Genomic DNA, 57,671 nt, shown 5'->3' on the forward strand with positions numbered 1-57,671 from the left:
CCATGGCTATGTAATTTAGAAACATCCATCAATTTTCTTGGTGTTCCATCAGGTTTTGATGTATCCCAAACCAAATCACCTTCAAAACCAACAGTTTCCTTAACGGTCTCTGCTAACTCTTTAATAGTAACATCTGTTCCTGTTCCTACATTTACCAATTCAGGTTCACTATAATTCTCCATTAAATAGATACAAGCTGCTGCTAAATCGTCAGCATGTAAAAACTCTCTCATCGGAGAACCAGTCCCCCATAATGTAACAGAAAGGTTTCCATTTACTTTTGCCTCATGAAACTTTCTAATCATTGCAGGTAAAACGTGAGAGTTCTGCAAATCATAATTATCATTTGGTCCATACAAATTAGTAGGCATTACAGAGATAAAATCACAACCATATTGCGAACGATATGCTTCACACATTTTAATTCCTGCTATTTTTGCGATTGCATAGGGTTCATTTGTTTGCTCTAACAAACCTGTCAATAAATATTCTTCCTTCAAAGGTTGGGGAGCCAATTTAGGATAAATACACGAAGAACCTAAAAACATTAATTTTTTTACTTTATTCAAGTAAGAAGCATGAATAATATTATTTTGAATAGCCAGATTTTCATACAAAAAATCTGCTCGATAAGTATTATTAGCTACAATTCCGCCTACTTTGGCTGCAGCTAAAAATACATAATCAGGCTTTTCATTAGCAAAAAAAATTGATACTTCTTGTTGATTTCTTAAATCTAATTCTTTAGATGTTTTTAATATAAAATTATCAAATCCATCTTTTTCTAATTTTCTTAAAATAGCAGACCCAACCATTCCCCTATGGCCTGCAATGTATATCTTACTACTTTTGTTCATATCTTTTAGGATGTTTTTCTAAGCTAAATTGATTGTCATATAATTTTGTAACTAAAGATTTTATTTCTAAGTCAAACCTTATAGAACTAAACCGTTCTGCATTTTTTCTAATTTTAGCATAGTCGAATTTCAGTGTTTCAAATTGATTAACAGCTTCCACAATAGAATCGACACTCTGCTCACTAAATAAATACCCTGTTTCTTGATGAATTACTGATTCTGCAGGACCACCCTGACCATAACAAATTACAGGAGTTCCGCAAGCTTGAGCTTCTACAGGAGCAATTCCAAAGTCTTCTAATGCTGCAAAAACAAATCCTCTTGCTTTTCCAATGATCAAAGAAACTTCTTCGCTTGCTAAAAAACCTGTAAACTCAATATTTTCTTTTGCAATAGCCTTTAAAGAGGGCATTAATTCACCATCTCCAATTACAATCAACCTTTTCCCTGTTTGATTAAAAGCCTCAATAATCAAATCAAATCTTTTTTTGACCGCAAATCTTCCAACCGTCACATAATAATCTTCCTTTTCCTCAACTAATGTAAATTTTTCAACATCAACAGGAGGATAGATTAAATATGTATCTCTTTTATACCTTTCTTTAACCCATTGCTGAACAAACTTCGAATTAGCTATATATACATCAGGCCCTTGGGCTAATCTAAAATCAAAATTCTTTATTAGATTCAAAACAGGGGAAAGTACTTTCGAAAATCTTTTGAAAAAAAGTTTTCTTTCATAATCCTCCCAAACATACATAAGGTTTCTTTGTTGTAAATAACATATATGTAACTGAGAATCTGTACTTTTTTTAACTCCTTTTGCAGCCGTATGTGACGAGCTTAAAATTAAATCTGTTTTAGCATCAACATTTAGCTGACGCACAAAATAAGGGAATAGCGGAAATAAAAATCTAAACTTCTTTCCAAATATTTGTAAAGAAGAGGTCTTTATTGTGTACTTCTTTGAAAAAAGCTTATTCTTATCATTTTCACTCATTACATCTACCATGCACAAGACTTCTTCAAAATCAAAATTTGAAGAAAATGAGGCTATCACTTTTTCAGCACCTCCATATAAATCTAACCAATCAACTACTAATGATATTCTCATAAACTTTTAAAAATAGTTTAATTTATTCATTGATTAAACTTAAAAACTTATTAGCAAATGTTGTTGGAGAAAACTGTTCTCTATTAGGAAACCCTTTAAATCTTTTCTTTTCGGTCAACACCGAATACAAGCAGTCTGTTAATTCAGTAGTATTATCAGGATTATAAGTATTTCCATTCATATTCTCAGTAATTGTATCAGCAACCCCAGTAACCTTAGAAGCTATTGTATAAGTCTCACAAAGAGAACTTTCAATTAATACCACAGGTGATCCCTCTGTAGATTCAATAATTCTATCAAATCCTTCAAAATTACATTCTTCTTTATTGATAGTTGGGAAAATAAAGTAGTCAACACTTTTCATCCAAGATAGTACATCATCTCGCCAACCAATCCAATAAATGTATTGGTCAATTTTATTCTCTTTAGTGAAATTAATCAATTGGGTTCGATAAACTATTTCTGCTGGGGTCTTTGCAATTCCTACGATAAATGTAATAGGGAAGTCTTCTGAAGAGACTTTATCTTTTAAATTGTTTAAAGCATAAATTAAGTGATGAACACCTTTTTGAGGCTTTATTAAACCTGCAAATAAAAACCGAGTCCTCGAAACTTGTTCTTTAGGTATTAATAGCTCTATCTCTGACTGTATTTTTTGTGAATCAATATGACTATACTGTGTAAAGTCAATCCCATAATTAATAACCTTTTTTTTATTTGATTCAGGTAAACTATTGAGTACATCAATACTTGGACAAACAACGTAATCAGTAAAAGTCAGGAAAAGAAATTTAGAAAGAAGAGGGTTTAATTTATTTTTACTTTGCAAATACATTATTTTTTTGCTCCTAAAAAGGATGGCAGGAAATAGTATCATAACAGCCCCCCTTGGATCGCAAAAATATATTACATCAAACTTTTCTTTAAAAAGAAACTTTATACACTGCCAATAAAGAGGTAACAATCCAAACAAAAAAGACTTAATAAAGTGTAATGGAGTAAACCATTTCTCAGCATTACCATACATCATCAGCCTATCGCTTGTATTAAGTAAAACTATATTGTCAACATGCTGTTTAAAATTAGATGATATGCTATTATTAGAGTCATCTGCAATTAACAATGTTGTGTCATATTCATTTTCTTTTAATACTTTACATAAATTAAGCGATACCCTCTGAGCACCAGAAAAAACTGGATAAGCTTCGAATACTAATATTTTTTTCTTTTTCATAACTTTTATGCTACTTTGATGTGTTTATTTATGTGCTCTTTTCCAGTATAAATTGATACCAAACCTAAGCCCTAAATTCTTAAAATAGAGTTTAGTAATGTGTATATAATAATCAAAATTGGCTCTTAAAACCGAAACACCTCCTCTTACGATAATAACCTTCTTTAATTCCTTAAACATTTTCAACTGATTACTTGCTCCTCCAACAGTCATTTTCACTGTTACAGTGTTGATAAACTTTGCATTTAAAGACTTTTGTGGTCTCAACAATAACTCATAATCCCCTACTATTTTGTAGTTAATATCATAATTCCCATACTTTTCAAACAAATATTTTGATTGTAAAGAGCCTGGATGAGCAATAATATTTACTCTTCTAAACTGTTCCCAATTCCAAGGCCAACCATAGGTTCTTAAAACTCGGCCTTCTTCTGTTATCATTTCAATCTTAGATGATATATATAGACAATCAGTGTTATTTATTTGCTCTTTATTGATGAAATCTACATAATGCTGAATAGCATCAGGATAAAAAAAGTCATCAGAACCTAAAAAAGCAATCCAATCTCCAGTAGCTTTTTCAACACCTTTGTTCCAAGCATCATAAATACCTTTGTCTTTTTCACTAATCCAATAAGATATTTCGCTATTATATTTTTCAAGTATTCCTAATGTTCCATCTTTAGAACCTCCATCAATAACTATGTATTCTATATTATTATACCCTTGCGAAATCACACTCAATAGTGATTGTTCAAGAGTCTTCGCTGAATTATAGGTTGCTGTTATAATTGAAATTTTTGGACGCATTTTAATTTTTATTAATTACAAAATACTAAGTTTTAATTTATCTCTTTCTATAAATTATCAGGTTGTAAAGAAACCACACAAAAACACAAAAAAAACTCAGAGAGAAATTCCTAATAGCCATCAGGCTGTAAAATGGTGAAAAAAGAAAAAGGCTAAATAAAAATATATAAAGTACTTGAGCTGATAAAAAAGTATTCATGTACTTGAGTGACAACCTAAAGAGATACAGCAATAAGAATAAAAAAATCAGAGATCCAAAAATTCCAAAATCAACAATCATATCTCTAAATATTGTTCCCCAAACATTATGAAAAATCCCAAACTTCGCTGAATATATATAATCGATTTTATCGTGAACATCTAACCAATTAATAATGCCAAATCTATCTAAAAAATTAAATTCATAAAAACCATATGACATAGGAACCATTTCATAATTATCAAAATACATTGAAAAAAAGATTAAACACTGTCCCACATACTCAAAAGCTTGAGTTAGCATTACAAAGACAATTGCACCCCACTCATATTGTAAAAGAGTTGTTGCTACATCCACTTTTACGTTGTTTAATGAAAGATATACTTCCATCAAACGAGAGGTATCAGCTGTGTTTCTTGCCAAGGTTAACAAAGAACCAAGTATGACGATTAATATAAAAAATAAAATGAATTTAATCAAAAATGAAACCATTCTTTTGAATATTACTACTCTATTGTTAAGTAAATATATAGCAAGAAAAAAAAGTCCAAATACAATAAAGTGAACTCTTCCCCCTGTAATGAAAATAAAGCTAAAACTTATAAACGCTGCTACTGTATTTGCTATAACTCTATGTGCCCTAACCTTACTAAAACTAAGAATAATGTAAGGTACAAATATTAAAGGCGAGGCTAAAAAATTAATAGTATATAGTCCTCCTCCGCCAGATCTATTCTCCAAATGGTATTCTCTAATTTCACTCCAATCTTTACCTAAATTTGATTGATTTTCAAGAAGCAAAGGAATACAAGTTACCGCTCCCAAAAAATATAAAAATATAATTAAATTATATTTAGCCTTGTGAGGATGATTCAAAACATCTAACTTAAATTTAAGTTTAGTTGTTAAAAATTTATAAACCATCATCATTGCAGTAATAAAATAACAAGATGACCAAAAGCTAATCTCAATTTTATATAAAAAAGATGCTAAACCTACAATACATAGTACTATAAGCCACATATTTAATATAAAATTTCTTTCAAAAATCATGTTAGAAGTTGTTTAATTTTCAATATATATGGTATGAATGATTTAAATCATAATTAAAAAAAGAAATTATTTTTTCAAAAAGTCTTCTATCTTAATTCTTTCAAAAATCTCTAATGCTCCACCATCAGTAGCATTGAATATTTTTCTTCCATGTGCCAAATATTTTTGATTAGCAATATTATAACTATATTCACTTGTAGAAATTTCAGGCAATTGCCATTGCATTCCATTTGAGAAGTACCTTGGGTCAAAATGAGAATCATCTTTTTCTTTACTTACTGCTAATTGACCAGGAGCTCCTTTCGCACTAAAGTAATGGTCGCAACCAACTAAAGCTACATTTTGAAAACCTAGATGAAAAGCTAATTGCATAGCTACAAAAGTTACAGTTCCACCCTCCCAAATACTCATACTTACATCTTCAGAAAACTTTTGCTGATAACTACCATGTAAAAAACTAACGTTTTCTCTTGAAGTAACTATTTTAGATGAATTTGATGATATAAATAATGGTATCTCTGTGCTATTGTAAAAATCAAGATTTTGTTCCACAACCAAACCATTAACTGCAGCAATCATTGTGGGTCTAAAGGAAGTTCTATCGAATAACAGGTTTACTTTATTTAAACCTATTGTAGGAATATTTTTGAGTAAATCAAAATCTACTTTATTTAACGATGGGCCATTACACAAAATAACAACTTTCTGACCTTTAAATTTATTTTTAGAGTCTTTTAACTTCTTTCTTGACCTCCATGATTCAGGATTTAAATCCCATAATAATCGTTCATAAACTAATTTCCCTGCATGTTTGTATGGGTTCAGTACTGGATTAACCTTTAATATAGGGTCAATATCAATCATTTCATTTTTCATAATAACTCAAGAGCTAAAAAATTGATTACTAATATAATTATGCAAGGTATAATACCTTTGATTTCAAACTTTAATGGGTTAACATTCAACAATTGGTATGACTTGTATGGAGCATACCAGGAATAACAGAGTAAATAACCTATTATCATACCTATGGGGAATGACATAACTCCAACATATTTAAACAATAATACTGATGATATTATCATTAGAACACCAGTTATGCCATTGAGATAATGCCATATTATTTTATTTGTTGTACTATAAACTTGAAGATGCATTGCTCCATATCTTTCTATGAGAAAAGCTATTCCAAGTAAAGACCATAAACCTTTAGAAGGAAAATCTACATGAGAATGAATTATTTTAAAGATAATATCACTGAAATAAGAAAATAAAAGCACAAAAAAAGTAAAAAAGTAATATACTAAATTCATATTTTTTATACTGACTTTAGCAAGTTCTTTCATTTCCCCTTTGCTATATAATGATGAGAATAGAGGAATTCTACTATAAAATGGTGCTTGTGAAAAATTTCTAATATTTTGTATGAGGTTTAGACCAACTAAATAAGAACCTAATAACTGTGGAGAAGCAATTTGCCCATATATAAATGCTGAAGACTGTACAACTCCCTGGGATAATAATATACCAAAACCACTTTTAAGAGCACTTGGGACAACCATCTTTAAAATCTCATCATTTCTAGAAAACTTAAAACTTTTCAGGTTTATATCTGGAAACTTATTTTTTACTAACAAAGAATTTCGTACAACAGCGATGATTAACCAAAATTGATTGATCAATATAACATTGAAAATACTGCTCTGAAAAGCATATATATATATTACAATAGAACTGGTACTTATTAAATTAAATAGAGTATCCCATCTTCTAACTAACGGTATAAGATTTACTCCCTGCAGAAGATTTAAATAAATATTTCCCCATAGTAAATATGGAAAAGTAACGACAAAACACACCCAAACTACTAAAGCATTAAAGTAATCAGTTGTTTTATTTATAATATCAATAAGTAACCAAGTTCCAAAAGTGCTTAAAATAACTAAAGAAATGATAGACAAAATCTTGTAAATCCCTCTCATTATTCCATTTATTCTTTTTAAATAATCTTGAGTACTATCTTTTTCTTCATCATTGCCAGCAATATTTTTAAATGATCCATAAGCAATAATTCTCACAAAAGCAGAACCAAACCCAGAATCAAGTAAAACAAGCAGAGATAGGATGATCGATGTAAAATACCAATAATTAACATCTCCTGCTTTAAAACGATTAAGTACTAATGGTGTTATTAAAATTATATTTGCTGATTTGGATAAAAAACTTGCCCAAGTGGTAAATGTCGGAGAATTCCAAATTTTTTCAAATATTATCATGTTATTTATCAAAACAGGTTATTTTCATTAGTCTGCTTTATTTCTTAATATATATTTTTTATTTGATATTTTTTTGAATTGCAAAGTAAGTAAACTGTTATCCTTATTTTTAATTATTTTATAACCTTTGAACAAAGAATAGTTTTTATATAAAGCGGCTAAAATATCAACATCTAAATAATATCTCAGTGGTTTATTATCTTTACCTGTTCCTATAAAGACATCCCAAGGTGCAATCGCTGTAATAGAGTATTTCTTACATAATAAAAGAAATTGTAGATTTAAACCAATATCATTTGAAACTAAAGTAAAAGATTGAGATTTTTTTAACTCATTATTTATTTTTACAATTCTCTGAAAGTAGCTATCGGTTAGTGAATCTGTAACTATTTCACAAATTCCTCCATCAAATATACTATATATTGAATCCCACTTTCCTCGATAATTATTAGTCAGTAAATCAACTTTTTGAGAATAAGTTTTAATTGAGTATTTCCAATTGTTTAAAAAATTAATAACTGATTTTCTCTGAAAATCGCAAAACTCCTGCCTATATAATATTGTATTGTCTCTATATTTAAACTTCATTATGCCTTGGGATTTCAAATACTCCTTGTAATTAAATTTATCATTGATTTCAGTGTGTCCTAAGTCTATTAAATAGCGAGTAAACTTATTCACACAATACTCACAAAAACATCCCCCAGATTCAACTGATTGCTCATTAAATCTTGAGTCATCAACTAATATAGCATAAGCACCTAAATCAACTAACTCTTTAGATTTTCTAATGAATAAATCATTAAAAAAAGGAGAATTTACACAACCCCAATTTGGATTTTTTTGATTCCAAACTTTCATCCATGGTGCAATATATTTTTCCCCATTTAATCCTATAATCCTTCCTTTTGCAGTGTATTCTCCAGAATCTGGAATCTGAGGATTTATAGCTAAACTAAACTTTATATTTCTTTCTTTTAAAAGCTTAATTTTGCTACTTTCTGAACAGTACAACCAATCAATTTGAGTCACGTTAAGTTTTTCAATAATATCTAACGTACTTAAAGGATCATTTTTACTTAAAGGATGAAAGAATCTTGAAGAAACACTAATTCCTACTTTCTGAGCAAAAGAGTGATGTAAAATAACGAAACAGACTGTAAAAATTAAATGCTTCATTTTGGAATCAAGTTTGAGTGTATCCACATTTTAAACTACAAATCCTTCAAAACCGAACTAATTCCTCCATCTAAAGAAAGGTTAGCACCATGTATAAAGCCAGAATTTTCTGAAGCTAAAAATAAAACTAACTTAGCTACATCATTGGGATAACCTATTCTTTGTACAGGATGAAGCATTCTTAATTGATTTAAGGCTTCTTCATTCCCATCAAAACCTGCTAATAGCATATCGGTTTGAATCGCTGCTGGGCTAATAGCATTAATTCTTACCCTTCCTTCTAAATCAACAGCTAATGCTTTGGTTAAACCTATTAATGCACTTTTAGAGGTAGCATAACTAATAAAACGAGGCTTGGTCAACTGCTGATGAATACTTCCAATATTGATGATACAACCTTGTGCTTGTTCTAATCTTGATAAAAACAATTGACTTAATAATAAAGGCCCTGTTAAATTTACGTTTAAGGTTTCTTGCCAATTTTCTAATTTTAAATCATCTAACTTATCCAACAGTTGAACAGCTGCGTTGTTAACAAGCACATCTAAGGATAAGATATGGTCGTTAAAATATAGTACAAATTCATTACGATATTGCTCGTCTGAACAATATTTGTGCAGGTCAAAAACAATAAGCTTGTCAACAAAGTCAGCTTGTTCTTCTCTAATATCTAAACCATACACAAAATAGCCGTTCTCTTTGAACATTTTAGCAATTGAACTACCTATTCCCCCCAAAACACCCGTTATTAATATGCTTTTTTGTTTCATAATAGCTTTTAAACCTCTAAGAATTCAAATAAATAACTAATTGCTTGGTGACTGGCTCTGCGTACCCCTTCGATTGTATTAGAACCGTTATGCGTTCCAAATATACATTTATCAAAAGCTCTTAGCGGTGAATCAATTGGAAGTGGTTCTGTTTCAAAAACATCTAATGCTGCAGCTTCAACTTTTCCAGACTGCAAAGCCACTAATAAATCTGCTTCATTCACAATTCCCCCTCTTGAAACATTTACAATATATACGCCATCTTTCATCTTGTTGATTGTATCGGCATTAATCATATTACGGGTGGCGGGTGTTAAAGCACAGGTAGCTATTACAAAGTCAGCTTCTTCTATTTTCTCTGGATAATTTAAGAATTGATAGTTCACCAAGTCAGATTCATCCTTTTTGGCAAAGGGATCATAAACATTGATTTTCATATCAAAGCCTTTTAGAAAACGAGCTGTTGCTTTACCAATATCCCCAAATCCAATTAAACCAACTACTAAACCAGATAATGATCTTCCTGCTGGTTTTACCCAGTTTCCTTTTCTAACCTCTCTATCAATCAAATAAGTTTGTCTTGCCAAACCTAACACATAAGCAGCCGCAACAGTAGCTACTTCTGCTCCAAACATATTAGGCGTATTAATAATTGGAATACCCAATTTTTTACAAGCTGCAAAATCAACGTTATCAACTCCTACTCCCCACTTTACCGCTGCTTTTAATTTACCTTTTTTCCCAGCAGTAAATACTCTTTCAGTTGCTGGATCATCTCCAATAATCCAACCTTCAACTGTTGGCAAAATTTCTTCTAATTCTTCTTCTGAAAGTGTTTGAACAATATTAGGTGTTATTAATTCTATATTTTTAGCTTCAAAAAACGAACGAAATTCGTCAATTCGTTTTAACATTGGAGGGCAACTTACTAATACTTTCATTTTATTTTCCTGGATAAAGTTCTTTAAATAAAAATTCTGCAACTTTGAAATTTAACTCAACGTCTATGTCTTGTGCTTCAACCTCTTCAATCTCATACATAAAAGGTCTATCACCTATTCTGTTAAATTTCTTAATTAAAGTTTCTTTAGTAAATAAATACATGCATGAGTTCTCCATGTAAGTAGGAGGTAAATCTTGTGTTCTCAACAAGATTGCTGGGTTATGATTGATAGCTCTTGCTAACGGATCCCATAAACGCTGTTGAAGACGAGTTACAGAAAACATACTATCGTAAATAGGATAAGATTTCATAAACTCATCAATCCCTTTTGCAATAGTTTCAGGAGAAAGTAGAGGGTTTGTGCTATGTGTTTGAAGATAGAATTCAGATTCAATTGAATTACAAGTATTTAATAGTACATTATTCATAGGAATTGCCCCATCACGTAAATGTTCTGGTCTTTCTAAGACTAATACCTCCGGAAATAAAGTAGCCGTTTGCTCGATAATCGTTGGACTATCAGTATCTATCACAACCTTATCAATCTTATCACATGCCAAAAGGCTTTCAATAATGCGATGAAATAGAGGCTTTCCTGCAAAATCACGGTAGTTTTTCCCTTTTACACGCTCACTGGAATGACGCATAGGAACAATGGCAACAACTTTGTATTTCATATATAATTTAAAAATTATGTTTGCGTATTAATAACAATATTATCAGACTTATTATTCAGTGTATTGAACTTTAGGAGCTGTAATCTCCGTTGGTCTTTGTTTTTTTAGAAAATTAGTAGGATAATAAAATTTGGTTCTAAGTGAATTATCAACATTTCCTGAGTGATTATATCCTCTTAAAGTACCTAAAAATTGTAATATCCTAAAAACAGGAATATCAAAAATATTTTTAAAAAAAACACCATCTACAATAGAGAAATAATAATCACTGATAATATTAGTAATGGATAAATAAATAAAATCCCAAATTCCAAACTTAGCATAAGGCACTATCCTTTTAAAAGCGATAGCCTCACGATAATATCTATTATAAACCTTTTTGGGGGTTTCTTCGTGTATGTGAACAATAACCGCCTCTGATTCATAAACTAATTTGTACCCTTTTTTTAATATCTTTGATGCCCAGTCTAAATCCTCTAAACCTGTTAATGTTTCATCATAAGATTGCTCCAACCATAAACTCTTTCTAATTGCAGTATTAGCATTATTAGAAAAGGGATGTAGTTGATTGTAATTTGAAAAAGCAGGAAACCATTTAGCCAATAAACGATGTTCAGAATATTTACTCTGTTCATAACCAATTTGTCTTCCATACACTAAAGCGACTTTGGAATCGCTAAAAGGTTCTAACATTTTATCAATCCAATGGGTATAAACAGGATATACGTGTGCACTCGCAAATAATAAAATATCTCCTTTGGCAAATGCACAACCTTTATTCAAGGCAAATCCAAAAGAAAACTCTTCGGGTAAAATCGAAACAACTGAAGCCCCCATAGATTTAGCAATATCAACAGTATTATCCGTTGAACCAGAATCTACTAAGATTATTTCTAATTCATGATTAGTCAATTGAGATTGAATACCATTGATTAATTTACCTATGTGTTTCTCCTCATTAAAAGCTCTAATAATGATGCTACATACCATTTTATTACCTATTAAATGAATAAATATGACAAATAAAATCTACTAAGTTTAGATTATTTGAAAAGTCTTGAGAAAAATCCTTTCTTTTTTACCTCTTCACCATAAGAGTAACCATAGCCATAACCATAGCCATAACCATAGCCATAACCATATTCTTTAGAGTTCTTGTAATCAATACCATTGAAAATAATATTCAATGATTTAAACTTATTTTTATCTTTTAAATCTCTTAAAACTTTTAAATATGACTTAGGTGTATGTTCATAACGCATTAAATAAAAAACTGCATCTACATATTGTCCTAAGATTGTTGAATCAGTCACTAAGGCAACGGGTGGAGTATCCAAAACCACATAATCAAATTGTTTTCTTAGCTCTTCAATCAATACAGCCATTCTTCCATTAGATAATAATTCAGAAGGATTAGGAGGTATTGGACCAGAAGGTAATACAAACATATTAGGATTTAAAGAACTTTGTTTGATAATATCTTCCAACTTAGCTTGACCTATTAAATAATTAGAAATACCAACCTCACGTGAAACACCCAAATATTCAGAAACTTTAGGTTTTCGTAAATCTAATTCTAAAACTACTACTTTTTTATCCAACAAGGCAATGCTTGAAGTTAAGTTAATACTGACAAAAGATTTGCCTTCGCCCCCAATTGATGAAGTCAACAAAATAGCTTTACCTCTACCATCAATATTAACCCCACCAGCAGCATATTGTAAATTAGTACGTAAAGTCCTAAACTGCTCAGCCAAGAAACCTGTACTTTTCATATCTACGATATTATCTTTCATTTCTTTAGGTTTTTTACCTATTTCTCCAAAAACAGATATTCCAGTCGCATCTTCAATCTCTTTTCTAGATTGAATAGTATCATTGAATGTCTCTTTTAGGTTAACAATAGAAATGGGTAATACTAAACCTAAAATTAATGCAATTAAGTAAATGATAGTTCTTTTAGGTTTAATCGGTAGAGGATTACTATAAGGCTCGTCAACAATACGACTATCAGTAACGGTAGAGGCATAGGAAATAGCTGTCTCCTCTTTCTTTTGTAAAAGCATTAAGAATAAGCTCTCTTTTATACCTTGTTGTCTTTTGATATTAACAAACTCTCTCTCTTTTCTGGGAATAGTTCGAATAGATGACTCAAATGTTCGATTAAGATTCTTCAAACTATTTCTTGTCACTTGCAACCCCTGCTTTTGGTTAGATATACTCTCTCTAATGGCAGATTTTGTATTAGCAATTTGAGTATTAATAGTTGCTAAAATAGGGTTATCAGGTTGCATTGTCTTTACATACTTTTCTCTCTGAATCTCTAATTCATTCAATTTGCTTAGCAAACCTATTAAAACAGGATCATTTACCATTAAAGTAGCTGGTGCTGCACCTGATTGACTACTTTTTAAATAATTCTCAACACCGTCTAGAACTTTTAATTGTATATCTACTTCATTAAGCTTTGTATCATTTTCTTTTACTTTCTCCAAGAACAGATTACCTTCAACACTTAAATCTGTAATTCCTTGTGAACTCTTGTAAGTTTCAACATCTTTCTCTACATCTCCTAACTCTCCAGTAATTAGCCCAAGTCTTTGATCAATAAATTTAAGGGTAGCTGTTGCTTCCATATTTTTATCTGCCAACGCATTGAAAGTATATGCTTCTAATAATTTGGATAAAATAGCTTTCCCTTTTCTTTGCAAAGCACTTTCCAATGTGAGTTTTATAACAGTACTTTTTTGATTGAGCAATTCAACTTTGATATCCTTTTGGTATTGCTCTACCAAGGCATTTTTTTCAAAGAATTTGATTCTGATTAAATCATTGTCTTTTCTGTACAATGAATCATTTAAAAAGACACGAAAAGCTCCGTACTGGCTTCTTATATTCTGACTATAGGCAAACACTCCCAGTACATCACCACTATTAGTTTGCAACTCAAATTTTTGTTTGTTGACAATTTTTATAAAAACAGGTTCTTTGTAAGCTATTTCATTTAAATTTCCATGTTGAACCCATATTGGTGAATTCCTAAATATCTCATCATAGGGACGTACCTCGCCTTTTTGATAATAAGCAACTGTTAGATTCAGGTCATCTACAACTTTTTCAATTAAAGTACGGGATTTCAATACTTCCAATTCATTTTCAACAATTTTGTTGCCTGAAAACATCTCCAACTCCTTCAACATATCATTACCCCCAATACCTTTTTTTTCGTCCTTGATTAACAGAACTGAACTGATACTATAAATAGGAGTTGTATAGCGAAGATAAATATAAGCACCACCTAAAGAAAAAAAGATTGATATAATAAACCAGTACCAAAATCTCAAATACAATTGAAAGACTTTTCGAATATCAAAACGTTCTTCATTGTTTTCTTCAAAATCAAAGGAATTCTCTGCCATAACAATTTTATAATATATGTATATTAATTTATTTTATTACACTACTTAAATAAAAGATTTAATAACAGCACTAAGGACGTTGTCACACCAGTTGCTATAGGGATTAATTGAAGCGTTCTATCAGAAGATGTTATCTTACCTTTAGTTGGTTCGACATAAATGATGTCATTATTCTGTATAAAATAATATGGGGATTCCAATACCTCTCTTGAATTCAAATTTAACTTAACAATTTCTCTTCTCCCTTCTGTTGTTCTTATCAACATCACATTGTCTCTACGACCAAAGATTGTCAAATCACCAACAACTCCAATAGCTTCTGGTAAAGTCACATGGTTATTCAGTAAGTTATAAACTCCAGGTCGATTAACTTCTCCTATTACAGTAAATTTTTGGTTTAAAAAACGTACATTGACTGTTGGCTCTTTCAAAAATTTAGTCAACTCTTGTTTGATTTTCATTCCAGCCTCTTCAAGTAATAAATTACTTACTTGAATTTTACCTATTAGTGGCATTTCTATAATACCATTAGGATCAACCAAATACCCTAAAGGTTGACTTCGTGGCACACCATTAGTTGAAATACCTGGAAGATTGGACGTTATTAATGGAGTTGTATTAGGAAAGTTGAATACTTGATTTGATTCTTCACTTAAAGAGCTAACAGTCACAGCCAAAATATCATCAGCCTGGATTCTGGGTATCAATGGCTCAATATTTTTTAGTTTGGCATAACGAACAGAGTCTAATGGGTCGTTACCTTGGAAGTAGGTAACATTCTTAGTCGTTACACATGAGGTGAGGATAAATATAGTACTTGATAATAAGAATAATTTGGATAAAACTTTCATACTAAATTTTGTTAAAACTCTTGATAAATTTCACTAACAATTATAAATACACAGCCAGTTATGTAAATGCTTAAAGTCCAAACATCAATGATGTTGAGAAATAATTATTATTAACAGAGGTAATTCCTGATTGATTTTCTATCTTATAGTTGATACGTACAAAAAAATCATGAATCGGTTCGTATTGAATTGATGTTTGAAAATAGCTATACTTATTTACATTTCCCCACAGAAATGGATAAATATCTTGTGCACTCGCTTGTTGTACTCCTGTACCTACTGTTCCTTTACGAACGTAGTTATAACTCACTTTAAAATCCATTCCTCTAATTACACGATAATGAAGTTGAGCGAACAATTGATCTGCGTTAGATCCAATCCAATGACCTAAATTAAAGTTATTACTTTGATATGTCTGTGCAGGAATAAAATGAACGTAGGCAAAAGGTTGAATTTTAGAATATTCTAAAGTCAAATGCAAATTATTAAAGAGAAAATCAGCAACACTTGCACCAATTTGGTAAGCCGTATGATTTCTTGCATTAGACAAGGCAGTGTTTCCTGTCCTTAAAGTTAGTTCATCTATAAAATAACTAAAGTATAAATGCGTTTTGGGGATATGATTTCTTGAACTTAGTTGAACAAAAACTTGAGAATTTGATATAGTATTATTTATAGTGGAATTGTTATTTCCTGCATTAACTTCCCCTAAATAATGACTCATAGCACTAAATAAGACTGTTGGGATTAAATACCCAATTTTAATTCTATCATTATAAACAGCAGATTCTCCTAAAGTCAAACTCATACCCTTAAATGGCTTGTAAGTTAAAGAATGTACAGCTAAATACTTCTCTCTAAATTGATACTGTAATCTACCTGGAACAGAAGTAGGGTAAAAAGTTGTCGAATCTATGACATTGGAGTTCAACCAGATATGAGCATAATTAAATGACAACCATTTTACTGGGTTAACATCTAAGCGCACTTGTGGAAAAGAAGGGGCTTTATTTGATAAAATAATTTTACCTCCAGCACCATATCCTATTTGAATAGGATTTTTGCCAAATGTAAGTACGCCCCATTTCCATTTTGCAGTAATTGTAGCATTAAAATCGTTGTAGTCATACTTACTTTTACTTACTAAATCTCCAAATCTACCAGGTTCAGGACTAAAAGTTCTCTTATAATCGTAACCAGAGAAAATGTTATCAACTTTGCTATTTACAAAATCAACACTGTAGCCTATATTTTTACCTATGTATCCATAAATCCAAGCCCCTACCCAACGTTGACCAAGTGTACTACCACTTACATTTTCATACCGAAATCCAACAATTGGCTGTCCACTAAATGTAAAATCTTTATCTTGATAAACTGTAACACGTGTTCTGTCGTCTTTTTTAGTAGAGAACAATCCTAACACAGGTTTTGCATATTCTTTATTCTCAGCTAAATTTCTTTCAAGCGTGTACTCCTTTAAATAAAAGGTCAGTTCTTCTCTTTCAAGTGGGGTCAATAAATCCTTGTGGTGTGATAATGAATCTAATTTCGAATTAATGTACGTTCGTGGAAGAGGCATAACAACATCATTCAAATCGATTACGCCTTTTTGAGCTAATCTGGATAAATAACCATAAACTGTATGATACTCGGGCTCATATACAACTTGAGCTTTTACTCCAAGAATACCAAGGCTCAGGAGTAAAATAATACTGACAAGAAAAGGCTTCGTAAAAGTATTCATCAAATCGGTATTAGCTTTAGTTAAAATGGTTGCGTTGTTAATATCTACGTAAGTTATAAGACTTTGGTATTAGCCTAAATTCTATTTTTTTATTTTGTAAATATTTCTTGAAATTAATCAAAAGTTTTTAATCTCCAAAACTTTTATTCAAAAATAGTACATTTCTAAGTTTTGAGAGATTTCAAAGTAAATCTTATCTGAAATAATTTAGAAATAAATTTCTCCTAATTGAATCAGCCGTAAATATTTTTTTTTCGACTACTAAAGTAATTTATAAGCTAAAAATAATATCGGCGGTAGTACAAAACTCAAAATATATCTCAAAATGCCTATTTAATGGAACTATTTTAGATTGATTTATTCCAAAAGTAATAACAAAATTTGATTATCAGTCATAAAAATTATTAAACGGTATATTTTATCTGAATTTTAGTAAAAGATATTAAAATAGTAATAAAACAAACTCTCAAAACTTGGTAAATTTATATTATTGTCATTTTGAAACGTATAAAACTAAACAAAAGATAATTTTGAGCGTTTTTGGGAAGGCTTTTATTAAAAGATGTATGATTATTAAAGATTCAATGTTTCGAGTTTTTGCAATGAAATTTGAATCTTTTATAATCATAACTTCGGAACAATATCAAAGTAATTGACAAGTGAATAAAAATTATAAAACTTGGTAAAATTATTCGTCTCTATTAATGCTAAAAAAATAATGTCATTGAATATTTTCTTTTAAAAAGCATACTCTAAGTTAAAACTTAATAATATCCTAATATAGACTTAAAAGAATACAAATTTAGAATTGCGTAATTTTTATTTAATCATAAAAAAAATATAATTATTTTTGGATGTAACATTAAACCAACTATACGTTTTTCCACAAAGCTTAACCTGTTTTTTTTATATTTTATTTTTTATTCCTGAATGTTCAATCTCGAACTTTGTAGGAGAAATCAAATTGCTTGATTAGGATGATGAAAAATGATTAATACTTCATAGAAGATTTTGAAAGGAAAAAAACTATGAATATTGTAGTACAATTATATAAACACAATGGGCTTAAAGAGATTTTTCTTTAAGCCCATTGTTTTTAGAGTCGTTCTCCATTTCGCCACTGTTCTACTGTCGGAAACCATATAGATTGATATTCTGCGTAGCGTTGTAGTTCGTAATGGTCTTCAACAAATTGATTTGACCGCTTGGTAAAAGTAAAATTAACTTCTGAATACTGTGTACTTCTACTATAAGTCCAAACTTCTTTGTCTTTTGTTCGGGTAATTTTTGTTGGGTCGCCCATAACAATATAAACCATACCTTTATCTGTCTTCCAGCCTTCTTTATAGCTCGTAAACAAACGATTGGCCTGTTCAACTCTTTGATAAAATGCTTTAATAGTCCTTTTAGCTGTCGCTTGATTTCCTTGCATTACATTCAACCAGTAATTATCTAATGCTTTTTTAGGTTCTTTAGCACTATTCAAGTCGCTTGTTTCAGCAAAAGTACTCACGTAAATCAATGGCTTCACTAATTTCTCAGGACGAGTTAATTTAGGAAAACGCTTATCTGTTACAACCATTCCTATTCCATAAGATTCTGTGGTATCTCTTGTAAAATAGTACAATCCATCAGTACTTAAATGAATCTGTTCGTTGGCTTTTACTGTAAAAGAAGAATCTACATACAAATTCTTTGAGGCTGCTCTTGGTGTTGTGGACATCGGGGAAATAGCAGCTTCAAATTCATATTTATACCTAAATACTCTAAAATTCTGTACTTTTTGATTGAGACTTTTCAATACTACTGTATCCTGTAGAGTAAAATAGTTACGAGCTAAAGGTTTTTTACCTGTTTTGTCAAAAAACATAAAATAATCACTGGCTTTGCCTGACTGAAATCTCAAAAAACAATCATTGACAATCTTGTTGCCAGTTTTCAAATCCTTTATATCGGTTAAAGCGACTGCTGTGAGTAAATCTTTAGGTTTAGGAATGTCAAACCATAGTGTCAGCAAATCGCCATCCATTATTGAATTTTCGAAATTAAGATTTACCACCCCACTATTCAAAATATTTTGTTTGTTGGTATAATCTGGGTATAACTTATAATTGATTGAAAACTCATTGGCAATATCAGTTAAAGAAATGGTTCTATCTACATCAATACTTAGATATATACGTACAGCATTACTATTATCCAAAAATCTACTTTTACTAACAAATCTTTGTAAAAGTACTCGATTATCGGTGTTGCTACTTGCTTTCTTAGGAGTGGTTGGGCTACATCCTGCAAAAAGCAAAATAATGGGGATGAAGGAAAGTATTTTTTTCATCAAAGGATTAGTATTAATATTTCTAAATTGTTTTATCTATAACGCCTGAGCAATCATGTCGAATATAATTCTTGAGAACAAAATCTCAAAGCTTGAGATAGACTGTTCAAATCTCATACAAAAGTTTTAAATTTGACTTTCAATCGCAAACCATACAAAAATATGGTATTTTTTATATCTGAGCATGAGTTTTAGGTTATTTACTACGGCTTAGGTTCAATTTACCATAAATTCTAATTTTATTCAAAAAATGTACAAAACAACTGAGATTGCTTCGTCTGAAATCATTTCTGATAACCCTGTTCACCAAAGATTATTGTTCCCTTATATTGAAGCCGCAAAATTTATTTCTGGCAATTTACTCGAAATTGGCTGTGGTACAGGGCGTGGTGTAGCAGTATTAGCTCAATCTGTAAGCAATTATACAGGTGTTGACAAAAACGAGCCTTTGATGCTCAAACTTACTGCCGAATATCCTGAATTCAAATTTATAGATATGTTTCTACCTCCACTGAAAGGTTTAGCAGATAATAGTTTTGATTATATCGTTACTTTCCAAGTAATCGAACATATTGAAGATGATAATGAGTTTATCAAAGAGGCTCATAGAGTATTGAAACCGGGTGGAAAATTAGTATTAACAACCGTGAATAGAAAATTTTCGCTTTCAAGAAACCCTTGGCACGTGCGTGAGTACTTAGCACATGAACTAAAAGGTTTAATTTTGAAACATTTTGCCAGTATCGAAACCAAAGGTGTTCATGGCAACGAGAAAGTGATGAGTTATTACGAACAAAATAAGCGTTCGGTAGAAAAAATTACTCGTTTTGATATTTTTAATTTACAATATCGTTTACCAAGATGGATGCTACAAATCCCCTATGATATAGCTAACCGATTGAGTAGAAATATTATCCAAAAATCAGACAAGCAATTAGTTTCTGGTATTACTTATCAAGATTATTTTTTAAATGATGATGCAGAAAATTGTTTTGATTTTTTTTATATCGCAACTAAGTAAAATATAAAAAATATATCTTATATTAGCATTATGCTAATTTGATTTATCTGAGTGGCATAGCTTTTTTGTTAGGATTAACAAAAGGATTATTATTCTTATCCGCCTTTGATTAAAATCCCAAAATCTAACAAATTATTTACTCATGGCCAGAAGCAGTTTTCCTAACCAAGTAATAAGTATCTTATTTCTTGGTTTGATTTTTTTTGCGTTCACTAATCAAAAGCTCAAACGCATTGGGCTTAATGTTGAGTACACTCCAACTGCACAGGTAGGTGAAGAAGTGCGTTTTCACTTCAATGCAAGTGACGAAATTTACTTGGTTAGGATTTACTCTGATAACCAAAGTTTGGGTACAGCTAAAATCTATGACAATTCGGCTGAATTAAGTTTTCCTTTTACCTTTACTGGTACAAAAAGATTGCGTTTTGTAGCTGTAAATGACCAAAACGAAACTTCAAGCGAAGTTTATGGAGAGCTTGTGATTACGGGTAAAGTTTTTAAAGATGCCATTACGGTTATTCCAGAAACTCCTTCTCAAGAGTACATCTATACTCCTAAAAATCAAGATAACAGCACTCAAGTAATTATTAGTAATCCTAATACGAATTATGAACCGAAGAAAAACGATTCATATAATAACTATGAGTACAACCCTCCTGCCAGAAATCAACTGAATGTAAATAACTTCAAATTTAAACCCACTCCAAACGAAGACATCAACGGACGAAACGATAATGTGTATTCTACGGCTATCGGACATCCGAATGCTGATGATGTTAATATGTTCTTTGATGATGTTCAGCCTATTGCCACAGAACTTGCCAGAAAACATAATGTACCTGCCAGCGTGATTATGGCTATGGCTGCCTTAGAGAGTGGCTACGGATTTAGCAGAAATGCCATTTTTGCAAATAATTTACTGGGAATCAAACAGTGGAAAGGTAATCCATCTAACGCTTACCAATTGAAGGGACAACCCGACGAAAACGATGGCAAAGTGCCAATCATTAGCGTTACGCCAACTGGACAACTTATTTTTGATGAAGATAATCGCCCAGATAATTGGTATAAGCGTTTTAATTCAAGAGAAGAATGCCTGAGATTTTTAGTCGAAGAAATTTTTTTACACAAAACAGGCGTTTGGAAACGTGATTACAGTGAAATCACAAGATTTTACCAAAAGCAAATTGCCGCTGGCATTGAAAAATACTCTGCTGCTTACACTTTTTGCTATGGAATCGGCGAGTATGGTTATACGCACAGAGGTGGCAAGTATTATGCTGACAGAGTGATGAAAATCGTTGAAAAATATAATCTTACTGAATTTGATTAAACAATTTTAGGGTGAATAAAAAACAATTTCTACTTTTCATCCATCCTAAAATTTCAAATAAGCCTTCCCTCCTAACCTTCTCATTTGTTTCATAATAGCATTTGTTCTTTTCTGAACATATTTTGAAGGATTAGCAATTGAAAAACGGATTGGACTTGGTAATACCGCAGCAATTCTTGCAGCTTCGGCTCTATTGAGTAGTTTAGCACTGTGCCCGTAGTAGCGTAGTGATGCTGCCTCGACTCCAAAAGTCATTTTACCCATTTCTGCCACGTTTAAATACACTTCCAGAATTCTTTCTTTCCCCCAAATTACTTCAATCAGAAAAGTAAAATATACTTCTAAAAACTTACGAACGTAACTTCTTCCCTGCCACAAAAATACGTTTTTGGCAACTTGTTGAGAGATTGTACTTGCTCCTTTTATTTTCTTTCCCTTCAAATTATGCTTAAATGCACCCCACATTGCCGCAAAATCAAAACCAAAGTGTTGTGGAAAAAGCTGGTCTTCAGAAGCTACGACGGCTAAAGCTGCTTCTTTTGAAATATTCTCATAAGGTTCCCAGTCTGAATGAATTTCAGAGTCTCTTCCTTCGCTAATAGCTGTAATTTTTCTGTCTATCATGGTTGGAGTAAACCAAATAGGAAGAAATTTCAAGACAAATACCCAAACGATAGTAATTGAAAAGAAATACATGAAGAATTTGAGGATGTACCTAACAATGATTTGTGATAAAGATTGATGCTCATCCGAGCTTCCAAAGTTTTTTAAACGACTTAAAAATGATTCGGCTTTAATTGTATTTTGTTCTTCTGGCGGAGAAGTTCTAAATGTATTTTTTGCCATATTGATTAAGTTTGTAAGGATAAGCAATCAAAAAATCCATGAGTCGGGGCATGGTTATAAAAACAAATTTACGACTGTTTAACGAATGAAGCTTGATTTGGTAAAAATATTCAGATTTACTCTACAAAAATAAATAATTCTGAGGCGATATTATCCGCAAATAGCTTTCCTTTTTCAGTAATCAACAATACGCCTTGATGAAAATGTATCAAACCTTCTTGTAATTGTTTGGCTAAAATTGCTTGATTGACTTTCAAAAAATCTGCCTCAAGTACTTGGTTGAGCTTCTCTACTTCACAACCCCACTTCGTTCTAAGCCCAGTTAGCAAGTACTCATTTACTCGGTCTTCCTTTGATAAAATTTCGATTTCAGCAGGTAATTCTTTCTTTTTTAAAGCTTTTATATACAAAGCATTATTGGCAATATTATACTGTCGGCTAAAATAATTAAAGCTATGAGCAGACGGACCAACGCCCAAATACTCTTCTTGCTTCCAATAACTTGTATTGTGTTGGGCGTACTGCTGGTTACGGGCAAAATTAGATATTTCGTACTGCTCAAAACCTTCGTTTCCTAAATATGAGACCAACATTTCAAATTGCTGACTGGCGAATTCGTCGTTGATAGAAGGAATTTTTCCTTGCTTCACCCATTTTCCAAAAACTGTTTGTGGCTCAATCGTCAAGCAATAGGCTGAAATATGTGATAAATTTAGCTGACTGGCTTTGAGTAAATCATGTTCAAAAATCTGATGATTTTCAGCTGGGATGGCATAAATTAAATCAATACTTAGGTTATGAATCCCTAAATCTTGTGAAAGTTTCACACAAGTTTCGGCTTCTTGTGCAGAATGAATTCTATTGATTTTCTTTAAATGACCTTCATTAAAAGACTGAATACCAATACTTAGCCGATTGATTCCAAATTTTTTAAATAGATGTATTTTATCTTTCGTCAAATCGTCAGGATTGGCTTCAAGTGTTACTTCTGCGTCTGTTTTTAGCGTAAAATTTTGAAAAATTGTTTCAAAAATGCTGTTAAAATCTTGCTCTTCAAGCAAAGAAGGCGTACCTCCTCCAAAATAAATACTTTCTAAATGTGTTTTTTGAAGATAGTTTTTTTGAAGTACTATTTCTTGACAAATCGCTTGTACCATTTCATCTTTTGTCTTCAATGAAGTACTAAAATGAAAGTCGCAATAATGACAAGCCTGACGGCAGAAAGGGATGTGAATGTATAAATGCAAGGGAAATTAATTTGAAAATTTGGCAATAAGTAAATTTGAAAATTTTATTCCTTCTTTTCAATTACCTATTTTCAAATTTTCAAATTCGTTTTAAATTTTCAAATTAAATTATTCTGGTAAAAATGTCAGTGAACTTAAATCTTGTTCTTGAAACATTTCATTGGCTAAATCTTGTAATTGAATAGCCGTTACGCCCTGAATTTGCTGAAATAAGTACTCTAAGCTATCAATGCGATTGATGTCGAGTAAACTTTTTGCCATCATCAACATAAAACTCATATTACCTTCTTCCGACATTGCCATTTGCCCCATCAATTGCTCTTTGGTGTTTACCAACTGAGTTTTGGTAAGGGTTACTTCTCGTAATTTCTTCAATTCTTTCAAAATCAAAGCATTTACTTTCCCAAGCCTTTTCACTTCGGTAGCAAAATATATGCCCCAATAGCCAGTGTCAATAAATGGCGTGTAACCGGCATCAATTGTGTAAACTAAACCATTTCGTTCACGCACTGCTAAATTTAAACGAGAATTCATTCCAAAACCACCGAGTAAATTTACCAACATAAAGAATGGTAAACGTTTGTCGTCAGCCAAAGGATATGAAGTTCGCCCAATCGCCACGTGTGCCTGCGTAATACTTCTGGTAACACTGAGATTCTGAGGCGTATAATTTATCGGTGGAGTTCTGATTAAATTAGAAGACTTTGCAGGAATATCCTTCAAGAATTTCTCAACCAATTGAATGACTTTTTTGAAAGGTAAATTTCCGATGGATGAAAAAATTACTCTTTCAGTATCCAGATTTTCGTTAATAAAATCTAATAAATCTTGTCTTTTAAAATTAGAAACACTCTCCTGATTCCCTAAAGTATTTTTTCCTAATTGATGATGTGCAAAAACAATATCATCAAAATCGTCTTGAATAGCATCTTCTGGCGAATCGTAATACATCGCCATTTCTTCTAAAATAACACCTCTTTCTCGCTCTACTTGTTTGTCTGGGAAATTAGAATTGAAAGTAATATCAGCCAACAGTTCCAAAGCACGCTCGTAATGGGGCGTAAGTACGGAGGCATGAAAACAGATTTTTTCTTTGGTTGTATAAGCATTGAGTTCGCCACCAACAATCTCTAAACGATTGATAATCTGTAATGAAGTACGTTTTTTTGTACCTTTAAAAGCCATGTGTTCCCAAAAATGGGCAAGTCCTTGCTGATGTGGCTTTTCATCACGGCTACCCATATCCAGCATGATTCCGATATGCGAAATTGCCGTATGCGTAACTTGTCGGTGTACGACCCTAATACCATTTGAAAGTGTATATTCTTGTATTTCTTGCATTCTTTATTAATTGAAACCTATTTTTCCATGAGGCTCTATGAAATCTAAAAACTAATAGCCTGCAAAGTTATTAATTTTAACGCTTAAACTCTATAACCATAAAATGAGTAAAAGTATTCCTTTAATAAGAATTTTTCTAAATAATTGGATTTGGAGACGCTCTTGGGTGATATATATCATTCTGAAATAGATGAAACTAATTTTTATTTAACTGGAATCGGAGTAATTTTGTTAGGATTTTGAGACTTTAGGACTTTAGGACGAAAGATGCAAGACAAAAGAAACAAGATTTTTTGATTTTGAGACTTGAGAACTAATAAATTGAACTGACTATTAGACAATCATATAAAAGACACGGAGAAAAACAGAGAATACACAGAGTTTCACCGAGAAATATTGCAAAAAATCCTCTGTGAAACTCACTGAAAGCTCTGCTAAACTCTGTGTATAAAATTGTCAGTAATCAGTATCCGTAAAATGAATAAAAAAATCGCTAATTCACTAACTCGCAATTCACTAATTCAAAACTTACAATTCACTCATTCACAACACACCCATGAAAATCGGTTTTGATGCCAAGAGGGCTTTTAATAATTATACAGGCTTAGGAAATTATAGTCGATTCATCATTGATGCCTTATTGAAATTTGCACCCGAAAACGAATATTTTGCTTTTACTCCTCAGAATAAAAGTAGTCAACAAGGAAATACTTGGGCTGAAAAACATCAAAACCTCAGAATTTGCTTGCCAAGTATCAAAAAATTCAAAGCTCTTTGGCGAAGTTATCTTATCAAAAATGATTTTAAAAAGTATGGCATTCAAGTTTTTCATGGTTTGAGTAACGAAATTCCTTTCGGTCTCAAAAACAAAAAAGTAAAAACCGTTGTCACGATCCACGACTTAATTTTTGAACGTTATCCAAAATTATACCCACCATTTGATAGGCTGATTTATCAAATTAAATTCAGAAAAGCCTGCAAACAAGCCGATAAAGTAATTGCCATCAGCGAACAAACCAAACGTGATATTATTGACTATTATAAAATTGATGCCGATAAAATCGCTGTGGTGTATCAAGATTGTGATGAATCTTTTCATCATCTACTCGAAAGCGACAGTATTTCAGCAGTGTTGAAAAAATATGAAATTCAGAAAAAATACATTCTTTGTATTGCCACTTTTACTGAGCGAAAAAATCAGTTATTACTTTTAAAGGCTTTCCATAAACTGCATCTTAGCGACTACGAATTGGTACTGGTTGGTGGAAAAAGTGCCTATCAAACTCGCCTCGAAGATTACATTCAGGAGCATAAACTATCTAATGTAAAAATCTTCAACAAAGTACCTTTTTCAGATTTACCTGCTCTTTATCAGGGAGCAAATTTGTTTGTTTATCCATCATTTTTTGAGGGTTTCGGCATTCCGATTGTTGAAGCACTTCATTCGGGAGTGCCTGTAATAGCGGCAACAGGTTCTTGTTTAGAAGAAGCTGGCGGTAACGGAGCTTTGTACGCCAATCCAGAAGATGTAAATGATTTATCCAGTAAAATATTACAAGTACTTTCCAATAAAAACTTACAAAAGCGAATGGTTATTGAAGGACAAAAACATATTGAACAGTTTTCGTCTAAAAATATTGCTCAACAGCTACAAGCTATTTACAAAGAGCTTGCACAAGTAGTAATTAGTGAAAAGTAATCGGCGATTAGCAGTTCATGTATATAATAATCAAACATTTACATCACATACAATATTACTCAAATTGTGTTCATCGCTTAGATTTATGACTTTCATTTTCAAGTAAAATTTATCAAAATTGAATCAGAATGGATTTTTTACCACAAAATATTAACGATTATTCCGAACAACATACTTCACCTGAAAGTGCTGTTTTGGCACGCCTCAACAGAGAAACCCATGCCAAAATACTTCAATCAAGAATGCTTTCTGGACATTTGCAAGGACGAGTATTAGCAATGTTTTCACAGATGATGCGTCCTACAAATATCTTGGAAATTGGTACTTATACGGGCTACTCAGCCTTGTGTTTGGCAGAAGGTTTAGCTGAAAATGGAAAAATTATCACGATTGATATTAACGAAGAATTGGAAGGTTTTACCAGACAATTCTTCAACGAATCGGAATTTGCGAGCAAAATTGACTACCGAATTGGCGATGCGGCATTGATTATTCCAAATTTGGAAGAAGTATTCGACCTTGTTTTTATTGATGCTGATAAAATGAATTATCAAAAATACTATGATTTAGTATTTGATAAAGTACGAAAAGGCGGTTATATTATTTCTGACAATGTACTTTGGAGTGGAAAAGTAGCCAATATTGAAGTTGGAAAGAAAATAGATAAAGACACTCAAAATCTTTTGAATTTCAACAAAATGTGCCACGACGACCCAAGAACCGAAAATATTTTAATGCCTCTAAGAGATGGTTTGATGATTAGTAGGAAGATTTAGGGTAGATATGAGTTATGATGTATGAATTATGAAATTTTAAATAGCATGTACCACTGCCTAAAATAATAGGATAACTGACGTATTTATAATCATTATTAATATCTCATAATTCATACATCATAACTATTTCACTATTTTTTCACAATCAATTTCTGCCCGACACTTACTGAAAAATTTTTCAGGTTATTCCATTTTGCAAGCTGCTCGACACTCACGCCATATTTTTGCGAAACTCTAAAAACAGTCTCTCCTACTTTCATCGTGTGATATACATATTTTGGCGTTTCAATTTTTACAGAATCATTTTGCTTTACAGAAACATTTTGTTTTGTAGCCTCATTTTGTTTTACAGCAGGTGTATCATTTGCTGTAATGGGAGTCGTACTGTTAGTCGTTGGATTTTCTACAATGGTTAAAGCTCTTTGAAGATTCAACACTTGACCAATTTCTACTCTATTGTTTTTGATATTGTTCAAACTAATCAATAAAGCCACAGATACTCCTCTTTTTCTGGCAATGCTATAAAGTGTTTCGCCTGCTTTTACGGTATGTGTTGCAGGTGAATTATTGTTTTTAACAGAACTTTCAATCTTTGTAGTTTCAGTTTCTTCTTTGGTAACAACTTTGAATCTATCGGTATTATCCGACTCTTGCTTCTGCTCTCCCGAAATCGAAGTATTTGCTTTATTCTTGGCCGTTTCAGTAGCAACTTTAGTGGTTACTTTTGCTTTGTCCTCATTTTCATCAACTGTTTTTTCAGCCCCAGCCATCTTCGTAGTGGTTTCTACTTTAGCTTGTTCAGGCATTTTCTCTGGAACTCTTCCTTTTGTTTTGTTACTATTTTTAGGTTCGCTCGCAATGGTAACTAATTTATACACCTGCAATACTTGACCAGGTTTTAGTTTGTTGCCGGGTTTAATTCCGTTTAAACTAAATAACTCAGCTACTTTCATATTATACTTTTGCGAAATGCCAAAGTAGGTTTCTCGCTCGCCCACTGTGTGAGTTCTTAATTCTTTGGTAGAAACTGTTGGCACAGGAGGCTCTTCATTGTTTGATGGAGTATTCTCAATTTGTTCAGCCTGCGTAACTTTTACTTTATCATTGCTTGCAACGGCTGGTGGTGGCGTTTCTTTAGTAGGTTCTTTGGTAGTTATTTCTACTCTTGAGCTTACATTGCTATTGGTTTGTACTTCTTTCTCTTTTTCCTTCTCTTTGTCCAGAATCGTTACTTCTGGTCTTTGTTCTGGTTGTCTTCTTGTTGAAACAGGTTCAACAGGCTTTCTTGTAGGAGCGTCAATAATTACATTTTTAGCTGTTTCTCTTTTTGCTTGTTCTATTTTGGCTACTTCGGCTGGCGACTGAACTACTTCAACTGGAGTATCAGGACGTACTTCCATCAACCAAAGTAATCTTCCTTTTTGCAAACGTTGAATTTGTGAAATTCTGTTTTTGTATAAAAGTGCCTCTAATTGAATACCATACATCTGCGAAATCTCCCAAAGTGTTTCATTTCCCTGAACTGTATGGAAAGCCACCATTCCTTTATTTTCTTTCTTTTTCAGATAATATACTTCGTTTGGAATGATACGGCTATTAGGGTCTAAATCATTAAACCTTAAAAATTTTGATACAGAAATATCTCCACGACGGGAAATACTTTCGGGGGTATCTCCTTCAACGGCTAAAATTCCATTCTTGCCATTGATTTCGTAAAAAATGGGGTCTGATTTTGATGATACTTTTTTTGTAGTTCGAACAAGTATTGGAAAGCCTAAATCTTGTGTTTGAATGCGACGGGTGTCTTCTACTTTAGGAACTAAAGCCTTAGATTTAACTTCACGAAACTGCTGTGGGTTCATGGGCATATACACCACATAATCTTTTTCTAAAGGAGCAGAATTTGATTTTAACCAACGATTATTATATGAAATTTCAGCAGTTGATACGCCAATTTCACTGGCAATATCAAATAAACTTTTTCCTTTTGTTTTGTAATGTTCATACAGAATATCGTTGTAAGGATTCTGTTTTACTTTTTTATATTCAATATCCAATACAAAACGATAGGCCAAAAAACGTAATAAATACCAATCGGTATCACTGGTTACGGTAATTTCTTTTTTATTTTTCCATTCTAAGACGGGATGACTTTTAGCACCGACAACCCCTAAACGATAAGAAAGTAAAGTACTCATCCAGTTTTTTAATGACTGATTACTTTTATTCAAATAACTGGCGGCAGCTCTTGTTGAAGCAGCGAGATGTTTACGTTCGTCGATTGTGCCATCTACTCGCAGACCAACTTCTTTGGCGGTTTTTGCTTTGAATTGCCAAAAACCCACTGCTCCCGAAGTTGAAAGAGCATCAGGGTCGAAAGCACTTTCTTGGGCACATAAGTACTTGATTTCATCAGGAATACCTGCATCTGCCAAAATTCTTTCAATAGCAGGGAAGTGTAAAACCATTTTTCCAACAAGTGCATCTAAATATTTGCGGTTGTTGTTTAAACTCTGAATCTCTTTTTCTATCACCGCTCTGGCACTGGCATCATACTTAACATTTACTGAACCCACTCTCAGACTCGCAGGTAACTCCTGAGCCTTGAGCGAGGTAAAATAAAATGCAAATAATACGAGTACAAAAAAGCGTTTATACATAAATATTGTAATTCTTTGATTCAAGTCATTGAATCAATACTTTCAAAAATTTAATGGTTATTTGTTTTGGCTATCAAAGCGCTAAAATTGTGCTTAGTTTTGGTTCAATAGACGAATCCGCAATTTTCATGAAGAAAAAAAAGGACGATACTTTTGTGCAAAATAAGTGGTCAAATATGACGTATGAAATTAATTATTTGACAATTCAAGTTACAAGATTTTTTAAAAAAAACTTTGAAAAAGCCTAAAAAATATCAATTTATGGCAAAGTCTTTGCTTTAAGTATAAGTTTTAATATATTTTGCTTCTAAAATTACATTAATTTTGCAAAAGAAGTTAAATCATAAAAAATCCATTGATAAATGATATTGATAGAGGACACCGTCATTAGTGATGATATTATTGAAAAATTTTTTGTTTGCGACCTTATCAAGTGCAAGGGAGCTTGTTGTGTAGAAGGAGATTTAGGCGCACCGCTCAATGAGGACGAACTTCCGATTATGGAAGAAATCTATCAAGAAGTAAAACCTTATCTTTCAGAAATTGGTATCAAAGCCATCGAAGAAGAAGGAAAATACGTAAAAGATTGGGAAGGTGACTACTCTACGCCTGTAATCAAAGGCAGAGAATGTGCTTATGCCATTTATGATGAAAAAAACATTTTGAAATGTGGTATCGAACAAGCCTATTTTGATGGTAAAATTTCATGGCGTAAACCTATTTCATGTCATCTTTATCCCATCAGAATTACCAAGTACGAACATTACGAAGCCCTCAACTACGACCGTTGGCATATTTGTTCAGATGCTTGTTCACATGGCGAACATTTGGGCGTTGAGCTTTATAAATTTTTGAAAGAGCCGTTGATTAGAAAATACGGTGAAGCTTGGTATCAAGAACTTTTAGATGAAGTTCGTGACAGAGGAAATCTTTAGGCTAACATGAAAAATGCTTTTGAAGATATTTACGAGGTAGTTCGTTTGATTCCTTATGGAAAAGTGAGTACTTATGGTGAAATTGCCGCTTACTTGGGTAATAAACGAGCCGCAAGAATGGTGGGCTGGGCAATGTGTGCTTCACACGGAGATTCGTCGATTCCTGCACATCGGGTTGTAAATAGAAATGGTTTGCTTTCTGGTAAAGCTTTTTTTGGAGGAAACCTAATGCAAGAACTCCTTGAACAAGAAGGAATTGTAGTAGAAAACAACAAAATACAAAATTTCAAAGCACATCTTTGGATACCAAGTAAGGAACTTTTATAAACAAAAACTCTGCTTTTCTTGATTGAAGAGCAGAGTTTTTTTTGTGAATAAAATTCGGAATACTTATGCTAAAAAAAATACGTCCTGAGTTTATCGTGATTTCTGAGTCCATCAAGAATATCTTTCGTCATGGGTTTTGAAACATAAGAAATTACTTTTGAATAAGTACTGGCTTTGTCGAGGTCGTGCTGGTCGATTGATGAGCTAACCATTACGACAAAAATTTCATTTTCAACCCCAAATTCTGAAAAAGCATCCAGTAATTCCCAACCATTCATTACTGGCATATTAATATCTAATAATATTAAATACTTTTCTTCTTTTCCATTGCTGACGATAAAATCCAAGGCTTCTTTCCCATTAACAAAATTGAAAGGCTTTTCAGAAAACCCACTTCTTTTAACAATAATCGTGTGCATTGTTTGCACCATTTTATCGTCATCAACAATTAATAAATTAAGTTTCATTGTACAACTTGCTTGTGATTAGTTTGAATAGTATTATTGATTTTCCTGATGATGTCATCTATTTCATAGGCAGAGTCGGAAATATTGTTAAAAAGTTCGTTTGTAGAAATCTCTAAATCGTCAAAATCCTGAAATAGACTTACAATTCCCATAATCCTTGCTACTGGAGCTCTCACTACGTGCGACTGCATCCAAGCGATTTCTCTTAGCTGTTTGTTTTGCATTTCTATTTCTTCGAGGTGCTTCTTTTGGTCGTTGATGTCTTGAACCATTCCAAACATTCTGACGGCTTTGCCTTCTATTGTTTTTACTCCTCCCTTCACTCTCACCCAGCGTTCTTTGCCTTTTGCGGTTAAAATTTGAGTTTCAAAATCAAAATCTCGTGCAGTAGCTACTACTTCTCTAAAAATTCTTTTGATTCGTTCTTGATTATGCCCAAGCCTATGAAAATTAATCAAATCCTCGAAATTTGGCTCAAAATCAAGTGCTGTTTCATGGATTTCTTTGGTGATTTTAGACCAAGAAATCTTTTGATTAACCAAATCTATTTCCCAACCTCCCACACGAGCTACTTCGCTGGTTTCTAACAAAATTCTTTGGTTAGTCTCAAGTGCTAATTCAATTTCTTTACGGGAAGTGATGTTTCGGGCAAACATCGCCGCACCACGTACTTTATCGCCTTCCTTGATTGGGTTAAATCTTGTTTCACTCCAAGTTCCCCAATGTTTACCCACTTCAGGAAAGTGAATTTCAATCGCAAAGGTTTCGCCAGCCAAAGCTCTATCATTCAGTTTTTTCCGATTTGCATTTAATTCGGCAGGGAAACTCTCTACATAATCAGAATCTCCCGGCTTGATGCTGTAACCCGTAACCGTTTTTACATAATTGAAGTAGGCTTCGTTGGCAATTACCAATCTGGCATCTTGGTCGATACTCCAAACTAAATCGTCAGTACTATTGATTAAGGCAATCGTATTGGCTCTTTCTTCTTCCAGCAAAGTCAAATGTCGTTTTTGCTCTGTAATATCATTAATCAGTACGTGACTTGCTTTTTTATTTTGATACTCTATTTCATGCGAAGCGAGCTGAACCCAAATAATTTCACCATTTTTTTTATAATGTCGCCATTCAAGGTCGTTGGTTTGTAAAAGGTCGTTTACTTCACTTTGCTCAACCATTTGAGCCACATCTTCGGCATGAATAATATCGTACAAAGATAATTTCAAAAACTCTTCTTTAGAATAACCATAATGCTGAATAGCCGCTTGATTTACTTCAAGAAACTTAAAAGTTGCTTTCTCATAAACCCACATGGGTTGCGGATTTGAAAGAAACAACAATTCGTACTGCTCTTTACTTTTCTTACGTTTAGTAATATTTCTGGCATTAATTAACACATTTATTACTTCACCAGCTTGAAAAATTGGATAAAAAGAAACTTCAAACCATTGCTTTTTAAACCATTGTGTTGCAGGAACGACAGCATCTTCCGTAAAACTTTCACCTAAAAAAGCTCTTTCACATTGTTCTTCAAAAAAAGTCACTAAATCAGGGGAGAAAAAAATCTCCTCAAAAAAAGCATCTCCTATTTTTACCGTTTTTCCAGTATATTTCTGAATCGTATTGATATAATTTTTATTAGCCGAAATCAGCTTTAAGTCTCTGTCGATACCCCAAATAAAACTACTTGTAGAGTCCAACAGCACTTGTATTTGCTTTTTGCCAAATTTTAATTCACTCCGATTTTGTTTTTTTTGTTCAACCAAATGAATTGTCTTTTCAGCAAGTACGCCAAGCATTTTACTTTCTTTGGCACTTAGTTCGTAAGATTCCTTGAACCATAAAGATAAAAAACCTACTTTCTTACCTGAATGTAAATAAAGTGGAATAGCCGTTACAGAACGAATTGCTAAATCAGTAAAAAATGGGTGATTGGTGGTATTAAAAGTAAAAATCTGATGATCAGTTGAAGAAATTGTATCAGTAGGAAAGTTCAGAGAAGGAGTATGTGTTTGAGCTAAATGGATTTCCTGAGATTTATACCAAAAACGCTTGTAATCGAAAAAAGAAATACAAACGACTGAGGCTTCATAAAGATTATCTGCAAAATCAAGAATAAAGTCAAAATCGTTCTCTTGAATGGTATCAAGAGAATAATAGTTAATAAATTCATCTGGCGGAGTGAAATTATTCATATCTGATTGACTATATTATTAAATATGCTGACTTTTTATGAAGGCGTGAACAATTGGCATTTTGAGTAAAATTTTACCAATTAATTGATAAAACCTACGATTATTCAGCTTATTTCGGCGGAATCAAACTGGATTTACTTCAAAATACACAATATTAATTTAATTTTCAAAGTAATTAATTACTAAATATTATCCGTTCTGATTTAGTACATAGACATTGTAGGATTACTCCAATTCTTTCGGTTGATAACCTCATGTCAAAAAAATCAAACAGGCTTTAGTACTTTAACGTATTTTTGTATATTGTGTTAGAACTATTTTTAATCATACAAAAAGTGTACGACAAAGATATTACTATCAAACAACATTATTCTCATTTCTGAACTTCTATCGAAGTAAATCTGTAAAAAATACAAAAATGACCCCATTAGATTTAGCTTTTCAACGATTTGATACTTATAACCAAAACGACCCGAATGTTTTTCACTGGGCAGGAAAAGATTACCCACAGGAATACTTCTTTGCTATTCAGTTGTATGAATGGGTTTTAAAACTCGAACCCTCAGCAAGCGAAGCTTTATTGCTCGCTTCCAGAAGTCAACACATTGGTCGTTGGGAAATTGCCAGAGAAACCTATCCAGAAGGCAGAGTTGGCTACTTGACTTGGAGAAAAGATTTATCACTTTTTCATGCTAAAAAAGCCAATGAAATACTTAGCGAAATTGGCTATGAAAAAGAAGCTATTGCCGATGTTGAACGTATTATTTTGAAACAGAAAATCAAAGCCGACCACGAAGTACAAACAATGGAAAACGCTTTGTGTTTAGTTTTTTTACAATTCCAATACGAAGCTTTTCATCCAAAGCATTCAGCCGAAAAAGTAATCAATATCCTAAAAAAATCTTTATTGAAAATGGATGCTCACGGACATCAGTTTGCTTTGCAACTCAGTTACTCACCAGAAGGTTTAGCTTATATTCAAGAAGCTTTAAAATTATTGGCTTAAAGATTTGTGAGCGAAAAGGAATTCTTTTTGCTCACAAATATCTACGAGAAGCTTCTATAAAATAATGTCATCCACCACTCAAAACTCATCATTCATAACTTAAAAACCTACTCCAAATTGAAACCCAAGTGTGTAAGAAGTAGGTCTATCATTTCCAAAACGAACAGGTAAAGGAACGGCAATAAAATAGTTAGAATGCTTATTTTTCTTTACTACTTTGTTCAGTACTGGCGTAAAGCCATATCTTCCGCTTGTCTCAAAAGCCGCTCGTGTCACCAAAGTAAGTCCATGTTTGAAACGAAACATTACCCCCGGATGAAATAGGAAATTGTTCATTTTACTTACGCCATTTTCAGAGCGAATGGTCGGCACAAATTCAAAGCTAAAGCCAATTTTATCACTTTTCAGAATATTTATTCCAGTCGGAAAACCAATAGTGTAAACTGAGCCAAAATTCCCTGTACTTGTACCATCCGACCAAGTATTAATCGGATGTAAAATCCCCATATAACCTGCTACTTTGGGATAGGAGTTTTCGGGTGAAGTTTGTTGAGAAAAAGCATTAAAAGAAGTAAGTACTAAAAAACTAAGTATTGTAATGTGTTTTTTCATTTTTGTTAAGAATTGTTCTCAACAAAAATTCAAGATTAATCTTCCGCAAAATAGAATAGAATTAACTTTTTGTATCAGATTTACTTTTGATGATATTTTTTTTGAATACTGATGGATTTTGTCCAGTATGTTGTTTGAAAATTCTTGTAAAATGGCTTTGGTCTGAAAAGCCTGTGAGATATGCAATTTCGGTAAGCGAGTGATTACTGTTACTCAATAAATCAATGGCTTTTTCAATACGCAGTTTTCGGATATATTCGCCAAAAGATAGATTTTCAAAGTATTTTGAAAACTCTCTGGACAGATAAGCTGGATTTACGTCTAATTCTTTCGAGATTTCCTTTAAACTCAAAGTAAGGTTTGTATCAATTTGGTCTTGAATAATGTCTTTTAATTCTTTTGCCCAAGAAGGTATTTTACGATTATTTTTGGTAGAGGGCTGAAAAACTTTCTGAAAAACATCTACCAGTAAGTTTTCAAATGGATTCTGAAAATGCTTTACCTCTTGTAAGTACTTTGCCCAACTGTACAAACCATCGTAAATAATCATTCCTTGTTTCAATAATTCATAATCATCCGTGATATTGTAAGCCATTCCAGAAGCAATTGCCCACAAACCAGCCGACTGTGGAGCAATATCATGTCTGTCAGTATCTGCACCACGAACAATTTCCGCCATTTTATGAATAGCCTCATCTTCAATTTTGTACTTTTCAATCAAACAATCAAAAGTACATAAACCCAACCTATGTGATAATTCAACATTGGGAACATCAAAAGGGATGGCATTTTGTAGTTCAGCTTGCGAGATTACTTCATCAAAAGGCACAAAAATAAACTCAGCATCTTTATCTATAAAATGCTTAATCAGCCAAGGGCAAGCTATTCTATCAATCTTAGGTTTTTCACGAGTAATCCACTTCATATTTAATTTTTTGTATTGAAGATTTCTAATTACGTCAAATTTACAAAATAATAACTCTACTTGTATTGTAGATTAATTAAAGCCTATTAACTTTGTAGGAAAACAATGAATTAAAAATTTATGGAAATCGAATCACCGACTAATCTTAAACCAGTTGTTGAGAAAAAAAAGTCTTCTAAAAATCCATTCGAAGAAGCAATTATTAAAATTTGGAAACGAGAACGCAATGCTTATGAAGTAGCCATCCATTTCTTTAATGCTTTGGCTTTGATGATTGTTGGATATTTTGTTTTTACGTATCTCACTATCCAAAACATTACAACAGGTTTACAAGAAATCAATTCTGATATTCTATACTATATTTTGGGTGGATTTATCGCTCAAATGATTGATGGAGCATTAGGTATGGCTTACGGAGTAACGGCTTCAACTTTCCTTGCCAATGTTGGAGTTTCGCCAGCGGTTATTTCCATGAGTGTTCACGCTTCAGAGATTTTTACCAGCGGCGTATCAGGTTATATGCACTTGAAATTTGGCAACGTAAACTCTAAATTATTCAAAGCAGTACTTATTCCGGGTGTAATCGGAGCAGTTTTAGGAGCTTATGCTCTTTCTACATTAGCCGAAAGCTATATGCACTACGTAAAACCAGCGGTTTCAGTTTATACTTTAATTCTTGGTGTTGTAATTATTCAGAAAGCTTTGGTAAAGCGTCAACAAAAGAAAAATGTTAAAATGATTGGGCCATTAGCTTGGTTTGGCGGAATGATGGATTCAATCGGCGGTGGCGGTTGGGGACCAATCGTTTCTTCTACTTTGATAGCTTCGGGTCGTCATCCAAAATACACGATTGGTTCAGTAAACTTGGCTGAATTCTTTATCTCACTTTCTTCATCTTTAACTTTCATTTTTGTCATCGGCTTCTCACAGTGGCAAGTAATTTTGGGCTTAATTCTTGGTGGAATTGTGGCTGCACCCATCGCCGCACGTTTGTCAAGTAAATTGCCAGTAAAAGCTTTGATGATTATGGTTGGTATTGTAGTAATCTTGGCAAGTTTGAAGAAGATTTTAGGATAATTTTATTAAAGATTTTGGAATGAGGTTTTCAGATTTTTGCATAATAAATCTTTAGATATCAATATTAAAAACAATAGGGCTGGAATTATTTCCAGCCCTATTGTTTTACCAAGATAATTTTATATCAATTCAATTTAAAAACTCACTGCTCATAGCTGAAAGCTTAAAGCTAATCTACGCCGTTACAAATTGCATTTTATGCAAACTTGCATACCAACCGTCTTTTTCCAAAAGCTCATCGTGTGTGCCTACTTCTTTGATTTCGCCTTTGTCTAATACCAAAATTTTGTGTGCATTCTGGATAGTAGAAAGTCTGTGAGCAATTACGATAGCTGTTCTTCCTTTCATCAATTTAGCAATCGCATTCTGAATCATCTCTTCTGTTTCTGTATCGACAGACGAAGTAGCTTCATCCAACACAATTACTTTCGGGTCGTGAACCAAGGCTCTGACAAACGAAATTAATTGTCGTTGCCCAACTGAAAGTGTCGCTCCTCTTTCCATTACGTTGTAATCGTAGCCATCTGGCAAACGTTCGATAAAATCATTTGCTCCTACCAATTTGGCGGCTTCAATAATTTTTTCTCGGCTAATACTTTTATCCCCCAAAGTAATATTGTTCTCAATGGTATCAGAAAACAAAAACACATCTTGCAAAACCACACCAATTTTACTTCTCAGACTGTTCAATTCATAATCTTGTAAATCAACTCCATCAATAAAAATTTTTCCTTTATTGATTTCATAAAAACGACTGAGCAAATTAATCGTCGAAGATTTTCCTGCACCTGTTGCTCCTACTAAAGCAATGGTTTCGCCTTGTTTTACATCAAAAGAAATATTTTTTAATACATATTCTTCGTCATTATAAGCAAACCAAACATTTTCAAAGCTTACATTTCCCTTCAATTTATCAGCTTTATAAGTACCATTGTTTACGGCATATTCGTCTGAATCCAATAATTTGATAATTCTTTCGGTAGAAACAATTCCCATTTGAAGCGTATTGAAACGGTCTGCTAAAAAGCGAATTGGACGAAAAAACAAGTTCATAAACATGATAAATGCTGTGAGTGTCCCCAGAGTCATGTCATGTGTAAGAATTTGTTTTGAACCAAACCAAACAATTAAACCTGTTCCAGCTGCCAAAATTACATCTGCCACTGGAAAATACACAGAATAAGCCCAAATAGAACGAATATGTGCATCACGGTGTACTTCGTTGATTTTCAAAAACTTATCGTATTCTAATTTTTCTGCATTAAAAATCTGAACAATATTCATTCCTGTGATATGTTCCTGTACAAATGAATTGAGATTGGCTACTGCCAAACGTACTTCATTAAAGCTTTTCTTGATGTATTCTTTGAAAACATAAGTTGAAACGACCATAAAAGGAACAGTACAAAGACAAATCAAGGTCAATCGCCAGTCTGTCCAAAACATAACAGCGGTAATCAATACAAGCTGTAAAATATCACCAGCAATGGCTGCCAAACCTTCGGAAAAAACATCATTTAAGGTTTCAATATCTGAAACAGTACGAGTAACCAAACGACCAATTGGCGTATCATCAAAGAATTTCAAGCGAAGTGATAAGATTTTTTGATAAAGACTTACCCGAATATCACGGATAACGGTTTGTCCGAGCCAGCCTGCCATATAGGCACTGATAAATTGTAAAAATCCTTGTAATAACAAAATCCCAATCATCAACAAAAGCATTTTGGCAAGCATTGGATAGTTACCAACTGCAATATAATTATCAATGGTATGACGAATAAGTAAGGGATTGAGTGGCACAACACAAGCCGAAACCATGATGATAAGTACTAAAGACCAAAACCGTAGGCGATATGGGGAAAGGAAATTATATATTCTTTTTAGGATTTGAATATCAAATATTTGTCCGCTTTTTTCTTCTTTTCTCATTAATTGTTTGAAAGATTGAGGTGGTTTTCAATACTAACTTCAAAATTAACATAAGAATTCGGTGAATGGTTTATGTTGACTGAAATAAGTAACAATACAAATGTGTATTTAAACTTTGCTCATAGCGGAAAAACCACTAAAAATGCCATTACGTATTTTCCACATTTTTATAGGGTATTTATACGGTTTTTTCATCAAAATTGCATACAAAACGCTGATTTTATGATATTTACGAGATTTCCAATTTGTAAAAATCAATAGAAAATTGTAGATTCAAACATTCAATTCAACTTATCTGTTTAACTCAAATTCATTGTTTAACATGGAAATCTCGCCGAATCTCGCCAAAAGTATGATTAAAGACCTTTACAGTACTTTGAAAGAACCTGACACAAAGGTTTTGCCCCTTTTTAGAAGAAGTTTTGCTCTAAACTATGAAGATTTAAAAAAATTACTTAGCTCTGTTGAAAATCCTGACGATAAAGAAACGAAATTGCGTATCTATCCGTCACTTAGTGCAGATGAAACTGGTTCGCATATATCATTAATTTTGATGTTGGAAGACCACGGAAAAATGATTTGGAACAGCGACGAACCAGATACTGCCCAAAATGCCATTCAAGACCAAATGTTGCCATGCCCTATTCATTGCCCGGGTATTGATGATTTGTTCACTGAAAAAGAATGGAAAAGCATGACAGAGTAACAAATGAATTATTTATCATAACAAACCTTATCTATGACTTGGAGTATTTTGTATTTTACTATTCTGGCAACGAGTTCTATTCTTGGAATAGTCAATTTTAAATTTCTCAATAATAGCAACAAGGCTTTCTTGTTGCTATTATTGTGTACAATATTCGCCGAAGTCACTGCTTATATCATTGTGTATGTTACACAAAAATCAAATTTTTTGGTATATCATATTTTTTCACCTTTGCAGTGTGCTATCGTATTTTGGGCTTACTTTTTAGATACCAAAAAGCCTATTTTCATCTATGTTATTCCTGTAATGCTTGTTACGGGTCTTGTCCTAAGTTTGTTTATTCAGCCACTTCCTGCCTTTAATTCATATTTCATGGAAATAGAGCTGTTACTATTTTGTGTATTAGCTTTAAATTATTTCAGAGAACTATTAAAAATAGAGAATGAAATACAGCTGAAAGACTATCCCTTATTCTGGATTAATTCAGGTCTATTGATTTTTGCGGTTGTTAATATTTTTGTTTTAGGAGCTTATAATTTTTTTATTAAACCCGAAAACCTTAAAAACCCTCTACTCAACACAGTCTTTTTTTATTTCAGATTTATTTCAAACTGTTTGTTTTACAGCTCTTTTTCAGTGGCATTTTTAGTAAAACAAAACTCCATTTCAAAATAACATGGGAAATAATACCGAAATTCTACTCACCTTCGTAATCGGGATTGCCATTTTTATCATCATGGTAGTCTTTATCATTTCTTTTGTTCTCATTTTTCAGAAACGTCAAGAAAAACATCGTTTAGAAAAAGAAGCCTTGAAAATTGCTTATGAAAGGGAAATTCTGAAATCACAATTAGAAGTACAAAACCAAACTTTACAAGAAATTGCCCAAGAATTACACGATAACATTGGTCAATTGCTTTCGGTAGCAAAAATCTACCTAAATATGCTGGAAGACAGCGTTACTGACGAAAATGATTATATCAAACAAACAAATGAAATTATAGGTCAATCCATCAACGATTTACGTTCGCTAACAAAAAGTTTTGATGGCGATTTTGTTCAGCAATTTGGCTTAGAAGAAAGTATTTCAAACGAAATATCAAGGATTAGAAAAACCAAACGCTTTACTATCGACCTCACGATTATTGGCGAAAAACATACCATTGGTTACGAAAGAGAAATCGTACTTTTCAGAGTAATTCAAGAAATTTTAAATAATACAATTAAACATTCAAAAGCAAAAAATATCAAAATAGTGCTTAGTTATATACCAAACGCATTCACACTTTCAATTCAAGACGATGGTCAAGGTTTTGACTATGGAGCTATTCAAGAAAGAAATATTTCACAATCTGGAGCTGGACTTAGAAATATCCAAAGAAGAATAAAATTGATTGAAGGTACTTGTGACATCATATCGGAAGTAAATAAAGGAACAAAAACAGACATTCAACTAAACCTATAATCATATAAATTAATGAAATATAAAGTTGCAATCGTAGATGACCATGCTTTAATAGTTAATGCACTGGCAGAACTCATCCAAAAAATGGATAATTATGAAGTAATGTTTGAAGCCGAAAATGGCACAACGTTAATTCAGCGTATCAAGAAAAACTCCATTCCTGACATTGTACTTTTAGACATCAATATGCCTGAAATGAATGGTTATGAAACAGCTTTGTGGCTCAAGAAAAATCATCCAGAAATAAAAGTATTGGCTCTCTCTTTATACGACAAAGAGGAATCTATTATCGGAATGCTACGAAATGGAGCAAAAGGATATTTACTGAAAGGTTGTAAGCCTTCGGAACTAAAAATGGCTTTAGATAATATTATCAACAAAGGTTTTTATTATACTGAATTCGTGACGGACAAACTCATTAGTAAGTTGATTCAGACTGATAAAGTAGTAAATCCGATGAAAGATTTAGGATTAAACCCCCGTGAAGTAGAATTCGTAAAGTATGCTTGTACCGAACTCAGTTACCAGCAAATTGCTGATATGATGTCTTGTGCTTATAGAACTTTAGAGTCTTATCAAGAGCAAGTATTTAGTAAAATGAAAGTAAAAACTCGTGTTGGTATTGTGGTGGAGGCTATTCGCTTAGGAATTGTTGTTTTATAGTACTTGATTACATTTTAGTTCACTAAACTCTCCAACTGTCGGGCTTTATCCTGACAGTTTTTTTGTTTACAGCCATTTGGTATGACTATTTTGAATTTTATCAGTAGTTTAACTGTCAGTTTTACTTTAAACAAGTAAACAATCTTTATCCATTAAAAACTAAGAAAATGTCTGAAATATCTCGTCGTGATTTCCTCTATCAAGCTGGTTTATTAGCTTCTACTTCGTTTCTTTCTTTTGAAAGTTTCGCCAAAGTACCGAATTTACAGTTAGCCTACTCTGCCATTACTTGGGGAGGTAAAGACCTCGATGCGATGAAAGATATTGCGTCATTGGGCTTCAAAGGAGTACAATTACGTGCCAATGCTTATGATACTTACAAAACTAAAGTACAAGAATTAAAAGACATTATTGCCGCCAATAAGTTGGCTTTGCCAATGTTTTCGAGTGGTAATGTTGAAATAGACCCTGCAAAAGAAGCCAGTACCATCGACTATCACGTTGCTCATGCCAGTTTTGTGAAGGCTTTGGGCGGTACTTCCATTCAATTGACGAATTCGGTTCGTCCTAAAGATAGACTGCCCACTACCGAAGAGTTACAGCGTTTAGCGACTGTAATGAATGAAATTGGAAAACAAACTGCCGACTTGGGCATACAAGCGGTATATCACAATCACATGCACCAATTAGGCGAAACACCCGAAGAAGTAGATGTAATTGTACAAGCCATGAACCCTAAATATATGAAGTTACTTTTGGATGTGGCTCACTATCATCAAGGAGGTGGAAATCCAGCAAAGGCTGTTTTACAATACAAAGACCTCATTCATGCACTGCATATCAAAGATGTAAAATGTCCATTGGAAGATAAACCAAACGACCCAAAGGCTTACAAATTTGTGGAATTAGGACAAGGCAAGGTAGATTTAAAAGCCGTCTTTGATAATTTGCAAAAGATTAACTTTAAAAAATGGGCTATTGTAGAATTAGATGGCGTTCCAGAGAAAACTCGTACTCCTTTACAATCCGCAGAAATTAGTCAAGCGTTTTTAAGAGATAGTATCGGTTTCAAATTTTTATAGTCTCCCATTTTGCCCTTTTATAGCAAATCTTTCAAAACCAATATAATGTTAGCCTGCTGTTCTTGATAATTATCTTGAGCAGCAGGTTTTGTTTTGTTATAGCCGAATGTTCCAAGCCTTAATATTTATAAAAAATGACTAACTTGCTAAAGAATCACTGTCTCTGAAATCACTTCATTACTCATGTCAGAAAAACGCAACCCAGCTATTGTATTTATCTTTATTACAATTTTAATTGATGTTTTAGGAATTGGAATTATAATCCCAGTACTGCCTAAATTACTTCAAGAACTTACAGGAAAAGGACTCAGCGAAGCCTCTCAATATTCGGGAATTATGATGTCTGCTTATGCAGTTATGCAATTCATTTTCTCGCCAATTTTAGGAGGACTAAGTGATAAGTACGGTCGTCGTCCGATTATTTTAGCTTCTCTTTTTGGTTTTGGATTAGACTATATTTTATTAGGATTTGCCCCAACAATTGCTTGGCTATTTGCAGGGAGAATCATCGCAGGTATTACAGGTGCAAGTTTCACCACAGCTTCTGCTTATATTGCGGACATTTCTACGGACGAAAATCGTTCTAAAAACTTTGGTATGATTGGGGCAGCTTTTGGAGTTGGCTTTGTTATCGGGCCAGTAATAGGTGGTGAACTTGGAGATTTTGGTGCAAGAGTTCCATTTTTTGTAGCAGCAGGTTTAACGTTGTTAAATTGGCTGTATGGCTATTTTGTTTTACCTGAATCTTTAACAATTGCCAATAGAAGGTCTTTTGATTGGAAAAGAGCAAACCCAGTTGGTTCATTAAAAAATTTGAAACGTTATCCAGTAATATTAGGTTTAATTGGAGCTTTTTTCTGCTTACAATTGGCAGGACAAACGCATCCAAGTACTTGGTCTTATTTCACCATGAAAGAATTTAACTGGACTGCCGCTGAAGTTGGTCATTCACTCTCATTTGTAGGTTTAATTGTAGCCATTGTACAAGGAGGTTTAAATAGAATTATAAATCCTAAATTAGGGAATCGAAATTCAGTCATTGTAGGCTTACTATTTTATGGAGCAGGCTTTTTTCTATTTGCAATCGCTACCAAAGGTTGGATGATGTACGCTTTTATGATTCCGTTTGGCTTAGGAGGTATTGCAGGACCAGCTTTACAAAGTATGATTTCAAAGCAAATTCCTGCTAATGAACAAGGTGAACTCCAAGGAGGCTTAACCAGTTTACAAAGTGTTACAACGATTATCGGCCCGCTGTTAGCTTCAAATTTATTTGCTTATTTTTCAGCAGATGATGCTCCTGTTTTCTTCCCAGGAGCTGCTTTTCTGATGGCAGCAACCCTTACTTTTATCGCTTTATTTTTTGCATTAAAATCTTTTCCTAAAAATTCAGTTATTACAGAGACAGCATAACTACTCATTTCCATTTATCCTTTGTTTTCACTGATTATCCCGAATATATTTTGTGTTCAACATTTTTAGTAGTAATTTCCTCAATTAACAAATTTATTTACCACAACTAAAGCTGAAAAACTCACATAACAACAAATAACAATGAAAATTTCAAAAATTATCGGCTCGGCACTACTTATTGTTGCAACATCTACTTTTACTTTCGCCCAAACTGTTGATGAAATTGTGGCAAAACACGTTACCGCTATGGGAGGTGCTGAAAAATGGAAAGCCCTGAAAGGCTTGGAAATGAAAAGTAAATTTTCAGTTCAAGGAATGGAAATTGAAAGCAAAACGGTGATTCTTGCAGGAAAATCGCTTAGAACGGATGTTTCTGTAATGGGACAAGAAATTATTAATGCTATTGACGGAGAAACGGGTTGGTCTGTTAGACCTGCAATGATGGGCGGAACTGGCGAGCCAGAGGATATGCCAATTGCCATGGTGAAAGAATCTCGTAAACAAGTAGATTTGGGTGGTTCATTGCTCAACTACAAAGAAAAAGGTGCAACACTTGAGCTAATCGGTAAAGAAGTATTAGACGGTGCGGATGCTTATAATTTGAAATTGACAGAAAAAAATGGTGATGTTACAAACATTTATCTTTCTGCTATTACTTATTATACATTAAAAACTACTGGAAAACGTAAAATCCAAGGTCAAGAAATTGATGCAGAAGTAACCTATTCAAACTTCAAGCAAGTAGAAGGACTTACTTTCCCATTCACGATGGAAACGCCAAGCCCAATGGGTGGAACAATGACCATTGAAACAGAATCGGTAAAATTAAACCCAACTATCGACGAATCAATTTTCAAAAAACCTGCTAAAAAATAGGTTATTAATTATGAGTTATTAATTATGAGATATGAAATCAAATGAGATATTTCATAATTAGTAACTCATAACCATACTTTACACCCGATACTTGACACATCATTGCACCTTACTTCACAATTCATAACTCATAATTCATATCTCATAATTCGTATTTCATCCCCTCTTTTTGTAATTTTGCCTTTATTTATTCATGTAAAGCAAAATCCATGTACAAACTTTTCCTCCAGCCTCTCTTGTTTCAATTTGATGCTGAAAAAGCCCACCACATTACTTTCAGTTTAGTAAAATTCTTATTCAAAATTCCTTTTGTTTCAACAATTTTCAAAGCTATCTATCATTACGAAAATCCTGTTTTAGAAAAAGAAGTATTTGGATTGAAATTTAAAAATCCAGTTGGACTTGCCGCAGGTTTTGATAAAAATGCTGTTTTGGTAGATGAACTTTCCACAATGGGCTTTGGCTTTATCGAAATTGGTACTTTGACACCCAAAGGACAACCCGGCAATGACAAACCTCGCCTTTTTCGTTTGAAAGAAGACCAAGCCTTAATTAATCGCATGGGTTTCAATAACGAAGGTGTGAAAGAAGCTGTAAAAAAACTAAAGCAAAGAAAATCGGATATTTTGATTGGTGGAAACATCGGAAAAAATAAAGTAACGCCCAACGAAAATGCCGTCGATGATTATTTAATTTGTTTCAATGAATTATTTGAAGTGGTGGATTACTTTGTTGTAAATGTTAGTTCGCCTAATACGCCTAATTTGAGAGCTTTACAAGAGAAAGAGCCTTTGAAAAATCTCTTACAGACTTTACAAATAGAAAACGAAAAGCGTCCGAAAACAAAGCCAATTTTACTAAAAATTGCTCCAGATTTAACCGATTCTCAATTGGATGACATAATTGAAATTGTTCAGGATACACATATTGCAGGCGTAATTGCAACCAACACAACTATTTCGAGAGAAGGTTTGCAATCTGCCCAAACGCTTACTTCTGAAATGGGTGGTTTGAGTGGTAAACCCGTTGAAAAACGCTCAACAGAAGTTATCAGATACTTGTCTCAAAAATCTAATAACTCCTTTCCAATTATTGGCGTTGGGGGTATTCATTCAGCAGAAGATGCTCTTGAGAAACTTAATGCAGGGGCAAGTTTAGTACAAATTTATACAGGCTTCATTTACGAAGGGCCAGCACTTGCCAGTACAATCAACAAAGCAATTGCTCGTCAATTCTAATAATTTTCAATAAAATTAATGGCTTTCCAAGCAGCTTTATCGATAAGTTGAGTGAGAAAGCCTTTTTCTTTTTTAGGGGGAGTGTATTTTCCATAAGCTGGAATAATATTACTAAAAAAAGAAAAATGGTTTTTCAACAACAGGGTATTATAATCAGTAAAAAGTTGCTTTAACACTGTGTTTTTTAGTGGATTAGGGAAGTGTTTAGAAATCAACTTAGGCTTATTGGGATGATAGCCACTAAAATGATAAAAAGTAAGAGGCTTATTTTTGTCATCATTAATAAAATATTGCCCATTTTCATATTGAATACTTCTTTCCAAAAAATTCCAGTAAGCTACATTATGAGCTGGGTTTAAATCAACTAATACTTTTTTGAAAAATACTGGAACAAAGTTAAAGCACAATTGATCTGCACCCATTCCTTGACAATAATCATGGTAGCCATACTTGAATAAATGCGTTTTCCACCAATTCAAAAACTCAAAAGTATTCTCCGAACGCCTCATCCCTACAAAGCCCGTATTATACAATCCAGCATTCAAAACATTTTTTTCATTCCAAGTTTCATTCAAAGAAATTGCTTTCGTAATGTGCGGATTGAACATTATATCGTACTCATCCAAGCTTTTTTCAATCACTTCAATAGAATTGAGCATCAAAATATCTGTATCAAAGTAGATGAGCTTTTCTAAAGTCGGATAAGTATTGAAAAAATACAGAGCAAATAAAGGTTTACAAGCCATTGTCAGTTCTGTAACTGAGTACTTGCTTTCCATCGCTGAAAAGTTTTCTGGCTGTATCTGTTCAACTTCAACAATTTGAAAAGGTATTTCAAAATCGGTATTTGGCTTTTTATCAACCAATCCAATCACTAATTCATAATCTGGATTTGTTTGTTTCAGCGAATCGCCAAGACTCAATGCTTGGTATAAATGATTAGTGGTACAAACTGTATATACTAATTTCATCAGGCTTCAAGGTTTAAAATGATGTTACTATTCTAAAATATCGCCAATAGCGGCTAAGTAAGGTGCTTTTAAATCAGCTTCTTGGTCTTTGTAAGTATGATACATTCCTTTAAAAAGCATAACTAAAACAGGAAAAATTCTGGCTAAACGAAAAGCTGGTAAGCTGGCTCTGGTCTCATAAAATTTGATAATTTTTGAGATTTTAGCAAAATTTTGCTTTACGGCTTCGTCATTTACATTTTTTAAATGTTCTGAAATAGCTTCTTTCAAAGTACAAAAATAATCTCTTTTCACTACAAAGGGAGCTATTTTTTCAGCTCTTGATCGAGAAAAACGCTCTTTTAAACTCAATACTTTCCCTCCTTCTTTGGGTCTTGTTCCGATTTGTTGAAACTGATGTTGTCGATAAGAAATGAGTGTTTCTTCAATCATTCCCAAACGATTAAACATGGCTGACATTATCGTTAGCCAACCATCGTGTATCATTTCTGGAATATGCGTAGGGAAAGGCAAAGTATATTCAAGTAATTCTTTTCTGAAAGCCATCATACAACCCGCTGTTCGGTTACCATGAAGTAGTAAATCAAAAGCATAACCATTTTTCCATTGCTGAATTTGTAAAGCATGAAATCGTACTACACTCCAAAATGTTTTTCCAAGCGAATTTCCCGACTCATCTATTAAAATTGCATCTGAAAATACAGTCAACTGTGTAGGATTATTCTTAAAGTACCGACAAATAGTAGAAAGTTTCTCTGGATGCCAAATATCGTCTTGGTCACAAGGTACGATAATATCACCTTTACAAAGCGAAATTGCCTTCTCAAAATTTTTATTGACCCTCAGTGGACTCGGATTTTTGTAGAATCTAATTCTTAAAACATCCTTAAATTCTTCCACAATTTGTTCTGTATTGTCCGTAGAACAATCATCCGTTATTACAATTTCAAAAGGAAGCAGTGTTTGATTAGCTAAACTCTGGAGTTGTTCTCGCAGAAATTTACCTCCGTTATATGTACAGAGGGCAATTGATAGAGTTTTCAAGAGAAATTAGGTTTGTGAGTAGTCAATTGACACTCGTTTGCTCTGAATACTTAGGCTTGTGGCTCCAGCGGGAATCGAACCCACATCAAACGTTTAGGAAACGTCTATTCTATCCGTTGAACTATGGTGCCATTGATACAGATTCAATAAAATTTACTGAATCTGTATTTTTACAAATTTCTCTAAAAAGTATTTAATAATCAAGGCAAGTAATGAATATCTAATGCTTTACTCTTCTTCGACTTCCTCTACTGAATAATGTGTTTCATTCAGCCAGTTCGGGAAAATCTGAATATGTTTTTCTTTTACAGCCGTCAAAATTGTACTTCTTAGTTCTTCAATATTTTCTTTTTGTTCTGCCGAAATAAATACTGTTTGAGGCTGAGGATGATTCATATAAGAGTTTTTCAAAAATTCTGTTACTCTTTGAATTCTCATTTGTTGGTTGACAGGCTCATCGCCAGAACCAATTTCCCAATCATTTATTACGATTTCTTCTGTCGAAAATAAATCAATTTTATTGAAAACCAGAATTGTTGGTTTATCGGCAGCACCAATTTCCGCCAAAGTAGAGTTTACAACTTCAATATGCTCTTCGTAATTGGGATGCGAAATATCAACAACATGCAATAAAATATCAGCTTCACGTACTTCATCTAATGTTGATTTAAAAGATTCAATCAACATTGTTGGTAGTTTTCTGATAAATCCTACCGTGTCAGAAAGTAAAAATGGAATCGTTTCAAAAGTAACTTTACGAACTGTGGCATCTACCGTAGCAAATAATTTATTTTCAGCAAATACTTCGGCTTTTGCTAATCTTCGCATCAAGGTTGATTTTCCTACGTTTGTATAACCTACCAAAGAAACTCGAACCATTCTATCTCTATTTTTTCGCTGAGTAAAAGCTTGCTTGTCGATTTGCTTGAGTTTTTCTTTCAAAAACACAATTCTATCATTAGCAATACGACGGTCAGTTTCCAATTCTTTTTCACCCGGCCCACGCATACCTACACCACCTCTTTGTTTTGAAAGGTGAGTCCACATACGGGTTAATCTTGGTAAAATATATTGTTGTTGTGCCAATTCCACTTGTGTTTTTGCTTGAACGGTTTTAGCTCGCATCGCAAAAATGTTCAAAATCAATAAACTTCGGTCAAGTATTTTTACTTCATGCTGAAATTTCGCAAATTCTGTTTCAATATTTCTAATTTGAACAGGCGAAAGGTCATCATCAAAAATTACCATATCTACGTCATTATCCACTACAAAGGCGATAATATCTTGCATTTTGCCTTTGCCTACATAAGTACGAGTATCTGGTTTTTCTAATTTTTGGGTAAAAGTATAAAGTGTATTGATTTGCGAAGTATCAGCAAGAAATGCCAACTCATCCAAATACTCTTTGGTTTGTTCGGCAGTTTGTTTTTGTGTCTGAACAGCCACCAACACGGCTGTTTCTTTAACTTCTTCTGTATTGTGCATATATTTTTTATTACTTGGACTTCACATTTTTAGCTTGAAACCCGAAGTATCAATTTTAAATTAAAAATAGAATTTTGAAAGATCTATTGAAAAACATTAGAAATTTATCTTCATCGGTAAGATAAATTTATTTTTTGGTTTGAATTGACATTTTCTTATTGAAATAAAATTCATCCTTGTCTATTCATTGAATGCTTGAAATTTCCTCAGTATGAAGGATACTCAAAAATTACTATTGAATAAAAAAGGGTTTGAATATAAAAGTGAAATGATGGTGATTTAACTGCCCTTTCGGAGGGCAATATCCATGAAGACAGGATTTTGCAGAGCCGAGAGAGGAATTTAGCAGAAAATTTGTCTTAGCTTCATGTCAGTAATGATTCTGAGAGAATCGTTTTAAAATTTTGTGGTGCAAAGGTATAAATATATTTCTAATATTTAACAAAAATTTATCATAAAAAAGCCTGTAAACGTCGAGGACATTTACAGGCTTTAGAAAATTTAGCGTAAAGACTATTTCAATGAAGCAATTAATTTTTCATTCAAAGCTACATAATCCATATTATTAGCTTCTTTGGCTAATTCGATTGATTTTTTTGCAGTTTCAATGGCTGCAACTTTATTCCCAGATTTTGCTTGAATTTTAGCCTTTAAATGTACAACCCAATAAGCTTTTGGCGACTGTTCGATAGCTTTATCAGCCCAAAGTAAAGCTTTGTTCAAATCTTTTCCTGTTTCAAAATAATAACTTGCTGCTTGGAAGTACGGACGATTATCAATACTCATCGCTACTTCAATCGACTTTGTAATTTTGCTATCAATTTCAGCTACAACTGGAATCGACACCATTGTTTTTTCCCAGGAAATCTGAATATCAGCACTTGAAGGCATAACATTCGCAATCTGAATCGTAAAAGTTTCCACTGGCGATGCCAAGCTAAAAGATTTTACTTTAAATCGGGCAACATCTTCCTCCGCTTTATAGCCATCTATTCCCCAGTTATTTAAACCTTTGTTCAAAATAATTTCCCATTCGTCTTTGTTGGGAATAGAATACAAAACATAAGTACCAGCTTTTACGGCTACACCGCCTACTTGTACGTCTTCGCCAAAACTAACACGAGTAGCAGCGTTTGCACCTGTTCTCCAGAGTTTACCATAAGGAGCTAAATCACCAAAAACTACACGACCTTTCATATTCGGGCGAGAATAAGTAAGTTCGATAGCAGACAAAGCAAAATCTTGCTTGATTGTTTGTGTAGGACTTGGAGCGGGCGTTTTTACTGATTGTGAAAATGCGTTGGCATTGATGAAGCAAGTAGCTACAATAGCATACAATATTTTTTTCATGAGAAGTTGTGGAATTATTGAAAATTAAACTCAGTAAAGATACAAAATCTTTGTCCAAAGCTTTTTCTACAAAATTATTGAGTTGTGGAATTTTAGATAAACGGTAATTTTAAAATGATTAACGTTCAGAACTAAAAGGACATAAAAAAACTCATTCCTTTCGAGAATGAGTTTTCTTTTATGCTGAATATGATTACGCCGCAGCCAAAGCTTCTGCACCACCAACGATTTCGAGGATTTCGTTTGTAATAGCAGCCTGACGAGAACGGTTGTATTGTAATTTCAATTCTTTCAATAATTCACCAGCGTTATCAGTTGCTTTATCCATCGCTGTCATTCTTGCTCCGTGTTCTGAAGCATTAGATTCTAACACTGCTTTGAAGATTTGCAATTTCAATGCTTTAGGAATTAATTCGTTGATAATTTCTTCTTCCGAAGGTTCAAAAATATAATCAACTGAAGAAGCCTTCTTCACTTGCTCATCTTTTTTCTCAACGATTGGTAATACTTGCTCAGTTCTCAAGATTTGAGTAGCAACGTTTTTAAATTCGTTGTACACCAATTCAACTACATCGTATTTTCCTTCTTCAAAACCTTTCATTGCAGCTTCAGCAGCTACACGAACGTTTGCGAAGTTCAATTTTGTAAATAAATCAACGTAATCAGTGTTAACTTTATAACCACGGCGAGCAAGGTATTCACCCCCTTTTTTACCGATAGCCATAACTTCAACATTACCAGCCGCTTGTTGAGCCGCATATTTTTCGCTGATTAAACTTACAGCAGCTTTACCGATGTTAGTATTGAAAGCACCACAAAGTCCACGGTCAGACGTAACAACAATTACTAATACCTTATTGATGTCACGAACAGTAGTGTATGGATTTTCTTTAGCACCTTCAGAATTGGCTGAAACAGTAGCAATCATTTCAGTCAATTTCTTTGAGTAAGGACGCATCTGAGTGATAGCGTCTGTCGCACGACGAAGTTTCGCTGCCGACACCATTTTCATGGCTTTTGTAATCTGCTGAGTGGAGTTTACCGATACTATTCGGTTTCTTACTTCTTTTAATGAAGCCATTCTCTTTTCTAATAAATGAATGATAGAATGAATGAATGATAGCGTATCAAAACCAACATTTTAAAACACTATCATTCTATCATTCAAAATTGAAAATTATAATTACGCATATTTCGGCGCTATTTCTTTTGATACTTTAGTTAACACGCTTGTTAAAGAATCATCGAATTTGCCAGCTTTCAAAGCATCCATTGTAGATTTCTGCGTAGCGTTCATAACGTTGATGAAGTCTTTTTCAAACTCACGAACTTTATTTACAGCAACAGTATCTAAAAGACCTTTAGTTGAAAGGAAAATCATTGCGATTTGTTCTTCAACACGTTGTGGAGCACCGTTAGCTTGTTTTAACATTTCAAGGTTACGACGACCACGTTCGATAGTCAATTTAGTAGCAGCATCTAAGTCAGAACCGAATTTAGCAAAAGCCTCTAATTCACGGAACTGAGCTTGGTCTAATTTCAAAGTACCAGCTACTTTTTTCATCGACTTGATTTGAGCGTTACCACCTACACGAGATACAGAAATACCTACGTTGATAGCTGGACGAATACCTGCGTTGAAAAGGTTTGATTCCAAGAAAATCTGACCATCGGTAATTGAAATCACGTTTGTAGGGATATAAGCCGAAACGTCACCCGCTTGTGTTTCGATGATTGGAAGAGCCGTTAATGAACCACCACCTTTTACCAAATGCTTGATAGATTCTGGTAAGTCGTTCATGCTACGAGCGATTTCGTCAGATGAGTTGATTTTAGCCGCACGCTCCAATAAACGAGAGTGAAGATAGAATACGTCACCTGGATATGCTTCACGTCCTGGAGGACGACGAAGTAAAAGAGAAACTTCACGATAAGAAACCGCTTGTTTCGATAAGTCATCATAAATTACTAAAGCAGCACGACCTGTATCACGGAAGAATTCGCCGATAGCCGCACCAGTAAATGGAGCAAAGAATTGCATTGGAGCAGGGTCAGAAGAACCAGCCGCAACAATTACAGTGTAATCCATAGCACCTGCTTTGCGAAGAGTTTGCTCGATTTGTTTGATAGTCGAAGCTTTCTGTCCACAAGCTACATAAATACAGTAAACTGGGGTTCCTGCATCGTAGTACTCTTTTTGGTTAATAATCGTGTCAATACAAACCGTTGTTTTACCTGTCTGACGGTCACCAATTACCAACTCACGTTGTCCACGACCTACTGGAATCATCGCATCAATCGCTTTGATACCTGTTTGAAGTGGTTCAGTTACTGGCTGACGGAAGATTACCCCCGGAGCTTTACGCTCTAAAGGCATATCGTACAATTCGCCAGTGATTGGGCCATTACCATCAATTGGTTCACCAAGCGTGTTTACAACACGACCGCAGATACCGTCACCAACTTTCACAGATGCGATTTCGTCAGTACGTTTAACAGTATCTCCTTCTTTGATTTCTGATGAATCCCCTAACAATACCGCACCTACATTGTCTTCTTCGAGGTTAAGAGCAAGGGCTTTTAAGCCATTATCAAAGACGAGCAATTCACCCGCCTGTACTTTCGTTAGTCCGTAAATACGGGCTACACCATCACCGATTTGTAATACGGTACCTACTTCTTGAAGTTCAGCCTCTGTCTTTGCTCCTGAGAGTTGTTCTCTCAAAATTGCTGAAACTTCATCTGGTCTGACTGATGCCATTATAATAAGTTTGTTTTGTGATTTTGAACTTAGAAAAGCAATATAAATTAAGTAGAAATGATTAGGAACATTTTATAATTAATATTATTGAATGTCACAATATCTTAAAAGGCAAAACGTTCTCCCTTAAATCTCTTAATTCTTAAATTACTCATTTTTTCAAATGCAAAATTAGGGAACTAATTTCACAATTCCATGAAATGACTAACTTTTAGTGCTTAAATGTTATACTTTTTGGGGATTTTAATTTTACTGATTCGTTCAATACTTCTTTAGTTTCCCAAAGATTACGCATTTATACCTCCACAAGGCTTATTTTCCACATCAATATCATATTTTTCTATTTTATTATAAGAAATATCAATTTGAATTATATTTCATTTTATCGTAGTTTTGTTTAGTAAATTTTGTTGGCTTGTGGCTGTACTCCTAATTGTGTAGAAACAAGTTTTTTAAATTAAATTTTCTGAAAAAGCGTTGAAATAAATCGGGCAGGATTTTATTTCAACGCTTTTTTTGGGTCAATACATCAACACTTTTGTAGGATTCGTCTTTTTTATTTCACTTATTGTATCTCTGAATGACAAGTCATGTTAGTCCTTTTTCATAAAATGTCGTTCTTTGTAAAAAACAAATAAGCTAAATAATCGATAAACTTATTTTTCATTTCAAACTATGAAACAAAAAATACCTTTCTTACTTTTCAAGTACTCCATTTTATGCTCCTTTTTAATCATTTTTTCGAACCAACTTCTCGCTCAAAATACAGAGTTTAAATTACCTCAGCTTTCTGGTAGAGTAACGGACTCCAAGACTGGTGAACCCGTGGTTGGTGCAACAATTTTTATTGATTATAAAAAATCTGGCTTTATTACCGATACTTCTGGACGTTTTAGTATTTACCTCCCCAAAGGCGAGTATGTCATTAAAATTACTAATGTTGGCTACAACCCTTTTCGTTCAAAAGTACTTTTGAAAGATGATACCAAGTTTGATGTTTCTTTGCAAGACGTGTCTAAAACTTTAGAAGAAGTAATTGTTTCGAGCCAAGCTACGAGAAGAAGTATTCAAACGCCTTCGTTGGGTGTAACCTTACTAAGTATAAAAGGTATCAAAAAACTCCCTGCCATGATGGGGGAAGTAGATATTATTCGTTCACTTCAAACGTTACCGGGTGTATCGTCGGTTGGTGAGGGTTCAAATGGTATCAATGTTAGAGGTGGTAATACAGACCAAAACTTAATTTATATCGACGACGCTCCTATCTTCAACCCTACTCACCTTTTTGGACTTTTCTCAGTTTTTGCTTCTGATGCTATTCGAGAATTAGAACTTTACAAAGGAAGCGTTCCTTCACGTTTTGGCGGTAGAACGGCATCTGTACTCGATATAAAAATGACCGACCCCAGTTTAGAAAAATTTAAACTTTCGGGAGGTGTTGGTTTTGTTTCTAACCGTGTGATGGCCGAAATTCCTATTATTAAAGATAAACTTTCGATTGTAGCGGCGGGTAGAGTTTCGTTTAATGACTTTTGGTTTAAACTCATCGGACCAGATAATATGAAAAATACTCGTGCTAACTTTTACGACGTAGCCACAAAAGTATTTTACAGACCAAATAAAAATAATACTTTCTCGCTCTCGACTTATATCAGTAGAGACTTTTATCAAGTAGATTCTTTGTTTAGTTTGGAAAACGTTGTAGCCAAACAAACACAATTTACCTACGGACACGTGAATATTTCAGGACGTTGGAGTCATTACTTCAATCCTAAAATGAGTTTGGAAGTTGTAGGCGTTTTGAGTAATTACAAAACAAAAACCTTTGCTCCTGATAGCGTAAACCGAATTGAACTTTACAACCATATTAATTACAAAAACGTAAAAGCTAATTTTGATTATAACCCCAACGACAGACATAAACTTAACTTTGGTGTCAGTGGTATCAATTATCAGATTTCTCCCGGACGCCTTAATGAAGATGTACAATCAAGAATTGCTACGGTTTTACTACCCAATGAGCAGTCTTTAGAACTGGGCGTATATGTAGATGACGAGTACAAAGCCAGTGATAAATTAACAATTCAAGCGGGCTTGCGATATGCTCAGTTTTTAAATCTTGGTCCTACCACGGCACGCAAGTATTTAGAAGGCGTACCAAGAAGTACTTCATCACAAATTAGCGAAGAGACGATTTCGAGCGGTTCAATCGAAAAAGCTTATGGTGGTTTTGAACCAAGAATCGCTGTCAAGTATTCGCTTGGTGAAAATAGTACGATGAAATTGGGCTACAACCGTATGCAACAATTTATACAGATTCTTTCAAATAATACTACTCCGCTCCCAACGGCACGTTGGAAAACTGCTGACGAGTACATCAAACCACAAGTCAGTGATTTTGTTTCATTGGGAATCTTTAAAAATTACAAAGACAATATTTGGGAAGTATCGGCTGAAGGCTATTATAGAAAAACACAAAATGTGTTGGATTATATTTCTGGAGCAAATTTACAGTTGAATAAAACCATTGAAACGCAAGTAATTGCTGGACAAGGAAAAGCTTACGGGCTGGAATTGATGCTTACGAAGAAAAAAGGAGAAGTAAGTGGCTGGTTGAGCTATACTTATGCTCGTTCATTACAACAAGTAAGAGGTGATTTTCCTGAACTTCAACAAATTTCGGATGGTAATTGGTATGCTTCAAACTATGATAAACCGCATAGTTTAAACCTAATGCTGAATATTCAACCAACT

At 33.3% G+C, this 57,671-nt stretch carries 47 protein-coding genes and 1 tRNA gene (2 of these 48 cut by a window edge); 16 read left to right on the top strand and 32 right to left on the bottom strand.

The window, feature by feature from the left end:
* The 16 genes from fcl to VB248_RS09125 all read right to left on the bottom strand — a co-directional run.
* On the bottom strand, positions 1-857 hold the 5' portion of the coding sequence (gene fcl / locus VB248_RS09050) for a GDP-L-fucose synthase (protein WP_323296443.1). 82 nt of this gene lie to the left of the window's left edge; 857 of the gene's 939 nt are visible here — the first part of the coding sequence; it begins with the start codon at positions 855-857; its stop codon lies off the left edge, out of view.
* Positions 844-1,971 carry a glycosyltransferase gene (locus tag VB248_RS09055; RefSeq protein ID WP_323296444.1) on the bottom strand — a complete coding sequence of 376 codons (1,128 nt, stop codon included), beginning with the start codon at positions 1,969-1,971 and terminating at the stop codon, positions 844-846. Before VB248_RS09055 ends, fcl begins: the two co-directional genes overlap by 14 nt.
* A 22-nt stretch (positions 1,972-1,993) precedes the next feature.
* Complete coding sequence (locus VB248_RS09060) at positions 1,994-3,205, bottom strand: glycosyltransferase (RefSeq protein ID WP_323296445.1); 1,212 nt, start codon at positions 3,203-3,205, stop codon at positions 1,994-1,996.
* Positions 3,206-3,229: 24 nt separating this feature from the next.
* On the bottom strand, positions 3,230-4,015 hold the full coding sequence (locus VB248_RS09065; RefSeq protein WP_323296446.1) for a glycosyltransferase family 2 protein: 786 nt from the start codon (positions 4,013-4,015) through the stop codon (positions 3,230-3,232).
* A 37-nt stretch (positions 4,016-4,052) separates the two neighbouring features.
* Positions 4,053-5,267 (bottom strand): O-antigen polymerase, encoded by a 1,215-nt coding sequence (locus VB248_RS09070; protein ID WP_323296447.1) that lies wholly within the window; start codon positions 5,265-5,267, stop codon positions 4,053-4,055.
* A 66-nt stretch (positions 5,268-5,333) separates the two neighbouring features.
* Positions 5,334-6,143 (bottom strand): 6-hydroxymethylpterin diphosphokinase MptE-like protein, encoded by an 810-nt coding sequence (locus VB248_RS09075; RefSeq protein ID WP_323296448.1) that lies wholly within the window; start codon positions 6,141-6,143, stop codon positions 5,334-5,336.
* Entirely contained in the window at positions 6,140-7,543 is a 1,404-nt protein-coding gene (locus VB248_RS09080; protein WP_323296449.1) for a lipopolysaccharide biosynthesis protein, read from the bottom strand. Before VB248_RS09080 ends, VB248_RS09075 begins: the two co-directional genes overlap by 4 nt.
* Before the next feature lie 27 nt (positions 7,544-7,570).
* Positions 7,571-8,722, bottom strand: a complete 1,152-nt coding sequence (locus VB248_RS09085; RefSeq protein WP_323296450.1) for a hypothetical protein — start codon at positions 8,720-8,722, stop codon at positions 7,571-7,573.
* A 35-nt stretch (positions 8,723-8,757) separates the two neighbouring features.
* Positions 8,758-9,492 (bottom strand): SDR family NAD(P)-dependent oxidoreductase, encoded by a 735-nt coding sequence (locus VB248_RS09090; protein WP_323296451.1) that lies wholly within the window; start codon positions 9,490-9,492, stop codon positions 8,758-8,760.
* 8 nt (positions 9,493-9,500) lie between these two features.
* Positions 9,501-10,433 (bottom strand): phosphoglycerate dehydrogenase, encoded by a 933-nt coding sequence (locus VB248_RS09095; protein WP_323296452.1) that lies wholly within the window; start codon positions 10,431-10,433, stop codon positions 9,501-9,503.
* Position 10,434: 1 nt separating this feature from the next.
* Positions 10,435-11,112 carry an acylneuraminate cytidylyltransferase family protein gene (locus VB248_RS09100; RefSeq protein ID WP_323296453.1) on the bottom strand — a complete coding sequence of 226 codons (678 nt, stop codon included), beginning with the start codon at positions 11,110-11,112 and terminating at the stop codon, positions 10,435-10,437.
* A 51-nt stretch (positions 11,113-11,163) separates the two neighbouring features.
* Complete coding sequence (locus tag VB248_RS09105) at positions 11,164-12,102, bottom strand: glycosyltransferase (protein ID WP_323296454.1); 939 nt, start codon at positions 12,100-12,102, stop codon at positions 11,164-11,166.
* Between the two features lie 53 nt (positions 12,103-12,155).
* Positions 12,156-14,531 carry a GumC family protein gene (locus VB248_RS09110; RefSeq protein ID WP_323296455.1) on the bottom strand — a complete coding sequence of 792 codons (2,376 nt, stop codon included), beginning with the start codon at positions 14,529-14,531 and terminating at the stop codon, positions 12,156-12,158.
* 41 nt (positions 14,532-14,572) lie between these two features.
* Positions 14,573-15,382, bottom strand: a complete 810-nt coding sequence (locus tag VB248_RS09115; RefSeq protein ID WP_323296456.1) for a polysaccharide biosynthesis/export family protein — start codon at positions 15,380-15,382, stop codon at positions 14,573-14,575.
* A 70-nt stretch (positions 15,383-15,452) separates the two neighbouring features.
* Positions 15,453-17,129 carry a capsule assembly Wzi family protein gene (locus VB248_RS09120; protein ID WP_323296457.1) on the bottom strand — a complete coding sequence of 559 codons (1,677 nt, stop codon included), beginning with the start codon at positions 17,127-17,129 and terminating at the stop codon, positions 15,453-15,455.
* Between the two features lie 1,096 nt (positions 17,130-18,225).
* A complete protein-coding gene (locus VB248_RS09125) occupies positions 18,226-19,464 on the bottom strand; it encodes a GWxTD domain-containing protein (protein ID WP_323296458.1) in 1,239 nt (412 codons plus the stop codon).
* A gap of 250 nt (positions 19,465-19,714) precedes the next feature.
* Here VB248_RS09125 and VB248_RS09130 point away from each other — a divergent pair, with 250 nt between their 5' ends.
* Both VB248_RS09130 and VB248_RS09135 read left to right on the top strand, forming a co-directional pair.
* Entirely contained in the window at positions 19,715-20,485 is a 771-nt protein-coding gene (locus tag VB248_RS09130; protein WP_323296459.1) for a class I SAM-dependent methyltransferase, read from the top strand.
* A gap of 142 nt (positions 20,486-20,627) precedes the next feature.
* Positions 20,628-21,818, top strand: a complete 1,191-nt coding sequence (locus VB248_RS09135) for a glucosaminidase domain-containing protein (protein WP_323296460.1) — start codon at positions 20,628-20,630, stop codon at positions 21,816-21,818.
* 45 nt (positions 21,819-21,863) lie between these two features.
* On the opposite strand, the gene mtgA is transcribed toward VB248_RS09135, so the two are convergent.
* From mtgA to VB248_RS09150, 3 genes are all read right to left on the bottom strand, one after another.
* Complete coding sequence (gene mtgA / locus VB248_RS09140; protein ID WP_323296461.1) at positions 21,864-22,664, bottom strand: monofunctional biosynthetic peptidoglycan transglycosylase; 801 nt, start codon at positions 22,662-22,664, stop codon at positions 21,864-21,866.
* A 116-nt stretch (positions 22,665-22,780) separates the two neighbouring features.
* Complete coding sequence (hemW, locus tag VB248_RS09145) at positions 22,781-23,911, bottom strand: radical SAM family heme chaperone HemW (RefSeq protein ID WP_323296462.1); 1,131 nt, start codon at positions 23,909-23,911, stop codon at positions 22,781-22,783.
* A 108-nt stretch (positions 23,912-24,019) separates the two neighbouring features.
* Positions 24,020-25,252 carry a M16 family metallopeptidase gene (locus VB248_RS09150; protein ID WP_323296463.1) on the bottom strand — a complete coding sequence of 411 codons (1,233 nt, stop codon included), beginning with the start codon at positions 25,250-25,252 and terminating at the stop codon, positions 24,020-24,022.
* Positions 25,253-25,808: 556 nt separating this feature from the next.
* Here VB248_RS09150 and VB248_RS09155 point away from each other — a divergent pair.
* Both VB248_RS09155 and VB248_RS09160 read left to right on the top strand, forming a co-directional pair.
* Entirely contained in the window at positions 25,809-26,951 is a 1,143-nt protein-coding gene (locus VB248_RS09155; RefSeq protein ID WP_323296464.1) for a glycosyltransferase family 4 protein, read from the top strand.
* Between the two features lie 128 nt (positions 26,952-27,079).
* A complete protein-coding gene (locus VB248_RS09160; RefSeq protein ID WP_323296465.1) occupies positions 27,080-27,727 on the top strand; it encodes an O-methyltransferase in 648 nt (215 codons plus the stop codon).
* Positions 27,728-27,858: 131 nt separating this feature from the next.
* Here the strand turns inward: VB248_RS09160 and VB248_RS09165 are convergent, their stop codons facing one another.
* Entirely contained in the window at positions 27,859-30,387 is a 2,529-nt protein-coding gene (locus VB248_RS09165; RefSeq protein WP_323296466.1) for a LysM peptidoglycan-binding domain-containing protein, read from the bottom strand.
* A gap of 362 nt (positions 30,388-30,749) precedes the next feature.
* Between VB248_RS09165 and VB248_RS09170 the strand changes: the two genes are divergently transcribed.
* Both VB248_RS09170 and VB248_RS09175 read left to right on the top strand, forming a co-directional pair.
* Positions 30,750-31,322 (top strand): DUF3109 family protein, encoded by a 573-nt coding sequence (locus tag VB248_RS09170; RefSeq protein WP_323296467.1) that lies wholly within the window; start codon positions 30,750-30,752, stop codon positions 31,320-31,322.
* 6 nt (positions 31,323-31,328) lie between these two features.
* Positions 31,329-31,649, top strand: coding sequence for an MGMT family protein (locus tag VB248_RS09175; RefSeq protein ID WP_323296468.1), 321 nt, complete (start codon positions 31,329-31,331; stop codon positions 31,647-31,649).
* 68 nt (positions 31,650-31,717) lie between these two features.
* On the opposite strand, the gene VB248_RS09180 is transcribed toward VB248_RS09175, so the two are convergent.
* Both VB248_RS09180 and VB248_RS09185 read right to left on the bottom strand, forming a co-directional pair.
* Positions 31,718-32,116 (bottom strand): response regulator, encoded by a 399-nt coding sequence (locus VB248_RS09180; protein ID WP_323296469.1) that lies wholly within the window; start codon positions 32,114-32,116, stop codon positions 31,718-31,720.
* Positions 32,113-34,311 carry a PAS domain-containing protein gene (locus tag VB248_RS09185; RefSeq protein ID WP_323296470.1) on the bottom strand — a complete coding sequence of 733 codons (2,199 nt, stop codon included), beginning with the start codon at positions 34,309-34,311 and terminating at the stop codon, positions 32,113-32,115. Before VB248_RS09185 ends, VB248_RS09180 begins: the two co-directional genes overlap by 4 nt.
* 418 nt (positions 34,312-34,729) lie before the next feature.
* On the opposite strand from VB248_RS09185, the gene VB248_RS09190 reads away from it, so the two are divergent.
* Complete coding sequence (locus tag VB248_RS09190) at positions 34,730-35,317, top strand: DUF4202 domain-containing protein (protein WP_323296471.1); 588 nt, start codon at positions 34,730-34,732, stop codon at positions 35,315-35,317.
* Positions 35,318-35,416: 99 nt separating this feature from the next.
* Here the strand turns inward: VB248_RS09190 and VB248_RS09195 are convergent, their stop codons facing one another.
* A complete protein-coding gene (locus VB248_RS09195; RefSeq protein ID WP_323296472.1) occupies positions 35,417-35,929 on the bottom strand; it encodes a hypothetical protein in 513 nt (170 codons plus the stop codon).
* Positions 35,930-35,990: 61 nt separating this feature from the next.
* A complete protein-coding gene (locus VB248_RS09200) occupies positions 35,991-36,854 on the bottom strand; it encodes a chromate resistance protein ChrB domain-containing protein (protein WP_323296473.1) in 864 nt (287 codons plus the stop codon).
* A 120-nt stretch (positions 36,855-36,974) separates the two neighbouring features.
* Here VB248_RS09200 and VB248_RS09205 point away from each other — a divergent pair, with 120 nt between their 5' ends.
* Positions 36,975-37,931, top strand: coding sequence for a sulfite exporter TauE/SafE family protein (locus VB248_RS09205; protein ID WP_323296474.1), 957 nt, complete (start codon positions 36,975-36,977; stop codon positions 37,929-37,931).
* A gap of 174 nt (positions 37,932-38,105) precedes the next feature.
* Here VB248_RS09205 and VB248_RS09210 read toward each other — a convergent pair whose 3' ends face one another.
* Positions 38,106-39,863, bottom strand: a complete 1,758-nt coding sequence (locus VB248_RS09210) for an ABC transporter ATP-binding protein (protein ID WP_323296475.1) — start codon at positions 39,861-39,863, stop codon at positions 38,106-38,108.
* Positions 39,864-40,185: 322 nt separating this feature from the next.
* On the opposite strand from VB248_RS09210, the gene VB248_RS09215 reads away from it, so the two are divergent.
* The 7 genes from VB248_RS09215 to VB248_RS09245 all read left to right on the top strand — a co-directional run bounded on the left by VB248_RS09215 (position 40,186) and on the right by VB248_RS09245 (position 47,306).
* Positions 40,186-40,569 carry a hypothetical protein gene (locus VB248_RS09215; protein ID WP_323296476.1) on the top strand — a complete coding sequence of 128 codons (384 nt, stop codon included), beginning with the start codon at positions 40,186-40,188 and terminating at the stop codon, positions 40,567-40,569.
* Positions 40,570-41,245: 676 nt separating this feature from the next.
* Positions 41,246-42,034 (top strand): sensor histidine kinase, encoded by a 789-nt coding sequence (locus VB248_RS09220; RefSeq protein ID WP_323296477.1) that lies wholly within the window; start codon positions 41,246-41,248, stop codon positions 42,032-42,034.
* 12 nt (positions 42,035-42,046) lie between these two features.
* Complete coding sequence (locus VB248_RS09225; protein ID WP_323296478.1) at positions 42,047-42,697, top strand: response regulator transcription factor; 651 nt, start codon at positions 42,047-42,049, stop codon at positions 42,695-42,697.
* A gap of 167 nt (positions 42,698-42,864) precedes the next feature.
* The gene (locus VB248_RS09230; protein ID WP_323296479.1) at positions 42,865-43,779 is read left to right on the top strand and encodes a sugar phosphate isomerase/epimerase family protein; all 915 of its coding nucleotides are present in this window, start codon (positions 42,865-42,867) and stop codon (positions 43,777-43,779) included.
* A 183-nt stretch (positions 43,780-43,962) separates the two neighbouring features.
* Positions 43,963-45,192 (top strand): TCR/Tet family MFS transporter, encoded by a 1,230-nt coding sequence (locus VB248_RS09235; RefSeq protein ID WP_323296480.1) that lies wholly within the window; start codon positions 43,963-43,965, stop codon positions 45,190-45,192.
* Positions 45,193-45,333: 141 nt separating this feature from the next.
* On the top strand, positions 45,334-46,068 hold the full coding sequence (locus tag VB248_RS09240; protein ID WP_323296481.1) for a LolA-like protein: 735 nt from the start codon (positions 45,334-45,336) through the stop codon (positions 46,066-46,068).
* Positions 46,069-46,277: 209 nt separating this feature from the next.
* Positions 46,278-47,306 carry a quinone-dependent dihydroorotate dehydrogenase gene (locus VB248_RS09245; RefSeq protein ID WP_323296482.1) on the top strand — a complete coding sequence of 343 codons (1,029 nt, stop codon included), beginning with the start codon at positions 46,278-46,280 and terminating at the stop codon, positions 47,304-47,306.
* On the opposite strand, the gene VB248_RS09250 is transcribed toward VB248_RS09245, so the two are convergent.
* The 7 genes from VB248_RS09250 to atpA form a co-directional block, all read right to left on the bottom strand.
* Positions 47,303-48,277 (bottom strand): glycosyl transferase, encoded by a 975-nt coding sequence (locus VB248_RS09250; RefSeq protein WP_323296483.1) that lies wholly within the window; start codon positions 48,275-48,277, stop codon positions 47,303-47,305. The two genes, VB248_RS09245 and VB248_RS09250, sit on opposite strands and share 4 nt — an antisense overlap.
* 27 nt (positions 48,278-48,304) lie before the next feature.
* Complete coding sequence (locus tag VB248_RS09255; RefSeq protein ID WP_323296484.1) at positions 48,305-49,321, bottom strand: glycosyltransferase family 2 protein; 1,017 nt, start codon at positions 49,319-49,321, stop codon at positions 48,305-48,307.
* Between the two features lie 59 nt (positions 49,322-49,380).
* Positions 49,381-49,452 (bottom strand) — tRNA-Arg (locus VB248_RS09260).
* 97 nt (positions 49,453-49,549) lie between these two features.
* The gene (gene hflX / locus VB248_RS09265; RefSeq protein WP_323296485.1) at positions 49,550-50,806 is read right to left on the bottom strand and encodes a GTPase HflX; all 1,257 of its coding nucleotides are present in this window, start codon (positions 50,804-50,806) and stop codon (positions 49,550-49,552) included.
* Between the two features lie 513 nt (positions 50,807-51,319).
* Positions 51,320-52,156 (bottom strand): DUF2911 domain-containing protein, encoded by an 837-nt coding sequence (locus VB248_RS09270; RefSeq protein ID WP_323296486.1) that lies wholly within the window; start codon positions 52,154-52,156, stop codon positions 51,320-51,322.
* Between the two features lie 193 nt (positions 52,157-52,349).
* Positions 52,350-53,237 carry an ATP synthase F1 subunit gamma gene (atpG, locus tag VB248_RS09275; RefSeq protein WP_323296487.1) on the bottom strand — a complete coding sequence of 296 codons (888 nt, stop codon included), beginning with the start codon at positions 53,235-53,237 and terminating at the stop codon, positions 52,350-52,352.
* 102 nt (positions 53,238-53,339) lie between these two features.
* Positions 53,340-54,917: a F0F1 ATP synthase subunit alpha gene (atpA, locus tag VB248_RS09280; protein ID WP_323296488.1), complete on the bottom strand. Its 1,578-nt coding sequence runs from the start codon at positions 54,915-54,917 to the stop codon at positions 53,340-53,342.
* 675 nt (positions 54,918-55,592) lie between these two features.
* On the opposite strand from atpA, the gene VB248_RS09285 reads away from it, so the two are divergent.
* A protein-coding gene (locus tag VB248_RS09285) for a TonB-dependent receptor (protein WP_323296489.1) crosses the window boundary here: on the top strand, positions 55,593-57,671 show its 5' portion. The gene runs 348 nt beyond the window's last position; the window shows 2,079 of its 2,427 coding nt (coding positions 1-2,079); the start codon lies at positions 55,593-55,595; its stop codon lies beyond the right edge, outside the window.

Source organism: Arcicella rigui (assembly GCF_034929435.1).
Lineage (GTDB): Bacteria > Bacteroidota > Bacteroidia > Cytophagales > Spirosomataceae > Arcicella > Arcicella rigui.

What these genes read in the sequence shown, in the direction of transcription:
- VB248_RS09055 (WP_323296444.1), bottom strand. Translation starts at nt 1,971, where the DNA reads ATGAGAATATCATTAGTAGTTGATTGGTTAGATTTATATGGAGGTGCT.
- VB248_RS09060 (WP_323296445.1), bottom strand. Translation starts at nt 3,205, where the DNA reads ATGAAAAAGAAAAAAATATTAGTATTCGAAGCTTATCCAGTTTTTTCT.
- VB248_RS09065 (WP_323296446.1), bottom strand. Translation starts at nt 4,015, where the DNA reads ATGCGTCCAAAAATTTCAATTATAACAGCAACCTATAATTCAGCGAAG.
- VB248_RS09070 (WP_323296447.1), bottom strand. Translation starts at nt 5,267, where the DNA reads ATGATTTTTGAAAGAAATTTTATATTAAATATGTGGCTTATAGTACTA.
- VB248_RS09075 (WP_323296448.1), bottom strand. Translation starts at nt 6,143, where the DNA reads ATGAAAAATGAAATGATTGATATTGACCCTATATTAAAGGTTAATCCA.
- VB248_RS09080 (WP_323296449.1), bottom strand. Translation starts at nt 7,543, where the DNA reads ATGATAATATTTGAAAAAATTTGGAATTCTCCGACATTTACCACTTGG.
- VB248_RS09085 (WP_323296450.1), bottom strand. Translation starts at nt 8,722, where the DNA reads ATGAAGCATTTAATTTTTACAGTCTGTTTCGTTATTTTACATCACTCT.
- VB248_RS09090 (WP_323296451.1), bottom strand. Translation starts at nt 9,492, where the DNA reads ATGAAACAAAAAAGCATATTAATAACGGGTGTTTTGGGGGGAATAGGT.
- VB248_RS09095 (WP_323296452.1), bottom strand. Translation starts at nt 10,433, where the DNA reads ATGAAAGTATTAGTAAGTTGCCCTCCAATGTTAAAACGAATTGACGAA.
- VB248_RS09100 (WP_323296453.1), bottom strand. Translation starts at nt 11,112, where the DNA reads ATGAAATACAAAGTTGTTGCCATTGTTCCTATGCGTCATTCCAGTGAG.
- VB248_RS09105 (WP_323296454.1), bottom strand. Translation starts at nt 12,102, where the DNA reads ATGGTATGTAGCATCATTATTAGAGCTTTTAATGAGGAGAAACACATA.
- VB248_RS09110 (WP_323296455.1), bottom strand. Translation starts at nt 14,531, where the DNA reads ATGGCAGAGAATTCCTTTGATTTTGAAGAAAACAATGAAGAACGTTTT.
- VB248_RS09115 (WP_323296456.1), bottom strand. Translation starts at nt 15,382, where the DNA reads ATGAAAGTTTTATCCAAATTATTCTTATTATCAAGTACTATATTTATC.
- VB248_RS09120 (WP_323296457.1), bottom strand. Translation starts at nt 17,129, where the DNA reads ATGAATACTTTTACGAAGCCTTTTCTTGTCAGTATTATTTTACTCCTG.
- VB248_RS09125 (WP_323296458.1), bottom strand. Translation starts at nt 19,464, where the DNA reads ATGAAAAAAATACTTTCCTTCATCCCCATTATTTTGCTTTTTGCAGGA.
- VB248_RS09130 (WP_323296459.1), top strand. Translation starts at nt 19,715, where the DNA reads ATGTACAAAACAACTGAGATTGCTTCGTCTGAAATCATTTCTGATAAC.
- VB248_RS09135 (WP_323296460.1), top strand. Translation starts at nt 20,628, where the DNA reads ATGGCCAGAAGCAGTTTTCCTAACCAAGTAATAAGTATCTTATTTCTT.
- mtgA (WP_323296461.1), bottom strand. Translation starts at nt 22,664, where the DNA reads ATGGCAAAAAATACATTTAGAACTTCTCCGCCAGAAGAACAAAATACA.
- VB248_RS09150 (WP_323296463.1), bottom strand. Translation starts at nt 25,252, where the DNA reads ATGCAAGAAATACAAGAATATACACTTTCAAATGGTATTAGGGTCGTA.
- VB248_RS09155 (WP_323296464.1), top strand. Translation starts at nt 25,809, where the DNA reads ATGAAAATCGGTTTTGATGCCAAGAGGGCTTTTAATAATTATACAGGC.
- VB248_RS09160 (WP_323296465.1), top strand. Translation starts at nt 27,080, where the DNA reads ATGGATTTTTTACCACAAAATATTAACGATTATTCCGAACAACATACT.
- VB248_RS09165 (WP_323296466.1), bottom strand. Translation starts at nt 30,387, where the DNA reads ATGTATAAACGCTTTTTTGTACTCGTATTATTTGCATTTTATTTTACC.
- VB248_RS09170 (WP_323296467.1), top strand. Translation starts at nt 30,750, where the DNA reads ATGATATTGATAGAGGACACCGTCATTAGTGATGATATTATTGAAAAA.
- VB248_RS09175 (WP_323296468.1), top strand. Translation starts at nt 31,329, where the DNA reads ATGAAAAATGCTTTTGAAGATATTTACGAGGTAGTTCGTTTGATTCCT.
- VB248_RS09180 (WP_323296469.1), bottom strand. Translation starts at nt 32,116, where the DNA reads ATGAAACTTAATTTATTAATTGTTGATGACGATAAAATGGTGCAAACA.
- VB248_RS09185 (WP_323296470.1), bottom strand. Translation starts at nt 34,311, where the DNA reads ATGAATAATTTCACTCCGCCAGATGAATTTATTAACTATTATTCTCTT.
- VB248_RS09190 (WP_323296471.1), top strand. Translation starts at nt 34,730, where the DNA reads ATGACCCCATTAGATTTAGCTTTTCAACGATTTGATACTTATAACCAA.
- VB248_RS09195 (WP_323296472.1), bottom strand. Translation starts at nt 35,929, where the DNA reads ATGAAAAAACACATTACAATACTTAGTTTTTTAGTACTTACTTCTTTT.
- VB248_RS09200 (WP_323296473.1), bottom strand. Translation starts at nt 36,854, where the DNA reads ATGAAGTGGATTACTCGTGAAAAACCTAAGATTGATAGAATAGCTTGC.
- VB248_RS09205 (WP_323296474.1), top strand. Translation starts at nt 36,975, where the DNA reads ATGGAAATCGAATCACCGACTAATCTTAAACCAGTTGTTGAGAAAAAA.
- VB248_RS09210 (WP_323296475.1), bottom strand. Translation starts at nt 39,863, where the DNA reads ATGAGAAAAGAAGAAAAAAGCGGACAAATATTTGATATTCAAATCCTA.
- VB248_RS09215 (WP_323296476.1), top strand. Translation starts at nt 40,186, where the DNA reads ATGGAAATCTCGCCGAATCTCGCCAAAAGTATGATTAAAGACCTTTAC.
- VB248_RS09220 (WP_323296477.1), top strand. Translation starts at nt 41,246, where the DNA reads ATGGGAAATAATACCGAAATTCTACTCACCTTCGTAATCGGGATTGCC.
- VB248_RS09225 (WP_323296478.1), top strand. Translation starts at nt 42,047, where the DNA reads ATGAAATATAAAGTTGCAATCGTAGATGACCATGCTTTAATAGTTAAT.
- VB248_RS09230 (WP_323296479.1), top strand. Translation starts at nt 42,865, where the DNA reads ATGTCTGAAATATCTCGTCGTGATTTCCTCTATCAAGCTGGTTTATTA.
- VB248_RS09235 (WP_323296480.1), top strand. Translation starts at nt 43,963, where the DNA reads ATGTCAGAAAAACGCAACCCAGCTATTGTATTTATCTTTATTACAATT.
- VB248_RS09240 (WP_323296481.1), top strand. Translation starts at nt 45,334, where the DNA reads ATGAAAATTTCAAAAATTATCGGCTCGGCACTACTTATTGTTGCAACA.
- VB248_RS09245 (WP_323296482.1), top strand. Translation starts at nt 46,278, where the DNA reads ATGTACAAACTTTTCCTCCAGCCTCTCTTGTTTCAATTTGATGCTGAA.
- VB248_RS09250 (WP_323296483.1), bottom strand. Translation starts at nt 48,277, where the DNA reads ATGAAATTAGTATATACAGTTTGTACCACTAATCATTTATACCAAGCA.
- hflX (WP_323296485.1), bottom strand. Translation starts at nt 50,806, where the DNA reads ATGCACAATACAGAAGAAGTTAAAGAAACAGCCGTGTTGGTGGCTGTT.
- VB248_RS09270 (WP_323296486.1), bottom strand. Translation starts at nt 52,156, where the DNA reads ATGAAAAAAATATTGTATGCTATTGTAGCTACTTGCTTCATCAATGCC.
- atpG (WP_323296487.1), bottom strand. Translation starts at nt 53,237, where the DNA reads ATGGCTTCATTAAAAGAAGTAAGAAACCGAATAGTATCGGTAAACTCC.
- atpA (WP_323296488.1), bottom strand. Translation starts at nt 54,917, where the DNA reads ATGGCATCAGTCAGACCAGATGAAGTTTCAGCAATTTTGAGAGAACAA.